44 protein-coding genes (2 of these 44 cut by a window edge) are annotated in these 57,671 nt (G+C 47.1%); 13 read left to right on the top strand and 31 right to left on the bottom strand.

Translation table 11 applies throughout. From position 1 onward, the window contains the following. The 9 genes from J2T16_RS26495 to J2T16_RS26455 form a co-directional block, all read right to left on the bottom strand. Positions 1-598, bottom strand: the beginning of a protein-coding gene (locus J2T16_RS26495; RefSeq protein ID WP_499019769.1) for an IucA/IucC family protein. It extends 1,436 nt beyond the left edge of the window; the window shows 598 of its 2,034 coding nt (coding positions 1-598); it begins with the start codon at positions 596-598; its stop codon lies off the left edge, out of view. Then, positions 573-2,306 carry an IucA/IucC family protein gene (locus J2T16_RS26490; RefSeq protein WP_260510946.1) on the bottom strand — a complete coding sequence of 578 codons (1,734 nt, stop codon included), beginning with the start codon at positions 2,304-2,306 and terminating at the stop codon, positions 573-575. The genes J2T16_RS26495 and J2T16_RS26490 overlap by 26 nt, the downstream gene beginning before the upstream one ends. Next, positions 2,263-3,717, bottom strand: coding sequence for an MFS transporter (locus J2T16_RS26485; RefSeq protein ID WP_221789268.1), 1,455 nt, complete (start codon positions 3,715-3,717; stop codon positions 2,263-2,265). The genes J2T16_RS26490 and J2T16_RS26485 overlap by 44 nt, the downstream gene beginning before the upstream one ends. Beyond that, entirely contained in the window at positions 3,711-5,066 is a 1,356-nt protein-coding gene (locus J2T16_RS26480) for a diaminobutyrate--2-oxoglutarate transaminase (protein WP_499019767.1), read from the bottom strand. The genes J2T16_RS26485 and J2T16_RS26480 overlap by 7 nt, the downstream gene beginning before the upstream one ends. 72 nt (positions 5,067-5,138) lie before the next feature. Beyond that, positions 5,139-6,161, bottom strand: coding sequence for an ATP-grasp domain-containing protein (locus tag J2T16_RS26475; protein ID WP_499019763.1), 1,023 nt, complete (start codon positions 6,159-6,161; stop codon positions 5,139-5,141). Positions 6,162-6,574: 413 nt separating this feature from the next. Continuing rightward, positions 6,575-7,399, bottom strand: coding sequence for an ABC transporter ATP-binding protein (locus tag J2T16_RS26470; RefSeq protein WP_221789271.1), 825 nt, complete (start codon positions 7,397-7,399; stop codon positions 6,575-6,577). A 13-nt stretch (positions 7,400-7,412) separates the two neighbouring features. Then, entirely contained in the window at positions 7,413-8,456 is a 1,044-nt protein-coding gene (locus tag J2T16_RS26465) for a FecCD family ABC transporter permease (RefSeq protein WP_499019761.1), read from the bottom strand. Then, positions 8,453-9,466 carry a FecCD family ABC transporter permease gene (locus J2T16_RS26460; protein WP_221789272.1) on the bottom strand — a complete coding sequence of 338 codons (1,014 nt, stop codon included), beginning with the start codon at positions 9,464-9,466 and terminating at the stop codon, positions 8,453-8,455. Before J2T16_RS26460 ends, J2T16_RS26465 begins: the two co-directional genes overlap by 4 nt. 96 nt (positions 9,467-9,562) lie before the next feature. Beyond that, complete coding sequence (locus J2T16_RS26455) at positions 9,563-10,582, bottom strand: ABC transporter substrate-binding protein (protein WP_154891182.1); 1,020 nt, start codon at positions 10,580-10,582, stop codon at positions 9,563-9,565. Between the two features lie 479 nt (positions 10,583-11,061). On the opposite strand from J2T16_RS26455, the gene J2T16_RS26450 reads away from it, so the two are divergent. Together J2T16_RS26450 and J2T16_RS26445 are read left to right on the top strand one after the other, a co-directional pair. After that, positions 11,062-11,637 carry a hypothetical protein gene (locus J2T16_RS26450; protein ID WP_499019756.1) on the top strand — a complete coding sequence of 192 codons (576 nt, stop codon included), beginning with the start codon at positions 11,062-11,064 and terminating at the stop codon, positions 11,635-11,637. 217 nt (positions 11,638-11,854) lie between these two features. Then, positions 11,855-13,627: a glycoside hydrolase family 13 protein gene (locus tag J2T16_RS26445; protein ID WP_499019753.1), complete on the top strand. Its 1,773-nt coding sequence runs from the start codon at positions 11,855-11,857 to the stop codon at positions 13,625-13,627. Between the two features lie 219 nt (positions 13,628-13,846). Here J2T16_RS26445 and J2T16_RS26440 read toward each other — a convergent pair whose 3' ends face one another. From J2T16_RS26440 to J2T16_RS26430, 3 genes are read right to left on the bottom strand one after another with little or no spacing between them, the layout of a single operon-like run. After that, positions 13,847-15,199 (bottom strand): ANL family adenylate-forming protein, encoded by a 1,353-nt coding sequence (locus tag J2T16_RS26440; protein WP_253497001.1) that lies wholly within the window; start codon positions 15,197-15,199, stop codon positions 13,847-13,849. After that, positions 15,196-16,620, bottom strand: coding sequence for a cysteine peptidase family C39 domain-containing protein (locus J2T16_RS26435; RefSeq protein WP_154891180.1), 1,425 nt, complete (start codon positions 16,618-16,620; stop codon positions 15,196-15,198). The genes J2T16_RS26440 and J2T16_RS26435 overlap by 4 nt, the downstream gene beginning before the upstream one ends. Then, positions 16,617-18,014, bottom strand: a complete 1,398-nt coding sequence (locus J2T16_RS26430; RefSeq protein WP_499019750.1) for an alpha/beta hydrolase — start codon at positions 18,012-18,014, stop codon at positions 16,617-16,619. The genes J2T16_RS26435 and J2T16_RS26430 overlap by 4 nt, the downstream gene beginning before the upstream one ends. Before the next feature lie 500 nt (positions 18,015-18,514). Here J2T16_RS26430 and J2T16_RS26425 point away from each other — a divergent pair, with 500 nt between their 5' ends. Next, a complete protein-coding gene (locus J2T16_RS26425; RefSeq protein ID WP_341181636.1) occupies positions 18,515-20,671 on the top strand; it encodes an alpha-amylase family glycosyl hydrolase in 2,157 nt (718 codons plus the stop codon). Positions 20,672-20,819: 148 nt separating this feature from the next. Here J2T16_RS26425 and J2T16_RS26420 read toward each other — a convergent pair whose 3' ends face one another. The 4 genes from J2T16_RS26420 to J2T16_RS26405 form a co-directional block, all read right to left on the bottom strand. Then, positions 20,820-22,106 (bottom strand): MFS transporter, encoded by a 1,287-nt coding sequence (locus tag J2T16_RS26420; protein WP_499019747.1) that lies wholly within the window; start codon positions 22,104-22,106, stop codon positions 20,820-20,822. 224 nt (positions 22,107-22,330) lie between these two features. Further along, positions 22,331-23,167 carry a sugar ABC transporter permease gene (locus J2T16_RS26415; RefSeq protein WP_221789281.1) on the bottom strand — a complete coding sequence of 279 codons (837 nt, stop codon included), beginning with the start codon at positions 23,165-23,167 and terminating at the stop codon, positions 22,331-22,333. Then, positions 23,164-24,519 (bottom strand): carbohydrate ABC transporter permease, encoded by a 1,356-nt coding sequence (locus J2T16_RS26410; protein WP_499019744.1) that lies wholly within the window; start codon positions 24,517-24,519, stop codon positions 23,164-23,166. The genes J2T16_RS26415 and J2T16_RS26410 overlap by 4 nt, the downstream gene beginning before the upstream one ends. A gap of 68 nt (positions 24,520-24,587) precedes the next feature. Next, entirely contained in the window at positions 24,588-25,877 is a 1,290-nt protein-coding gene (locus J2T16_RS26405) for a sugar ABC transporter substrate-binding protein (RefSeq protein ID WP_499019742.1), read from the bottom strand. Positions 25,878-26,325: 448 nt separating this feature from the next. Between J2T16_RS26405 and J2T16_RS26400 the strand changes: the two genes are divergently transcribed. Then, positions 26,326-27,360: a LacI family DNA-binding transcriptional regulator gene (locus J2T16_RS26400; RefSeq protein WP_154891249.1), complete on the top strand. Its 1,035-nt coding sequence runs from the start codon at positions 26,326-26,328 to the stop codon at positions 27,358-27,360. A 184-nt stretch (positions 27,361-27,544) separates the two neighbouring features. On the opposite strand, the gene J2T16_RS26395 is transcribed toward J2T16_RS26400, so the two are convergent. Then, positions 27,545-28,303, bottom strand: coding sequence for an SDR family oxidoreductase (locus tag J2T16_RS26395; protein ID WP_499019739.1), 759 nt, complete (start codon positions 28,301-28,303; stop codon positions 27,545-27,547). A gap of 195 nt (positions 28,304-28,498) precedes the next feature. On the opposite strand from J2T16_RS26395, the gene J2T16_RS26390 reads away from it, so the two are divergent. From J2T16_RS26390 to J2T16_RS26375, 4 genes are all read left to right on the top strand, one after another. Continuing rightward, complete coding sequence (locus J2T16_RS26390) at positions 28,499-29,092, top strand: TetR/AcrR family transcriptional regulator (RefSeq protein ID WP_499019736.1); 594 nt, start codon at positions 28,499-28,501, stop codon at positions 29,090-29,092. A gap of 90 nt (positions 29,093-29,182) precedes the next feature. Continuing rightward, positions 29,183-30,220 (top strand): cupin domain-containing protein, encoded by a 1,038-nt coding sequence (locus J2T16_RS26385; RefSeq protein WP_221789352.1) that lies wholly within the window; start codon positions 29,183-29,185, stop codon positions 30,218-30,220. 129 nt (positions 30,221-30,349) lie between these two features. Further along, positions 30,350-31,069, top strand: coding sequence for a YoaK family protein (locus J2T16_RS26380; protein WP_221789285.1), 720 nt, complete (start codon positions 30,350-30,352; stop codon positions 31,067-31,069). Between the two features lie 111 nt (positions 31,070-31,180). Beyond that, positions 31,181-31,816 (top strand): hypothetical protein, encoded by a 636-nt coding sequence (locus tag J2T16_RS26375; RefSeq protein ID WP_221789286.1) that lies wholly within the window; start codon positions 31,181-31,183, stop codon positions 31,814-31,816. 96 nt (positions 31,817-31,912) lie between these two features. Here J2T16_RS26375 and J2T16_RS26370 read toward each other — a convergent pair whose 3' ends face one another. The 4 genes from J2T16_RS26370 to J2T16_RS26355 form a co-directional block, all read right to left on the bottom strand. Next, complete coding sequence (locus tag J2T16_RS26370) at positions 31,913-33,052, bottom strand: toxic anion resistance protein (protein WP_221789287.1); 1,140 nt, start codon at positions 33,050-33,052, stop codon at positions 31,913-31,915. Between the two features lie 59 nt (positions 33,053-33,111). Then, positions 33,112-34,800: a vWA domain-containing protein gene (locus tag J2T16_RS26365; RefSeq protein ID WP_499019731.1), complete on the bottom strand. Its 1,689-nt coding sequence runs from the start codon at positions 34,798-34,800 to the stop codon at positions 33,112-33,114. A gap of 12 nt (positions 34,801-34,812) precedes the next feature. Beyond that, positions 34,813-35,544: a hypothetical protein gene (locus J2T16_RS26360; protein ID WP_221789289.1), complete on the bottom strand. Its 732-nt coding sequence runs from the start codon at positions 35,542-35,544 to the stop codon at positions 34,813-34,815. A gap of 692 nt (positions 35,545-36,236) precedes the next feature. Next, positions 36,237-38,555 carry a beta-L-arabinofuranosidase domain-containing protein gene (locus J2T16_RS26355; RefSeq protein WP_499019730.1) on the bottom strand — a complete coding sequence of 773 codons (2,319 nt, stop codon included), beginning with the start codon at positions 38,553-38,555 and terminating at the stop codon, positions 36,237-36,239. 212 nt (positions 38,556-38,767) lie between these two features. On the opposite strand from J2T16_RS26355, the gene J2T16_RS26350 reads away from it, so the two are divergent. Beyond that, complete coding sequence (locus J2T16_RS26350; RefSeq protein WP_499019729.1) at positions 38,768-39,535, top strand: helix-turn-helix transcriptional regulator; 768 nt, start codon at positions 38,768-38,770, stop codon at positions 39,533-39,535. Between the two features lie 123 nt (positions 39,536-39,658). Further along, entirely contained in the window at positions 39,659-40,174 is a 516-nt protein-coding gene (locus J2T16_RS26345) for a GNAT family N-acetyltransferase (protein WP_154960217.1), read from the top strand. Positions 40,175-40,391: 217 nt separating this feature from the next. Here the strand turns inward: J2T16_RS26345 and J2T16_RS26340 are convergent, their stop codons facing one another. Continuing rightward, positions 40,392-41,435: a 2,3-butanediol dehydrogenase gene (locus J2T16_RS26340; RefSeq protein WP_221789294.1), complete on the bottom strand. Its 1,044-nt coding sequence runs from the start codon at positions 41,433-41,435 to the stop codon at positions 40,392-40,394. 141 nt (positions 41,436-41,576) lie between these two features. On the opposite strand from J2T16_RS26340, the gene J2T16_RS26335 reads away from it, so the two are divergent. Next, complete coding sequence (locus J2T16_RS26335; RefSeq protein ID WP_221789295.1) at positions 41,577-42,482, top strand: LysR family transcriptional regulator; 906 nt, start codon at positions 41,577-41,579, stop codon at positions 42,480-42,482. A 105-nt stretch (positions 42,483-42,587) separates the two neighbouring features. Here J2T16_RS26335 and J2T16_RS26330 read toward each other — a convergent pair whose 3' ends face one another. The 3 genes from J2T16_RS26330 to J2T16_RS26320 all read right to left on the bottom strand — a co-directional run bounded on the left by J2T16_RS26330 (position 42,588) and on the right by J2T16_RS26320 (position 46,161). Continuing rightward, positions 42,588-44,342 carry a methyl-accepting chemotaxis protein gene (locus tag J2T16_RS26330; protein ID WP_499019726.1) on the bottom strand — a complete coding sequence of 585 codons (1,755 nt, stop codon included), beginning with the start codon at positions 44,340-44,342 and terminating at the stop codon, positions 42,588-42,590. 269 nt (positions 44,343-44,611) lie between these two features. Next, the gene (locus J2T16_RS26325) at positions 44,612-44,878 is read right to left on the bottom strand and encodes a hypothetical protein (protein ID WP_221789298.1); all 267 of its coding nucleotides are present in this window, start codon (positions 44,876-44,878) and stop codon (positions 44,612-44,614) included. Between the two features lie 17 nt (positions 44,879-44,895). Next, a complete protein-coding gene (locus J2T16_RS26320; RefSeq protein WP_221789299.1) occupies positions 44,896-46,161 on the bottom strand; it encodes a WXG100 family type VII secretion target in 1,266 nt (421 codons plus the stop codon). A 323-nt stretch (positions 46,162-46,484) separates the two neighbouring features. Here J2T16_RS26320 and J2T16_RS26315 point away from each other — a divergent pair, with 323 nt between their 5' ends. Both J2T16_RS26315 and J2T16_RS26310 read left to right on the top strand, forming a co-directional pair. After that, the gene (locus J2T16_RS26315; RefSeq protein ID WP_221789301.1) at positions 46,485-47,099 is read left to right on the top strand and encodes a TetR/AcrR family transcriptional regulator; all 615 of its coding nucleotides are present in this window, start codon (positions 46,485-46,487) and stop codon (positions 47,097-47,099) included. Between the two features lie 16 nt (positions 47,100-47,115). Then, positions 47,116-48,096, top strand: coding sequence for an alpha/beta hydrolase (locus tag J2T16_RS26310; protein WP_499019721.1), 981 nt, complete (start codon positions 47,116-47,118; stop codon positions 48,094-48,096). A gap of 133 nt (positions 48,097-48,229) precedes the next feature. Here the strand turns inward: J2T16_RS26310 and J2T16_RS26305 are convergent, their stop codons facing one another. The 6 genes from J2T16_RS26305 to dhaK form a co-directional block, all read right to left on the bottom strand. Next, positions 48,230-49,588 carry an amino acid permease gene (locus tag J2T16_RS26305; protein WP_260510949.1) on the bottom strand — a complete coding sequence of 453 codons (1,359 nt, stop codon included), beginning with the start codon at positions 49,586-49,588 and terminating at the stop codon, positions 48,230-48,232. A gap of 623 nt (positions 49,589-50,211) precedes the next feature. After that, complete coding sequence (locus tag J2T16_RS26300) at positions 50,212-50,670, bottom strand: GNAT family N-acetyltransferase (protein WP_499019719.1); 459 nt, start codon at positions 50,668-50,670, stop codon at positions 50,212-50,214. Between the two features lie 137 nt (positions 50,671-50,807). Then, the gene (locus J2T16_RS26295; RefSeq protein ID WP_499019717.1) at positions 50,808-52,196 is read right to left on the bottom strand and encodes a DUF1963 domain-containing protein; all 1,389 of its coding nucleotides are present in this window, start codon (positions 52,194-52,196) and stop codon (positions 50,808-50,810) included. Positions 52,197-52,216: 20 nt separating this feature from the next. Beyond that, complete coding sequence (locus J2T16_RS26290; protein WP_499019715.1) at positions 52,217-53,398, bottom strand: alanyl-tRNA editing protein; 1,182 nt, start codon at positions 53,396-53,398, stop codon at positions 52,217-52,219. 380 nt (positions 53,399-53,778) lie between these two features. Further along, positions 53,779-55,926, bottom strand: coding sequence for an alpha/beta hydrolase family protein (locus J2T16_RS26285; RefSeq protein ID WP_499019712.1), 2,148 nt, complete (start codon positions 55,924-55,926; stop codon positions 53,779-53,781). A gap of 490 nt (positions 55,927-56,416) precedes the next feature. Continuing rightward, positions 56,417-57,671 carry the 3' portion of a dihydroxyacetone kinase subunit DhaK gene (gene dhaK, locus J2T16_RS26280; RefSeq protein ID WP_221789311.1) on the bottom strand. Its footprint extends 515 nt past the window's final position, so 1,255 of the gene's 1,770 nt are visible here — the last part of the coding sequence; its start codon lies off the right edge, out of view; it ends in the stop codon at positions 56,417-56,419.

Below are 57,671 nucleotides of genomic sequence, written 5' to 3'. Positions count from 1 at the left end.
ACTGACTGTCTTTAGCCATCGTTTCTTGCAATTCCTGAACAAATGCCGTCAGTTTCGCACCCTGCAAACGATTCAGCACCATCTCTTCCAAAAACACATCCAGATCCGTGCAGAGAACGCCTTCTCGCTTGATCGACCCGACCTTCACCTTCACCCTTCCAAACGAAAACTTCTGCTCTGCGTCACACGTATACACCACGGATTCACCAGTTGCAGTAACACCGCAGGTCGACCACTCACTCCCGTTCACCTGACGATCCAAGATATCTTCGAACCACATCGCTTCCAGTGCCTGGCGTATGATCCTTTCCTGAACTTCCACGTACACAGGGACTGCGTTGTCATTTGGCATTCTACGTCCTTTACCCGCTATGTTTGGTTGATGTGTCTCATTTGATTGGGGTGATTCGTGTGATTCATTAGGTTCGTTTTGTTCGTTTTGTTCGTTTTGTTCTTTTTTTCCGCTTCGTTCACTCGTGCTGTTAATCTTATTTTTTCTACTTGTTCCGCTTATTTCAGTTGTCTCTGTTTTTAACATTTCTGCTGGTTTACTTTCCTTCTTCTCTTCTGCCTCATTGCCGATTTCCACGAATCTCACGTGCTTCACTCCCTAAACGTTTCATGACGTTACCTACCGGCACATAAGCCGGAGTTTGACTAATGCCCGTGAGACAACTCACCAGATTTTGTTTGGCCAGAAAAGCGTCTGCGGTCAGCAAATGCTCCACATAAGCGTTACCTGTTCGTGCCCATTCTTCCTCAAGCACCTCACGTACCTGCATCCAGAAGTATTTCTCCGATACGTTCACATCCCGAGCCAATACATGAATTAACGAACCCAGATGGTTCACGATAAAATAATACGAGGTTCGCGCCCATGCCTTCTCACGCGAATAACGTAACAGCTCGGACACTTCTGAACTTAGAATCTCCCTTTGCTCATGCCGCTGCCATCCATCCACTAGCTGCTCATCTACACTGACCCCTTCCAGATCACGTACGATAAAAGCAACCGGCATGCCCTGCTCCAGCGTCACCAACGTATTCTGCAAATGGGATTCAAAATGAATGCCTTTCTCTCCAGCCGCCCGCACAAGCGGCAACAGTGAACAGTCCAAGTATCGTGACAACCATTGCTCTACCTTGTCACGATCAACGACATCGGCATCATCCTGTCTACCACACAGCATGGTCACTAAGCGGGATGGTGCTCCTGGCAATGGCGACTCCACCAGACTGGACAATACATAGGTACTCGCAGCGTCGAACTCAATCGGACGATAAGCAACGGTGAATAATCGGGTAAGTTCTTCGTCCTCAAACTTACATGTCGCTACACCTGTCTCATATGCGATATGGGTACAAGGCTCCGCTTCGAAACAGCCCTGTTGCCACACATAATTGGACGCATCCAGTGTCCGCCGCATCTGCTCGGCACTATTGGTGCGAATCATATTCGTAATCTGCATATGCAGCGACAGCTTGATGTTGCAGTTCCAATCCGGAATGTATACTGTACGTACGGAAGAAGTCGGATAGGCAAGGGGCCCTGCCTGGTCGAGCAACAATATCTTTTCTTCAACGATGTAGGACTGCACCTCGTCCAGACCGGAGATATACGCATACTGCCACGGATGGATTGGCACAATCCCATACATGGCCAGCTTTTCTTTGGAGACAGACCATTCATGGCTTCCCAGAAGCTGATGCAGATCCATTTTGTCCGCATGTTGTACCCATTCCTCTGTATACACATCCTGCCTTACGGCGATGTAACAGAGCTGAAAAGAGGTTCGAAGTTCTGGACTGTATCGCTGTACATCCGTGGCAGTGAAACCTCTGGAGTTTTTGGGAAAAGGATGAAACGGGTGACCGTACAGCAGAGATTGTTCAGAGGTAATATAGTCATATATCCCGAGATCGGACGCCTGCTCAATATACAAAGTCATGTTAGCCACACTGTTCTCCACTTTTTGAGTAAATTCACGAACGCGTTCGGCTCCCCGACCTTGATCTCCACTAATTTCAGACGCAATCCAGCGTACCAGATCCCGGCTATGCACGGCTTGTCCATTCCAGTTCATGCTGAGATATTCATGCTCCCCCATCGCCGAGTAGTAAGATAGCAACCCCATCACGCTTACACGGCTGGTTGGAAAAGCAATCGTATACGTCAGCGTATCCGGGTTAAGCTGCATATGTTCTGCTTTTTTTGGTCCAAGCTCACGGATATAACAGTTCAGTAGCAACTTGCAGGAATGCTCATCGGCCTGTTGCTCCGCCTTGGACCGGAGTTTGTTTTCCATTTTGAACAATGAAGCCAACCTTCTTTCGAGTTATAAGTAAGACTAGAGGTAACGTCAGCAGAATGGCACAACCAAGACCTACGCATATTTCTTTAACGGCTCCCCATTTCGCTAGCTCAATCGCTCTTCCATGTCCGGCGAGCCATTGCCAGCGCATATCGTAATACAGCGTCATGCCCATGACTGCAAACGATGAAGCCAGTCGTTCAATCGTTGTGGACAGCACCGATCCTTCATGCATGTCTTCCTCAGGTAACGCCTGCAGTCCGATTGCAGAAATGCTCATACCGGACAGTCCTACGCCAATGCCCCGGCACGCCATAAGCACCCCAATAATCCATATGGACGCCCCCATGGGCAGAAAGGCAAACGTCAGAATAGAGATCGATACCAGCAATGTGCCCCAAGCGATAAACTGAAGTGACCTCCCGCGATCCAGCAAGTTTCCTCCGATCCACATGAACAGACTCGTAAAAATGGAGAGCGGAATGAACAAGGCACCGGAAAGCGCTGGAGACAACTGAAATACCTCCTGAAAAAGCAGGGGAAGCGCAAAAATCACGCCAAACATGACACAATCCTGGATCGTGGAGATCAGAACCGTAAGAGGAAATACACCTTTTCTCCGCAGTAACGAATAACGGATCAGCGGTTCATCACGTTCATTCTCAACCTGGATAAAACGAATAAGAAGCACTAGGCCAAGCACAATCAGTGTCCATGATATCCATGGAGCTACTGCTGGGCTGGCGTACACCTGTACGCCCAGACTGAGTGCACCCACTGCGCCAACAAGCCGCATCACACTGGATGGATGCCACTTTTTCCTGCGAGCAGGTGTGTAGGCTTGAATCACTCGTCCACAGCCGATCAATGAAAAAACAGCCAAGGGTACATTCAACCAGAACAGCATCTCCAGCCTTCCATACTGAATGATAAATCCGCCAAGGGTCGGTCCAGCCGCAGGAGCTAGCATCAGCAGCAGTCCCCATGCACCCGTAATGCGTCCTCGAACCTCCGGGCCGTAGACATCGAACAGCAACACAAGGGATAAAGGAATCATCAGGCCAGCTGCCACACCATGCATGAACCTTACAAGTAGCAATACTTCAATATAGGAATGGAGCAATGCTCCGAGCACCGAAAATACTCCGTAGATGCAAATACCGAGCATATACGTCTGCTTACGCCCCAGCCGATCTACGACCAGGGAAGCCAGCGGCATCGTTAATGTCATGGCGAGCATATACAGGGCAATGATCCAGCCGCCCGCCGTGGCCGAAATGTCATAATATTCGATAAAATACGGAAGCAGCAGGTTAAAGGCACTGTTGGTAAGCACAAGCGTGAAGGCTCCTAGTAGAATAGCGAGTAAAACCGCATGCCGCCGAAGCAGCGATACACTCAGCATAAAGCTGCCGTTAATGCAATGGCTTCCGATACCGATTGTTCAAAGATCGCCAGTACCTCGCCTGCTTCCTTCTCCGTAATATTCAGCGGCGGCAAGAAACGCACAACCGCAGAATGACGTCCGCCAACTTCCACAATGAGTCCATTACGGAAACATTGCTGCTGTATAGTGGACGCTAGTTCACCATGCTGTAGATAATGTCCAAGACGATCCTTACCCCCTTGCGGGTTAACCACTTCAACACCGATCATTAGCCCGCGGCCACGAACATCACCAATTTCGGCAAAACAGCTTTTCATCGCCTGTAACCTTGCCATGAACTGCTCACTACGCAGATGCACGTTCTGCATCACATTCTGCTCCCGAATATAACGGAGCGTGGCTAGACCTGCTGCCATGGCCAGCTGATTGCCACGAAATGTGCCCGTATGCGCACCGGGTTTCCACTGATCCAGCTCCTCCTTATAGATCACAACCGACATGGGAAGACTGCCACCTACGGCTTTCGAGCAAATAATGACATCAGGCACAATGCCCGCATGTTCAAACGAAAACATCCGCCCCGTACGTGCAATGCCGGTCTGCACTTCGTCAATAATGAGCGGAATATTTCGTTCCGCAGTGATTCGGCGTAACTCTTTCAGCCACTCAATATCTGCAGGAATCGCACCACCCTCGCCCTGTACCGTTTCTACGATCACTCCGCACGGTGCAGCTATTCCGCTCTCGCAATCATCCAGTAAATTTTCGATATACTGTGCACTTAATCGGGCAGTCATGCCTTCACCAACCCCAAACGGACAACGATATTCATAGGGAAATGGCAAGAAATGCACATCCGGCAGGAGACTTTGCAGGTTTTCCTTTTTACTCAAATTGCCGCTCATGGACATCGTCGCTTGGGTTGAACCGTGATATCCACCTTGGAAAGCCAGAATGGACTTCCCGCCTGTAGCATGCTTCACCAGCTTAATTGCGGCTTCGACCGCATCCGCTCCCGTTGGGCCGCAGAACTGAATTTTGGATGTATTCCGCATCTCTTCGGGCAGTAAAGAGAATATCTCTTGCATAAACGAAAGCTTAAGTGGTGTGGCCAAATCGAGTGTATGTAATGGAATCTGCTGATCCAGAACATCCCGAATAGCGCCTACGACTGATTCATGGTTATGTCCAAGCGCGAGTGTGCCCGCACCTGCCAAACAATCGTAATACTCACGGCCTTCCGTATCCGTGATCTTGATGCCTTGAGCTTTGCTGATGACGAGCGGGAAATGCCGTGGGTACGCTCGTGCGTTGGACTCCTTCTCGTTCTGCAGCTTCAGGTATTCCGTCTGAACCTCTACTGACATAACTCTCTAACGCCCCTTATCATCGATTCAGGCCCAATTGCCTGTACATTCGTTATTGAATAATGCTAAGCGCTAACTCTGACTGAGATATTCCAGATACTGACGCACAACGTCTCGTGTCGTGCCGCCATGTGGATATACATGGTGAGTGAGATCTGGCAAGGCGTTGACCTCCAGAATACCTCCCTGTTCCGTTGTAATAGGTACTCGAATGTCCTTACAGCGAACATCGATACCTGCAACGTCAATCTGGAGCGCTCGGGCTGCCTGTATCATCATGCGGACATTATCCGGGTGAATGTCATCCGTACAATCCCTGTAAAATTCACTGATCTTTCCGGCCGCCGAATTACGGAGGTCATACAGTTCAATCTCCTGATCCACAGGAGACACGTCATTCAAAGCAAGTCCTTGCTTACGCAATGTATCCAGCAGATGAGTATTGTCTAGGTCAATCGCGGGGAAAGCTTCGTACATACCGATCTCTGTGTCCTGCATGCGGTTCAGGTTCAGCATTTCAATACGTTCACGGACAGACGAACTGCCGTTACCCGTCACATACACAGGACGGTATTGGTTAACCGCCGCTACCTGTTCGTTGATAATTAACACCCGGTAGTCGGTTCCAATGACATATTGTTGTAGCAGAATGCTACTGCCATATTGGGTTGCGAGATGAATTGCCGCTTCCAGCTCAGCAACGGTGCGTACATCCAGGGTAACCCCCTGACTGCTGCTCGAATCCAGCGGTTTGACTACGATGGAACTGTATTGATGAAGGAAAACTTCGGCCTCTTCTCCCATGGCCGCTACAACGATATGAGGGGGAACTGGCATCCCCTGTTCATGCAGGATCAGATTACATGCCTGTTTATTCTTGGCAAGCAGTCCAGCGATCAGCGGTAGCCGGTGAGTTCTCGTTTTGTTAATGATGATCTGTTTGTGCTCCAAGGACAGTTTTAGAAAATCCTCACAACCATCCACCAGCAACTCGCAGCCAATCCCCATCTCTCTTGCTTTGTTCAGAATCAGCCGATTTTGTAGATTCTCAAAACCTTCTGGAAATACGGAACATTTGGAACGAAGTAAATTCATATCCGACCTTCCTATCGGTTGATTTTATTGATAATGATTATCAGTATCACACAAAATCTATTTTATGGTAATTATTCACCCGTTGTCAATATGAAACTTTTAAGGAAAAAATATCTTTATTTCAGAAGGGTATTGGTATTGTAATCGTGGAGTATTGGCATACTTAGGCATAACAAACAAGGCAAGCTATGGAGTTTCCAAATCCTCTGCTTGCCTGTTTCGTTATCCCCATGATAATAAATTGATGGTACTGAGGAATAATTTTGGGGGTGGATGGCCGTAAGAACATGACGTATACGCCTGTGTCCATGATGCTATAAGAATCGTAGCATTTGCCAAAAAAGGCAAAGCAAACGTACCGATTCAGCATTACGGGTATTTTTGACCAACAGGTGCCTCGAAGCTCTTGTTTATCAAGCCATCTGTGTATAACGTTGCTGCGTTTCATGCAGCTTCCTGCCTCTTCCGTGCGGGATACAGGTGGGTGTACCGAATAACGGATCTACAGCAATGTCACACTCCATCTGAAAAACGTTTCGCACGAGGTCACGAGTGATAATATCCTCCGGTTTGCCCTCTGCGTAGATGGACTTGTTGTGAACCGCAACGATATGATGTGCGTATCGGCAAGCCAGATTCAGGTCGTGAAGCACCATCACGATGGTACGCCCTTCCCGTTCATTTAATTCAAACAGCAGGTCCAGAATATCAATCTGATGTGTCATATCCAGATACGTTGTAGGCTCGTCCAGCAGCAATGTTTCTGTACCTTGTGCCAAGGTCATCGCGATCCATGCACGTTGACGCTGACCACCGGATAACGCATCAACAGGACGATCTGCAAGTTCTGTCAGATGTGTGGACGCAAGAGCCAGTTCAACCATGCGCTCATCCTCACGCGACCATTGTTTAAGCCATGTCTGATGAGGATAGCGTCCTTGGCGAACCAGCTGGTTCACGGTCAAACCTTCCGGTGCCGTCGGTCCTTGGGGCAGAATAGACATGCGTCTTGAGATTTCTTTGGTGGGTAGCTTTGCAATCTCCTCACCATCCAGTAGCACAGTGCCTGAGTTGGACTTCAGCAGTCTTGCCAGCGTACGTAGCAGCGTCGATTTGCCGCAACCATTACTGCCGATCAGGACTGTAATCTCTCCCTTCGGAATGGTCAGGTTCAGGTTTTCAATAATCGGATCTGCTCCATAGGAGATGGTAAGCTCCTTGGCTTCCAGAATACTCACGGCTCTCTCCTCCTCAATAATGGTTTCGATTCTTAAATAATAGATACAGAAAAAACGGTGCTCCAATACCTGCGGTAAATACGCCTGCAGGGATATCCAGCGGCAGAAATACTGTTCGGGCAATGAGATCGGCTGTACATACCAATAAAGCACCTACAAAGCCGGATACCAGCAGCAAACTGCCAAACATCCGCCCTACCAGTTTTCGTGCAATATGAGGAGCAATTAAACCCACAAAGCCAATCGTACCTGCGACAGACACAGCAATCCCGGCGAGAAGCACACTGCATAATAACAAGGCAGATCGATGCCACTGCACCGTAACGCCAAGCCCTGTGGCAAGGTCATCTCCGAACTCCTGTGCATTCAAACTGCGACCAAACCACATGGCGAGGGGCAGGACGATGATAATCACAGGTAATATCGTCCGAATATCTGTCCATGTGGCTCCATAGATGCTTCCAGTTAGCCAGATATAAGCCTGACTTGCTGTATAGAACGGGCTTAAAATCAACATAAAGGTCGTGCCAGCGCCCGTTATAGCCGATACGCCTATACCGATCAGCACCAGCCGGATCGGACTGACTCCTTTTTTCCAGGCCAAGATATAAATGATGAATGCTGTGACCATCGCACCCATGACCGCAAAGAGTGGTAGCAATTTAATGCTTACGGCTCCACCCAGTAATGTTACAAATCCTACAGCTGCCACTGCAGCACCACCAGTTATACCGATGACATCAGGTGAGGCAAGTGGATTACGGATAATTCCCTGGAGCAGCGCTCCCGACATTCCCAGTGCGGCCCCGACAAGCAGAGATAACAATACACGTGGAAGCCTGAGTGTCAGCACGACGAAATCATGCTCTCCTGCATTCAGTCCAAAGATGGCGCGAAGGACGTCCAGTGGAGAAATAAAGTCACTGCCTAAGCTTGTTCCGACTACCCCTGCTACCAGAAACAGAAGGACACATACAGCGATAACCATCACGGACTTACGTTCCACTTGAATGGAAACAGTATCTGTTTTATTCCGATACGTCAGCATCTTCCTCATATCTTCGTCACCCCCTTCCGGGCGATATAGATGAAGAAGGGTCCGCCGATTAATGCCGTCATTACACCCAGTGGAACTTCCTGCGGCATAATGACAAGCCTTGCTACGACATCAGCTGACATTAGCAATATCGCTCCACCCAAGAAGCAATACGGGACAAGCCAGCGGTAGTCATTACCAACAAATGCACGCATGATATGTGGTACGACCAGACCCACCAAACCTATGGAACCGGCAACTGCTACAGAACCACCCGCGAGTACTACCGTAACGATTCCCATCATCACTTTGACCAGTAGTACGTTCTGCCCCATCCCTTTTGCAATGTCATCCCCTGTTAATAACAAATTGATAGCTCTCCCCATAAATAACGACACCACTGCGGCTACCGCCATATAAGGTAAAACGGGATACAGCATTTCTAGTGTTCGCCCACTTACCGAACCGGCAAGCCAGAACAGAACATCCTGCAGTCCTGTGCCGTCCAGAACAAGAATCGCTTGCGTAAAAGAGGCAAACAAGGCTGAAATAGCGGTACCCGCTAATATAATTTTGATTGGCGTCAGACCATCACGCCCCAGTGAACCCAAACCATATACAATAGCTGCCGAGATTGCCGCTCCGGCAAATCCAAACCACATCATCGTGGTTAACGAAGACACGGACAATACGACAACAGCAATAACAATAAAGAAAATTGCACCTGCGTTGATCCCGAACACACTCGGGGAAGCGAGCGGATTACGCGTCAGTGCCTGCATCAGTCCGCCTGCAACAGCCAGACTTGCCCCTACAACAGCCGCAATAATCGTGCGTGGCAATCGCTCTGTCAGAAGAACCACATGCTCTACTAATGTTTCATCATAGGACTGAACCGCATCCCACAACATATGAAACGTAATCGGTGTGCGTCCCAGAATCATGCTGGCGGTTGCAGCGACTAGCATAAGAATGAACAAACCAACTAACCCGTATATTTTCGCACTTGCCTTGGTAAAAAGGGGAAACATACTCTCACTCTTTCATCTATGAAGTGAAACAGGACCTGCCTGCCCATACACTTTTCTAACGAAAGTTCTGGTGCATGGCAGATCCTAATCCGGTTATTATTTATTCAGGTTGAATAGCTTGTATAGATCGTCCAGCATCATGTTGGCTGATGTATATCCGCCTGCCATGTTCCAGGCTACCTCATCGACCTGGTACAGTTGATTGTTTTTCACAGCATCAAGGTTTTTCCAGAGCGGACTGCTCGTCCAATCTTTATAATTTTTCTCGATCGCAGCCGTATCCGTACCTGAATTGAAATTAAAAATCATGTCTGCATTCATATCCGGAATGGCCTCTTTGGATGTCAGTTCAACACCCCATTTATCTGCATCATGGCCCGCTGGTCTTGTAAATCCAAGTTCCTTCAGGATTTTACCTGCATAACCCATGTAGAAAATACGAACCTGATCTGCTCTGAAGTTAGTAATGGTTGCTTCAATCGGCAGACGGTCACCCATTTTCTCTTTGAAATCCGCTACGCGTGTCTCCCAATCGGCAAGTAGCTTATTCGATTGCTCTGTTTTGTTCATTGCTTCCCCGACCATCTTCAATGTTTCTTTCCAATCGAACAGCGTTTCGGTCACGACCGTTGGTGCGATCTGGGACAGCTGATCATAGATTTCTTCATCTCTAATTTTGGTAGCAATAATAAGATCAGGCTTCAACTTGTTGATTTCTTCCAGATTCGGCTGGGATTCCTGACCTACTTGCGGTACGCCATCCAGATCTTTACGCAGATATTCATATACCGGCTGCTGCACCCATGATTCCACGACACCTGCCGGTTTCACGCCAAGTGCAACAACGACATCATTCGCACCTTGGAACAGTGTCACGATTCGTTGCGGAGTTCCCGTGATTTTTGTTTCCCCCATGGCATGTTTGATTACCCGAGTCTCGTCTGTAGCTTTGACCGCTTGATCTCCATCCGTGCTACCTTCAGCACTTTTACCACTTGTTGCTGAGCTTGCTGTATTGGTTGTACCCGCACTTCCCCCTGAAGCACAGCCAGCCAGCAGCGAAATCATAAGAATAAGTGCTGCATAAATATATAACTTTTTGCTGAATCGAAACATGGAACTCGTCTCCCCTTTTCACTCTAAATGATATTGAATCTCATTATCAATTGTATTGTAATGGAGTTGGGTGATTTAGACAAGCACTTATTTGGAAAAATATTTACGATTCATATCCAGCTTCATTTTTTCTATAAACGCCGCTATAAAAGCAAATTTCAGGTGAATACATATAATATAAATCGATATTATCCAACGTTGGTGTAACCACTTATGCCAATTGTCGCCTACTTCTTCTGGTCCAAATACAACTTGAACTATCCTTCTATTTCATGATGTGACGGTATACAAGTAAATTAATATTTATACATAAAAGTCTTATATTTATGAATAACTTGACCGTACTTTGTACTTTTCGTACTTAGAGTCGGCTCATATAAACCATCATTTATTCCTAAATTATTCCTGTAAATGAAACTCTTCTTATGTTAGATTATCCCTTGGAATAAAATCACATATAGAGACAGGGGACGGACATTATGAAAAAACATTGGATTCTTTCGATCCTGATGAGTATGGCGTTGATCGGCGGCATAGTTCTTCCAACAGGGCATTACGCTGCGGCAGCAGACAATTCCACTGTGATTTCGGACGAGGTAAACACGGAAGAGACAATCAACCAGGAAGAACAGGAACTTACGGCGGATGACCAAGATTTTCTGGATTATTTAGATGCATTGGAAGCAGCGGCTGTTTATGAAACGAAAGCTATAAACGCCATAGGCGGAAACACATACATCACCTCTGCCAATCGCAAATCTTTCTTTTTGACGTTAAACAACACAGCTATCCCGAATTACACAAAGTATGTTTCCATGCTGAAGCAGATCAAACCGGAGAATATGGAGTTGAAAAAAATCCATGATAAATTGATTAGAGGCAGCTACGCACAACTGGAAGGTTATCAGTTGTTCAAAAAGGCCGTGTCTAAAACAACAATAAACCGTACGTTCCTCAAGCAGGGCAATGACAAGGTTGCTGCGGGTAAGAAGAGCATCGAGCAGTACCTCAAAGAAGTTAAGACATACGGAGAACAACTGGGATTCCAGATGTAGTATACTCCGCTCCATAATGAATTGATAATTAAGGAAAAAAAGTGTTTTCTTTTGCAAAAATAATTCGTATAATAACCGTATAATCAAAAGGCTATGCTGCCGAAAGGTACAACCTCGTGAACATGAGAGGTTGTGCCTTTTTTGCGTTTTATACGCGTTTTCCACGGCATTCTCTAGCCCTAATTTGCATTTAACCATGTGCCAAGGAGTGATATCTATGATTTTAGAAGCCATTTATCATCGTCCCAAACTGAACTGGTCTTATGCGTATAATCGCACAACCATGCATCTTCGTTTGCGCTCCAAACGGGGAGATTTGGATGCCGTCATTGCGATTACAGGGGATAAATATGCCTGGGATCGGACGATCACACATATTCCTATGCGAATTTTCGCCCGGGACGAAATGTTTGATTACTGGGAAGCCGAGACATCTCCGCCTTACCGCAGACTCCGTTATGCCTTTCAGCTAATCCAGGGGGAAGATTCTGTGTGGATGACAGAGCGAGGATTTGAACAGGCACTGCCGGATCATCCGCTGGAAATGTTTGATTTTCCATTCATGAATCCGGTTGATATTTTTGAACCGCCTGCATGGGTTAAAAATGCTGTATTTTATCAAATTTTCCCCGAACGTTTTGCGAATGGCGACCCATCTCTAACGCCAGCAAATGCTGAGTCTTGGGGCGGTACGCCTACACCTACCAATTTCTTTGGCGGAGACCTGCAAGGCGTGATGGATCATCTGGATCATCTTCATAAACTCGGGATCACAGCCATCTATTTCTGTCCATTGTTCGAGGCCACGACCAACCATAAATACAACACCGCGGATTACTTGAAAGTTGATCCTCAGTTTGGCACGAATGAACAATTGAGAATGCTAGTGGACGCATGTCATGCTCGCGGTATACGAGTCGTTCTGGATGCTGTATTTAACCATTCGGGAAAAGAGTTTCCTCCTTTTGTCGACGTCATGAAAAATGGCGCTAATTCCCCTTATGCAGACTGGTTCTACATCAAGGATTGGCCGCCACGGGTTGAGGATGGCATTCCAACCTACGAAACCTTTGCCTTTGAGCCGCTCATGCCGAAGCTCAACACGGAGCACCCGGATGTCAAAGCGTACCTGCTTGAGGTTGCACGCTACTGGATAGAGGAGATGGATATTGACGGTTGGCGACTGGATGTGGCCAATGAGGTGGATCACCAGTTCTGGCGTGAATTCCGTCAGACGGTCAAAGCGATCAAGCCCGATGCTTATCTGCTCGGTGAAATCTGGCATGATTCATTAATGTGGCTGCAAGGCGACCAGTTCGATGCAGTCATGAACTACCCTTTTACCAACTCCGTACTGGATTATGCCGTGCACGGCAAGCTGGATGGACTCGGATTCGCCAACGAGATTGGCAAACTGCTTGCTGCGTACTCCCAACCCGTTACCGAAGCAGCGTTTAACCTGCTGGGCAGCCACGATACGCCGCGGTTACTGACGTTATGTGATGGCGATATACGCAAAATGAAATTGGCTGTCACGTTGCTTTTCTCCTATCCGGGTGCGCCTTGCGTCTATTATGGAGATGAGGTCGGACTGGACGGTGGATATGACCCGGGTTGCCGCAAATGTATGGAGTGGGACGTGGGCAAACAGAACCGGGAACTGCTTGAATTCTTCATCCATACGATTGAGGTACGAAAGAAACATCCAGCTTTGCGCAGCGCGGGGTTAAAGATTATGTATGCCGAAGCAGGTGATCCTTGCCTTGCTATGGAACGTGTGGATTCGGAGACGGGAGAACGTATGGTACTGGTGATCAATGCCAGTGATGAGCCTCGTAAACTGGAGCTTGGATGGGGAGATCATAACGTATGGCGTGACTTGTATACTGCGGCTTCGGTTGAGGCAAGACAGAACAAGTTGACCTTGGAGCTCGGCGCATACGGCTTCTCTTTGTTGCAATGTGAGGTGAAACAGCCAGCAGAAGCATGATTTTGGTAAAGGGTAAAATTCCGAAGGGCTGAACGTGAATAACGTCCGGCCCTTTTTTGTATAAAAAGCACACCCTTACGTCTTAAGCAACGTCTCTCCTGTATGAACAAAAAAAACGCACATCCCTTCGGATTTATGCGTTCTCCAGTTCATGGATTGTATTGGATTCATCAGCCTGATCATTCTCTGATTAAGCGGTTACGCATGATCCGGCGGCGATCATACCGGCTTTCTTACCTTTTTCATACGGGAGCTGACGAGTGCTTCCTCTGTAATCACAATTTTCTGCGGAATTTTGTATGCAGGCAGTTTGTCTTGGCAATAGGCCCATATAGCCCTGCGAAGCTCTTTCAGTGAACTAGGATTAGCGAGTCGCACTGTCGCTTTCACCTGCTGGCCTGTTATCCCGCTCACTTCTCCCGTAACTACCGCCGCTTCAATGCCATCCATCTCTTCAAGCACACTCTCCACTTCGGCAGGGTACACCTTCCAGCCACCTACGTTAATAATCTCGGAACGCCGACCCAGAATGCGGATATATCCTTCCTCCACCACTGCCTCATCTCCCGTTCGCAACCAACCGTCTTCTGTAAAAGGAGACGGAGCATTCAGGTAACCCATCATTGCCGTTGCGGTATAAATCTGTAACTCCCCATCTACAAGCCGACACTTCACCTCGTCATCCTGAATGGAAAATAACAGCGAACCCGGTTCTTTAGAACGTGTTGGTAAAATCCCCAATTCGGACATGCCGTAAGCTTGAATCGTCCTGATCCTCGGAAAGCGCCGAGTCCAGGCTTCCAAAACCGACTCAGGCATTACTTCCGAGCCATAAGAGACCACTTCCAGGCTGGAAAGGTCGTAATGCTCATCTTGTTTTCCCAAAAGCAGCAGATTCATAAATGTCGGGGATACGGGCAGTGCCTGTACACGATGTTTCTGAATGGTATGACACACTTCCTCCGGAGTACGGTTCATCACAATACACAGACACCCGCCGCTGGATAGCGATTGTAGCATGGTATTCACCCCGCCGATGTGGTCAAACATCATAAAAGGGATAGTACGTAGCGGACGCACCTGACGTCGAAAGGCCTGTAACAACCGGTCTGCCCGGTGAACCGTCGCCTTACTTACTCCCGTCGAACCTGAGGAGAACAGAACTAATCCGCCCACCTGCTCCAGTCGCAATTCAGTCAAAATGGACGGCATCGCTTCTTCTTCATGAGTCTCGCTCATCTGTCTCACCAAAAGCTTGCCTGCGTCTACACCCAAGCGTACAGCTACATGTGCAAGCTTTACGTACTCGTCCCGTTTCGCTTCGACCAAATTACGGTCGATCGGAAGCACGATGCACCCTGCTCCAAGCAATGCCAGCATTGCCGATGCTGCATAGGGAGAATAGTCCTCTTCCAATGTGACAACCCGCCCCGATATCCTCTCTCTCTCGATCCATTCTCCCATGAGAAAAATCTGACGAACCAGCCAATCGTAACTGTACTCTTGCTCCTCCCAAATAAACGCCGGGTGCTGCATGTGAGCGGTAAAGCGCTCTAGCAAAAAATCAATCACCTCACACCCTCCCCATCACTGCCCAAGGTCTGCTGCTGTGCAAGATAATTCACCAGCGAGCCGACCGTCTGATACGGACTTTCCGGCAAGGAAGCAGCAGCAATCTCGGCGAGAGCGTTCCCCAGGCCTCTTCCCCAATGCTCTTCAATGCCCTGCTCTACCACAGCCAGTAAAGACACCAGTTCCAGTGAATTCAGTCGTCCATCCCGACCATATAGTGGTGCATTACCGCCCTCATCCAAGGCAATGAATGTGTTATGATAAGCATTCAGCTCCCGACAGCTATCCAGTACAATGCGTAGCAGGGCAGCCTTGTGTTCATTTTCGTTGTCTATATCTGTTTGGGATTGCCGCGGATATGTGGAAGCTTGAGGAAGTGCTTTTCTTAACGACGAATACCAGTTGTATTCATCTGCGGCTAGCTCTTGCACTACACCTGACAACTGAGCTTGCCACCCTTCACGCTGCTTCAACCTTGCCACCTGAAGCAAACTATTGGCCTTTTCCCATCGGAGAATGATGTTCTCATATTCCTTGGCGTATTGGTCAAGCGGCGCACCCAGCCACTCAGCAGACTCCTTGAGCACGTCCCGGAAATAATATCGACTCCACCGCATATCAAAAAGCAGACCCGATATTCGCGCTTCGCTCTCTGCATTCCCTCCTAAATTTCCTTCCAGTGCATCGATCAGACTGGTAGAGACAGCATGTCCAAAATAAAAACGCCGTGCTCCCTCCATGATCGTTCTACCTGTCAAAAATTCATGTACCTGAGTAGTCAATGCCTGGGCCAGCATCTCCCGGTACCCCTGCGAATCCAGCAGGACTTTGGCCTGAATATCCGTTGTTCCGTAGGTTCGTAGCGTCTCCTTCCGTTTAACCTCCGCAAGTTCAGGGATCGTCTGATGCCCTCTCCAAAAATCATGGAAAGCTGCATGCTCCACCTTGCCTTTAAACTTGTAAAACACAGGGTCGTAGACATACATGTGGTCTTCATCCATGCCATACACGGCAAGCCAATGATCCATCAGGTAATGCCTTGAGCCTTGTTTGACATGTTTGTTAATATACTCGGGATTGTGATAGTCGTCGCAATAAGGCAGATGGTAGCTGGTGCCTGTGGCCAAAAAAAGTCTGCCCGTTTCAAGCTGCTGCCGGATCAGCACTTTTCCTTCCTCAAAGCTGCCCAGCTCCCGCTGGTCGTTAATCTTCCAGATCGGTTCCTCATAATCCAGCTTGTGAAAATAAGTCTTCACCAAGCCGTTATCTTCGCATGATGGCAGCGTATATAATCGGCTGGCAGCCAGCATGGCAAGACTTGAAACGGAACCCTGCCGCTCAAGCACTTCATGAATCAAGGGGAAATTGCATGGATAATAGTAAGGGATGTCCAGTGTTGGAGCGAAGGAATGGATTATCATTTGAGGGAGCCTCCTATTTCTACTTTGGCAGATGCACTGCCCCAAGCCTGAATATGATAGTGGAGAGACATGTCTTCGATTGCACGAAATATTCGATTGGCTATGGGATTGCCTTCCTGATCCGTCTCGAATTGCCGGAAACCACGGGTAAAACGGAAAGAGAAGCCACTGTCTCGCGGAATATGATAACAGCCTTCATAGTGACCATCACCTGCATGCATGAGCTTCATGCCCATCCCGCCGTAGATGAATTTTTCCCATGGCTCCGATGATCTGAAAGTTGGTGTAAGCTTTGCCTGCATACAGACCTGTACAACGGGGGTTAGTTCAGATATAACCCTGTAATCTCGTGTAGCCGTTAAATCACCCGATTCCAGCGTAATCGTAGCACTCCCTATGGCCTGAGGAATCAGCGTACCATCTGCAAGAACCTGAAGAACTTCGGGATGGCTTGAAACAAACTCTCCGCTTAGCAAGGTCTGACTCAGACCGTTATCACACTGGAGCCGCGCCTGAACCCTTACCTGCATCCCACCTTTCAGTCCGATGACATCTCTGCCACACAGCTCTAGTGAAGTCGGTTGCCCTTCTTGGCCGAACATGTACAACAGGGGGAATTGCACACGCGCTCCCCAATCCGCTTCCTGATGGCAAGCGTCTGCCTGTTCGAAGTAAGCCAGCTTTTTTGCATCCGCTCCCTGATCCAGCATCTTCTGTACAACCCTTCTCACCTGTTCAGGCAGGAACAGTCCTTCGGTGTCTCCAATATCCACCCACATGTTCACATCCGGAATGGTATCCGGCAGTCGGTACATGTTTTTCTCCCGCAGTCCATTCTCAGCTTGTTCATCCAATTGTGCATCCACAAAGTACGGAGACATCATGATCAGCTTGCCAAACACATCTGGATGACGCATCCCGATATGCAAGGTGCATAATGCAGCCGCCGAGGAACCGAGTAATCCCGTGTTATCTCTATCTCTCTTTGTCCGGTATCGCTGATCAATCATCGGTTTAAGCTCATCAATAATAAATTGCTCGTATTCAATTCCGGAGCCTCCTATGCCGATTGCTTCCTGCTCAGCATCAACGTAGTGATAGAACTCGTTGCGGGTAACCGGACGAACGTGGGCAATGGCAACAATAATGATGGGTTCAATCCGGCCAGCAGAGATGAGTTCATCTGCTGCCAGGTCAAGTTGCCACGTTTCGTTTCCCGGACTGGATGGCCCAAAAGCCCGCTGTCCTGCATGAACGTACAACACCGGGTAATGCCGTTCAATCTGCTCCTCGTAACCTGGCGGAAGATATACGTAAATGTTTCTCTTATTGCCGAGCTGCGATGCCTGAATGTTTTTCAGACACGCTATAACAGATCCTGTGCTCACTGCCATCAACCGCCTCTCTCTTCCTTTTCCCTCAGGACAAACTAACTAAGCAAACCTCCCCCGGATTCTGCTGTGAATCCTAGGTGACAACAAACAACCCCGCCTCAGGAGAGACGGGGTTGTCCCGGATAGGTCAGCTGAATTACAAGCTGATCCGGAAAGCATAGCCCTTAATTTGATTGAATCTGCGAATAGTTTAAATCGAGCGGGATACTTTTGTAAATATAAAAATAGAAAAAAAATACTCAGAAAAAAGTTATTGACATAAAAACCAAATTTTCTTAAGATAGCGTTGTGATCATAACTCGAGGGCTATGCTTTTAAACCCCAGTGGTTTAGGACAACCCCGGTAACTCCCCATGGAGATACCGGGGTTGCCTGCGTTTGCGCCTGGAAGGAGGAATCCAAACATCTCAGTGAATCAACCTGTACTATTGTAAGCGCTATAATTCAAAGTCCGTTGGTTGTTTATCAAAAACTACTACATTCACGAAGGGTGGATTACCATGTTTCAACTGGCCAAACGCGCATTCCTCAGCACTACACTGACCCTCGGCTTGCTTGCCGGCAGCGCCCTGCCGTTCTTGCCAGCTTCCGCTGTATACGCCGATCCGGACACCGCTGTGACCAACAAACAGAGCTTCAGTACTGATGTGATTTACCAAGTATTTACGGATCGCTTTTTGGATGGCAATCCCTCCAACAACCCCACCGGAGCTGCTTATGATGCCACATGCAGCAATTTGAAGCTGTACTGCGGCGGAGACTGGCAAGGGTTAATCAACAAAATCAACGATAACTATTTCAGTGATCTGGGTGTCACAGCGTTGTGGATCTCCCAGCCTGTCGAAAATATTTTTGCGACGATCAACTATAGCGGCGTAACCAATACTGCCTACCACGGCTACTGGGCTCGAGACTTCAAAAAGACCAATCCATACTTCGGCACGATGGCGGATTTTCAGAACCTGATTACGACGGCTCATGCCAAAGGCATCAAGATTGTCATTGACTTTGCACCGAATCACACCTCTCCAGCGATGGAAACCGACACCTCTTTTGCCGAAAATGGCAGACTGTACGATAACGGTACACTGGTAGGCGGTTATACCAATGATACCAACGGGTACTTCCATCACAATGGCGGCTCCGACTTCTCTTCCCTAGAGAACGGCATCTACAAAAATCTGTATGACCTGGCCGACTTCAACCACAATAATGCGACCATCGACAAATACTTCAAAGATGCGATCAAACTGTGGCTTGATATGGGCGTTGACGGTATTCGGGTGGATGCGGTAAAACATATGCCTCTCGGCTGGCAAAAGAGCTGGATGTCCTCCATCTACGCACACAAACCCGTGTTCACTTTTGGAGAATGGTTCCTGGGATCAGCTGCATCCGATGCAGATAACACGGATTTTGCTAACAAGTCTGGTATGAGCCTGCTCGACTTCCGCTTTAACTCTGCGGTGCGTAATGTGTTCCGTGATAACACGTCCAACATGTACGCACTGGATTCCATGATTAACAGTACAGCTACGGACTACAACCAAGTGAACGATCAGGTGACGTTTATCGACAACCATGATATGGATCGTTTCAAAACAAGTGCGGTCAACAATCGCCGTCTGGAACAGGCTTTGGCCTTCACATTGACTTCACGTGGTGTGCCTGCCATCTACTATGGTACTGAACAGTATTTGACGGGGAATGGCGATCCGGATAACCGTGCCAAAATGCCTTCGTTCTCCAAATCCACTACAGCTTTTAACGTCATAAGTAAACTCGCGCCTCTGCGCAAATCCAATCCGGCCATTGCCTACGGTTCCACACAGCAGCGCTGGATTAATAATGATGTATATGTTTATGAGCGTAAATTCGGCAAGAGCGTAGCCGTTGTCGCGGTAAACCGCAATCTTTCCACGTCAGCAAGCATTACAGGATTAAGTACTTCCCTGCCTACAGGCTCATACACGGATGTACTTGGCGGGGTGCTGAACGGAAATAACATCACCTCCACGAACGGCAGTATTAATAACTTTACCCTTGCTGCGGGCGCAACGGCAGTATGGCAATACACAACTGCCGAAACAACACCAACCATCGGTCATGTTGGTCCGGTTATGGGGAAACCCGGTAATGTGGTGACAATTGATGGCCGTGGATTCGGCTCGACGAAAGGCACGGTCTACTTCGGCACTACAGCGGTTACCGGAGCAGCGATTACGTCTTGGGAAGATACACAGATTAAAGTAACCATCCCTTCCGTTGCCGCTGGCAACTATGCAGTCAAAGTTGCCGCGAGCGGAGTAAACAGCAATGCTTACAACAACTTCACCATCCTGACTGGCGATCAGGTCACCGTTCGCTTCGTCGTAAACAATGCGTCCACAACGCTTGGACAGAACCTCTATCTGACAGGCAATGTAGCCGAGCTTGGCAACTGGAGCACCGGTTCCACTGCCATTGGACCAGCATTCAATCAGGTCATCCATCAATACCCAACCTGGTACTATGATGTCAGCGTACCGGCAGGCAAACAGCTGGAGTTCAAATTTTTCAAGAAAAACGGTTCAACGATTACATGGGAAACCGGTTCTAACCACACATTCACTACACCAGCAAGCGGAACAGCCACCGTTACGGTGAACTGGCAGTAAGAACTTCATATCATTGAATACACAAGCTAACCCGGAATACGCAAATGTAGCGTATATTCCGGGTTTTGCTATGTGATCGGATTTGTGATAGAGAATGTTTCGTTAAGATCTTGTTGAAAAAACCGCCTGTCTTCATTTGTATGAATATCTAAGTATAGGTTCGAATGGACTTCAAGGTTGTGATGGCAACGATTCCTGTTGCAAGCAACATCATCCCTACGCCTTCCAATACGGCGGCGGCACCCCAGTGATCCGCAAAGATCGAGACTACTGTCAGCCCCAGAATCGGCGCTGTACTTGTAATGGTGCCAACGACACCATAAACGCTACCCTGCATCTCATCTGGCACAGCGGTGCGAAGCATAATCTGGGTGAGCATCGTGCAACAGGCAAACATGGCTCCTCCACCTATGATAAGCGGCAAGGCCATGAGAGGCGAGGATACATTCGCCATAAGCATATAAACAGGCCCTAACACAAGTAAGCCGATAAAGACCCAGCGCCCGCGATGTTTCAATCTTTTTCCCGAAGCGATCAACACTCCTGATCCAATCATGTATCCCAGCGGAATACAGGTCTCGATCAACCCGAATTGAACTGGATTTGCCTTCCATACGTTAACAGCCATCACCTGAATAAGCATCATCGCTGACATGAAAAAGAGAAGTATCAGCGGATTGAGTAATACAATAGAACGAATGAGTCGACTCCGATAGATGTAAGCAAACGAACTGCGCCACGCCTGTGCAAAAGATTTCGGGTCACCACTGGCACGCATCACCTGTGGAAAACGCCCTGCCAGCAGCACACAGATTGCAGACAATAGGAAAGTTGCCCCCGTGATCAGGATGGCGACAAAACCGCCGAACACAGCTACAGCGACCCCGGCGGCCGCCAAACCACTTATACGAGCCAGATTGTCCACCAGATGAATGGTACCCGTTGCCTGCTGGATGTGCTCTTTACCCACGATGCTCGCAGCGGAAGCATGAAATGCTGGAGCCTGAAACAAACTGGAAAACATCGATAAAGAGAGCAATAACAGCAATACAGGAAAAGGTACATGCCAGCTGAACAGGCTAACTGCAACCAGCAAAGCGATCACACCGCGAAACACGTCTGAAGCCAGCATCAGCTTCCTTCGATCCAGCCGATCGGCCACCGTACCCGCTACTGATCCAAATAGAAAACTGACCACCATATTGCAGATCTGCACAGCAGCCATGCTCTTAGCACTGCCCGTTGTCTGAAGTACCCACAGGCTGATGGCAATACTATTAAAACAGTCACCAAAAACAGATATGCCATACCCGTACAGGATTCTGCGGAACGTCCTGTTACGCCATAGGGTGCGCGGAGCTTCACTGCTCTGCAGAGTAGCTTGTCCCCCTGGATAGACTGTAGCTTCAGGCTCACTGGAAGGGTTCATGCCCATACATCACCTTCCTCCTTTTTCTTCATTAGAAGCCCTCGACAAGCAAGCCTTAATCAGAAAGCCTGGATTTAATTCTACATACCCCTAAGCACAAGCAGACACTTCCGAAGCATGGTCAGTCAACAAAGACATGACGTTGCGGAAGTGCCTGGTTGAATTGCCGCAACTGCGGCTTATCTTGCCATTGCTGCGGCTGACTATGCTGTTGAAGGCACGGTGTCTTCTTACCCTTTGGACGCCCCTGTGGTCAGCCCCTGAACGAGGAAACGTTGCAGGAATACAAACAACAAAGTAATTGGAATAGCAATCAGTACAGCTCCTGCAGCAAACATCGTGAAGTTACTGTCCTGATATCGATTCACGAGATCCCACATTCCTACAGCCAGAGTCCAATTTTCTTTGGTACGCAGCACGAGTCGGGCAAAAATAAAATCCATCCACGCCCCCGTGAAACTGGTTAAGGCGACGTAAGTTAGCATCGGCTTGGATAATGGGAGGATGATGCTTGTGAACACACGCAGATGACTGGCACCATCGATACGAGCTGCTTCATCCAGACTGCGCGGGATGGTGTCAAAGAAACCTTTGACGATGAATCCGCCCAGCACTGCCCCTGAGGAATAGACCAGAATAAGCGCAGCATGCGTGTCGAGCAGTTTGATTTGCAGCAAAATAATATAGATGGCAATCATGCTCATGAAACTTGGAAACATGCCCAGAATGAGCATGGTGGACAGAATCGTTTTACGCCCCCGAAAACGGAACCGGGATAACGCGTACATGCCCAGCGTCACCATTAATGTAGAGAAAATCATCGTGAAGAATGCGATTTTCAGCGTATTCATATACCATCTGCCGTACATAAAGGACGGATTGTTAAACAGCTCTCCATAGTGAGAAAGAGTGAAACTTTCCGGCCATAAGCGTTCACTGAACAATGCCGCGCCGGGACGCAGGGACGACAGAAAAATCCATAAAACCGGATATACGGATACGACGGCAATAATCACTAAAAGCACGTAACTAAGCGTCAAACGAATCGGATTGTTGCGTTTCTTCATTGGATCATGTCCTCCTCCTTGAATGATTTGGAGCGGCGGAAATTCCAGATGGAGAAGGTAGCAATAATCAGGAAGATGATAATACCTACCGCAGAAGCCATGTTGAATTTATTATTGTCTAGCGTGAGTTTGTAGAGCCAGGTCACCAGCAAATCTGTTGCCCCTGCATACTGATAGTCTCCGCGAAGCGGGTTACCGTTCGTTAACAGGAAAATGACGTTGAAGTTGTTGAAGTTTCCGGCAAACTGCATAATCAGAACCGGTGTCGTGGCAAATAAAATGAACGGCATCGTAATAATCTTGAACTTCTGGAATGCTGAAGCGCCATCCACTTCGGCTGCCTCATACAAATCACGCGGAATAGCGGTAAGCACACCCAAAATGAGCACCATGCTGACCGGAATACCGATCCACATGTTGACGACAATGACAGTAACTTTGGCCCAGAACGGGTCCGTCAGCCAAGGCAAGCCTTCCAGTCCGAATGCTCGCATATACGTATTGATCGGTCCAAACTGACCGTTGAACAGATTGCGCATCAGTAGCAGCGAGATAATCTGTGGAATGGCATAAGGCAAAATAAAAATAGTACGCCACAACTTTTTGAAGCGGATGCCTTTCTGTTCAATTAACAATGCTACAAGCACTCCGCCGAAGTACGTGGTTACTGTTGCCAAGACTGCCCAGATGACTGTCCAGGTGAGCACCCCGTAGAACGTCTGGCTCCAGGATTTGAGCTGGATCAGATCCGTAAATGTTTTGAACCCTACCCAGTCCACCAGTTTGGCTGGTGGAATATGATCCGGTGCGGCATAGTTCGTAAACGCAATCGTAACGGTGAACAGAATCGGCATGATGGTAAAAAACAGAATACCCAGTGCCGGGATGGACAGGAACAGATACGGAAAATTTTTGTCCATCACATTGCGCATCGTTGCCGCGGCTCCCAGCGTCGGTTTCCCTTGCTCTCTTGCAAGTCCAGTCATATACGCATCCCGGATATTCAGAATGTAAACAAGCACAAACACAAAAAAGACCAGCAGCACAATAATTCCGTCAAGCAACAAAAAGATAGAATGGTCGCCCTTTTGAAGCACCGTTGAACCATTCACTTTCACAAAACGCTGTGTATTCTCCCCCAGTGTCCATATTCCCCATACCGCTTGGGACAGCCGAGGAAGCAGGTATGCAAGCCCTGCTCCCTCCAGCAGCAATAGAATAATACCTTTAATCCACTGCCGATTGTATAACTGTCCGAGACCTTGCAGTATGATGGAGCATATGGCTGCTGTCATCCGGTGCTGATTTTCCCGATTGGGCTGGGCAGACACCGGGACATGCTGTTGCCGCATATGCTCCCTCCTCTCCGTTTGGTATCATTCATCGTTCACCGTTCATTCGTGTCATCGCTGTTTCGTCATTATTGTGTGGTTGCCAGGCTCTCCTTAATCTGTTTCACAGCATTGTCAAGGGAGGCTTTCACATCCTTGCCGCTATCCCAAATATCTGTAATAGCTGACGATATAGGTCCCCATACACTGTCCATGGCTGGAAGGGAAGGCATCGGTGTTGAGTTGTTGAATTGTTCAAGGAAGGCTTTGTTGATCGGATCTTCCTGTACTTTGGCGTCTGCCGCCACATTTTTGTTCGCTGGAAGCGTACCGTTCATGTCAAAGTTCTCCATCTGGGCTTCTTCGTTCGAGAGGAATGCGGCCAGCAACTTGGAAGCATTAGGATACTGGGTAAACGCATTGACGTAATAGGCTTTGACACCCGAGAAGGAAGTCATTGGCTTGCCATCAATAGCGGGAAGCGGAGCAACTCCAAAATCAATTCCGGCGTTGCGATAGTCGGCAATGGTCCAAGGTCCGTTAATATCCATGGCCAGCTTGCCGCTGGAGAACAGTCCCTTTTTGATATCGTAGTTCACATCGCCCATCTTGAGCGGCAGCACTTCAGCCTTCAGCTTTTGGAGGAATTCTCCCCCCTTCTGCGCTCCTTCGTTGTTCAAACCGAGGTCACTGCTATCCATCCCGTTGTCCCCAAAGATATATCCACCCTGAGACGCTAGGAAAGCATAGTTATAATAGAATTGTTGTAATTCCCACATCAGCGCATACTGATTGGATTTGGTATTGTTAAACGTTTTGGCAAAATCGATAATTTCATCAAAGTTTTTCGGTGCTTCAGGGTACAAGGCTTTGTTGTAAAAGAGGGCATACGTTTCGACGCTGTACGGATATCCGTATAAAATGTCTTTGAACGTCACCGCTTTCAGCGCATTCTCGCTGATATTAGCTGTGGTCTCAGCTTCGAAGATATCATTAGGCAAAATAAGTCCTGCTTCCGAGGCGCTTCCAATCTTGTCATGCGGGAACACAACGACATCCGCAGCAAGCCCGGCAGGGCCATCCGTCGTTAACTTGGTTACCTGATCTGTTGGCGGTAATTCCTCCATTTTGACCGTGACGCCATATTTTTCTTCGAATTTTTTGACTCGTTGCTGAATAAAGCTACTCTGGTTTTTATCCTCCCAGATCACCAGTGTTGCGCCCTCTTCTGGCTGGAGATTCTCAGCAGTCAGCTGCACGGTATCCTCTGGATTATCACTTGGCGCTGCAGGAGTAGAACTTCCTCCTCCTCCGGTTGAACATGCAGCTAGTGTAAAAGCCATTCCGATGGACAGAACTGTGCCTTGCCATTTTCTCATGTGAAATGTCCCCTTTCCCTCTGTGTAGTTCAAGAAAATTTTGCGCTTTTCACCCTTTAAACGCCGTAGATTGTCAGGATTTGTGTTCCATGTGAATCGTTGTACAAACGTTTGCTCAAAACGAAACACAATGTCACTGATGCATTCGATATGTAGGGGTAAATAAGTTAAAAGTATGTAAATTCAATGATGTAAGCGCTATAATATATACCACATCATACAATACCGAACTTTATTTGTACAAACGTTTGCACAAGCTGTATTCCTTCAAATTTAACCATATCCTGAATTTTGTTCACAGTAATTTCCTATTTCCTTGATCTAACTCTATCTTCCTTTATTTTGCTCCACTTGCGTTCCGGGTTAACGAGTTAACAATTGATTTCTGGTACCCTTTGCATTACCATAGGAGAATGTTGAAATGATTGAATCAGAAGGGGTTTTTTACATGATTACGATCAAGGATATTGCCAAATTGGCGGGTGTTTCCCCTTCTACAGTGTCACGGGTGATTTCAGGCCATCCCAGAATCAGTACGGAAACATCTCTTAAAGTTAAACAAATTATGAAAGAACTTAATTATCATCCCAATATGATGGCTAAGAGCCTTGTATCCAAAACAACACAGACGCTTGGAATTATGCTGCCCCGTCCTGCGGAGGAGCTTTTTCAAAATTATTTCTTTGGAGAGTTGTTGCGCGGCATTATTACCCACGCGACTCGTAACAACTATGAGTTACTGCTGTCCACCGAGACGTCCTCCGATGATGAATTACAGGCCATTTCCCGTCTCGTGCATGGTCGCAGGGTCGACGGTATTCTGTTGCTCGGTTCCAAACGGGACGATCCCATCATCTCTTTTCTCGAAGAGGAAAAATTCCCGTTTGTTCTCATTGGCCGAAGTGAGACGCATCCGAATGCCCCTATGGTCGACAACGATAATGTGCAGACCGCGTATGATGCAACGCAGCATCTTATTGCACAGGGACACACACGCATCGGCTTTGTGAGCGGCCCGCCTGATATTACGTTATCGCATGATCGCATGCGTGGATATCGGAAGGCTCTTGAAGAATCCGGATTAACGGCAACGAACGACTGGATCGTGGAGGGTGAATTCTTACAGGAAAGCGGCTTCCGGGCAATGTCCCTTTTTATGTCGCTGCCCGACAGGCCTACCGCCATTGTAGTTATCGATGACAATGTCGCTTTCGGTGTGTTAAGAGCACTTGCGGAGCTGGGATATCGAGTGCCTGAGGATATCAGTGTGGTCAGTTTTAACAATATCGCGTTGTCCGAACTTGCTTCACCTCCGCTCAGTTCCATTGATATTGGCACATACCAGCTCGGGTATACCGCAGTTCAGGTTTTACTAAAAATTCTCGGCAACGAGCCTCTCGCTCAGAACCCGGTTATTATCCCGCACCGCCTGATTGTACGTGAGTCCTCCCTATATTTGAAGGCAAAGCCCTTCCTGAGTTAAGCGCTCTACCTCATCTTTTGGGAAGTGCAAACGTTTGTCCTTTTAACAACTCAGGCAAGATCTGTGATGAGCACAGATGCCAAAGAAGCCGCATTTCTGCGGCTTTTTCTTCACTTTATTTCCCTGTCCTTGCTAAGCGTCAGTACTATTTCCCGTTCCTAAGCACAATTAATTTACCAACAAATTAATACGAACTCCAGCCTGCATCAGCCGTAATGACGGTCCCATTTACAAAACTGGACTCATCCGATCCAAGGAACAGAGCCACTTTGGCAATCTCTTCACTCGTTCCTACTCGTGGGTTGATCGCCATCCCCTGCTGCTGCCGTCCCGCACCGAACGGGTTAATGCCTGTCATGGATGCCCCGATGTTAGTCGCAACCGCTCCGGGTGCAATGGCATTACAACGAATGCCTTGCTCGGCATACATGTATCCTGTATTTTTGGTAAAGCCCACCACAGCGTGTTTGGAAGCGGTATATGCCGCTCCTGCCCGTCCACCGTGCAAGCCCCCTGCTGAAGCAATATTCACAATAACCCCTTGCTGTTTCTCCAGGAAAATTGGCAGTACTTTGCGTGTGGTTCGCATCACACTTGTTGTGTTCACGGCAAAAACCTTCTCCCACCGCTCATCGCTAATATCCGCAGCTGGCTCCATCCCATCCATGATCCCCGCATTGTTGACCAGAATGTCTACTGTACCGTATTTACTCACCGTTTGATCAATAAGTTGCTGTACATCTTCCTCTTTCGCTACATTAGCCAGAAGAACGAAGGCTTCTCCACCGTTTGCCTGAATCTCTTGAACGACAGCCTGAGCAGCTTCTTCGTTAATATCGGAAACAACGACCTTGGCTCCTTCTTGTGCATACAATGTGGCAATGGCTTTGCCCATTCCTGATCCTGCACCTGTGACAATGGCCACTTTATTTTCAAGTTTCATTTGATTATGCCTCCTTTAAAATGTATTCGTTTACATAAAGATAACAAACAAATGTTCATTATCTCTTATTCTTAGTATAATAAGTCATAGCTTTTCGATACAATCAGTAAAAACCGTTCCTAATGTACGTTAAACAACAGGCTCTCACCTGTTTGTACGTTATCTTTTAATAAATATCACTCGGGAGGAATTCCAATGTCTGAACCATCAGAAGCCATGGACCGGCGAATCCGAAAATCCAAAGCCGCCCTGAAGGAGGCACTGCTTCATTTGATGCAGAAGCGAAATTTCAAGGAAATCTCCATTTCGGATATCGTGCAGCAAGCTGATCTGAATCGGGGAACCTTTTACAGACATTATCAATACAAGGAAGATCTGTTCAACGAAATCCTGCATGATGTGACTCAGGATCTGGTGACTTCATTTCGCAAGCCTTACGAGGGGATGGAGGATTTCCAGGTGGGGCAAATGCCCTCTTCTGCCATTGCCATCTTCGCACATGTGCATCAGCACGCCCATTTCTACACTCTCGTTGTGCAATCGGAAGCTTCATCCAGCTTTCAGCGTATGATCTGTGATGTGCTGCGGGATCTGTCTTTGCAGGATCTGACTCATACTTTCCCGCCCCATATTAACCCGGAACTGCTCGCAAGCTATCAGTCTCATGCCATATTTGGCATGATCATGGAGTGGATTAGACAGGATTTCAAACACAGTCCTACGTACATGGCGGAAGAGTTATTTAAAATTATTCATTATACGCCCGCACAACGATTAAAAACTGAATAATTTCTCAAAATATGGGTATAATAATATAGTTATTATTCAATTATTTACACATTGTCTAGTGAATTCAAATTTGAAGCAGGAGGAATGATGATGAAATCTTTCAAGTATCGTCTTGAGCAAAAAGAACCTCGGACCGGTCCCGGCGGCATTACTCGCGGAGCCTCGGTTCATGACTTCCCCGCATCCATCGGTATTGCGGGAGTATCCATGCGCCTGGAACCAGGCGGCATGCGTGAACTGCACTGGCATGCAAATGCGGCCGAGTGGGCATATGTGATCAGCGGTTCCTGTCGTACCACCGTTATCCATCCGGACGGACACGCGTATACCGATACCTTTGAACCCGGAGATGTATGGTATTTCCCACGCGGATACGGTCATTCCATCCAGGGACTCGGGCCGGACGAATGCCACTTCATTTTGATTTTTGACAATGGGGATTTTTCGGAGGATCACACGTTCAGTATTACCGACTTTCTGACTCAGACACCAGATCATATCGTGGCACAGAACCTTGGTATCTCTCTCGAACAAGCAGGCAAGCTCAATCAGGGCGAAGCCTATTTTGCCAAAGGCCCGGTACCCGATGACAGTTCCTCCTCTGCGACTTATCGCCGTAACTCGGAACTGACCACGCCGCATCGTTATCCCTTGCATGCCAAACAGCCACGCCGCGCGCCAGGCGGCGGTACGCAGCGTACGGTAACCGTCGAAGATTTCCCCATCTCCACCACGATGGCGGGTTCTCTGATCGAGCTTCAACCAGGCGCTCTGCGGGAACTGCATTGGCATCCCAATGCGGATGAGTGGCAGTATTACATTAGCGGCAGTGCCGAAATGACGGTATTTCTCGCCGAAGGGCAGGCTGTCACTGAACAATTCGAAGCTGGAGATGTTGGGTACGCTCCGATGGGTGCGGGTCACTACATCAAAAACACGGGTGATGATGTCTGCCGTGTACTCATTGGATTCAACAGTGGACACTATGAAGCTATTGATCTGAGTGAGTGGATCTCAGGCAATCCGGTAGACGTGCTCTCCACGAATCTAGGCATGTCCCGTGAGGAAGCAGAACAGCTCCCTGACGATACGCTGTTTATTGCACCCGATCAGAACAAGGGAAAATAACCAAGAAGGCTATACGTGAGTGTTGCAAGGTTCATTCCCGGAGATTAGCTCAGTTAATGGAATGGTAACATAAACTTAAGCTAGATTAAGTGAACCCTATGGTTATCTGAAATTGGAGGACAGATGCCTATGCATTCCGTACATGACTCGTCTTCCCCGAACGTTAACAACGAGAGTATCGGACACACGGTAGAACGTTTAGAGCCGGGATTTTCCCGGCTTTTGTTATCTTCCGTTCTTGTACTGCTTGCCGGTTTCATCGATTCCATTGGATATTTGGGGCTGGGTAAAGTGTATTTATCCTTCATGAGCGGCAACAGCACCAAGCTGGGCATCGCTCTATTTGAAGCAGATTATGCGTTATGGGCAATGACAGGGACTGTCGTTCTTTTATTTATTACAGGAGCATTTGTGGGCACTTTCATTTCAGAGTCATGGGGGAAATGGCATCTGACCCTTATTTTGGGCGTGGAGTGTGTATTGTTTCTCTTCGCAATCCTGTTGTCGCTCCTGTTCCACACGCATTATATTATATTCCCGCTCACTATGGCGATGGGCATGCAAAATACGATGCACCAGATGGTTGCACATGCAGATGTAGGCAAAGGCTTTGTATCGGGTACGCTTTTTGGGATCGGTCAGGCTCTGGCCAAAGCTGTACGTGGCAAAGCTCCTGCATCGGAATGGGCCGTGCTGGCACTATCTTGGTTTATTTTTGTCATTGGCGCGGCGCTGGGCGCCTGGATGCTCGTTAATGGCGGTCTGCTCCTATCCCTCATTGCAGCTCTGTTGTTTCTTGTCCTCGTTATCCCCTATGTCGTTTATATGCAACGTCTGAAAAACGGTTGACCCTGAATAAAAGGACCAACCGTTTTGTACTTTAGTTCTAGGAGATCGCCCTCGGCTTCATGTATACTATAGAGGAGTGCAGAAATAGGATAAAAGGAGGTGACATTTCACATGAAAAAATCAAGTATTATCTCATTAATGACCAGTTTCATTTTGCTTGGCGGGGTGCTTCTCTTTCCTGCTCCTCAAGCCAATGCTGCCAAAGGAGAATTCTCTACATATTGGGATTTTAACGATATACCGGACGAATATTGGGATGATGAAGATCAAACAGACGAGTCAGACGCAGACGAAGAGTCTGAAGAAGAACAGGCATTAATTCAAGCACGAGCGGAGTTAAAAACCTATTTCGATCAGCTTTCAACTCTACTGTCTTATGAAAAGAAAGCAGTGGACTCCTTGCACAGTATTGCTTCTGAAGGGAATACAGCGAGTCGAAAATCGATATATCTAAAACTTGCGAATACGGTAGTTCCAAATTTTACGAAACTGGTCTCCAAGGCCAAACTTATCACGTCCTCCAATCCGGAAATCAAAAGATTACATACACATTTGGTGAGAGGACATTACCTCCAGCTTGAAGGATACATATTGTACAAGCAAGCCTTCTCCAGAAACAAAGTAAATCTCAAGACACTCCAACAAGGGAATGCAAAAGTTGATGCAGGTCGTGCTTTAGTCGAGCAATCTACAGAGTCACTGTACAATTATGCTGTGGAAATTGGATACGAGTCCTCATCGCAATAGCGCAAATAAATAAGCGACCATCTTCTGTTTAATTAACAGGATATGGTCGCTTTTATTAAGAGCAGTTGGGCATATGACTTTATGACTTAGTGTGAATTACAGACCAAGCTTCTGTCCTTTTTCTAATCGCTGAATCTGCTGTTCCCCGCTCTCCGCCAATTCACGGAACTGACCGATCGTCTCGCGCATTCTTGGCAAGGCCTCTTGTTTGTAGACCGAGATGGAGTCGAGCGCAGACAGCACATCCGTAAAGGCTTGCTTCATCGTATCCACCGAAATACTTGCTTCGTAAGCCTGCTTCTGGATCGCTGTTCCCTGATCTTTCAGCATTTTGGATGTGCCAGCGATCAGATCATTCGTGGTACGGTTAAGCAATTCGATTTTCTGCAAGACGATCTTCTGGTTGTATAGTGCACTGGCAACGGTGACTGCAATCTTAAGCGCGGAGATCGTCACATTTTTCGCCCGATCCACACCACGAATTAACTCTTTGTTGTTGCGAATGACCACTTCAATCGCCATGATTCCCTGTTGGTTTACGACCAGCATCTGTTGCAAATCCATGACTCGCTGACGCAGTGGAAACAACACTTCTTCGGTAATAAAACGTACTTTCTCGTGGTCTTCCCCGCGAACCTTGGCTGTCTCAATCTGTGTATCAATGGATTCATCCATTAACATACCAAGCTGGATCTCCTTCTGCAGCCGCTTGGTTAGTTCGCGCAGGCTCTGCTGCTCGATCTCAAGCGTGGTGTTGTCATTGCGTAGCGTGGCACGGCCCTTGTCGAGTGAAACGACAATGTCGGCGATGACGGCGTCGGCTTTCTGGTACTTGAGGAAATACGCGCGCAGCGGGTTGAACAGCTTGCCCAGAAAGCCTGTTTTGGCGAAATCGACCACGCTTGGGTCGAGATCCTTCAGTTGCATATGCAGCTCGGTCAAGCCTTTGGCGACCTGACCGCCCTCGTCTCCCGTCTTGGACAGATGTCCAACGGAGACTTGAAGCAGCGCGTTTTTCTCGGAAGAGGATCGCATGGTGTTCATGCCAAAGCCGTCGATGGATTGCAAAATTTCTTTGCGCTTCTCCAGAGATTCGAGGTCCAGGTTCATAATCATATCCACATTCGAAGTTGCTACCAGTTGCAATTCCGCGACCTCGGCGGGCACCGGTTTGATCTCTTCTTCAATCACCTTCTGAATTTCCTTCTGGCTCGGTATTTCCATCGTAAACGACATTCACAGTTCCCCCTTTTAGTTACATCCGTATCTGCTTACATCTGAACGTTAATATAGACTTACATCTGTACGTTAAACAGGTTTCCGATTTTGTAGACAACATCGTCGGTGTCCGCATTAATGCTCGCCGCCTCGTTAATGCTGGAGATGCTCTCCAGGGCTTTGATGTCGGCGTTATATCCAATCGTGTAGATCGGCACTTTGTACGTCTCCACCAGGTCTCGAATATCTTTGAGCGAATGTCCTTCGTTCGTCTCGCCATCACTCAGAACAAAAATCAGCGGTTTCACGTTAGGGTTGGCTGCTTTGTAATCCTCCAGCATTTTCATTGCAACCACGATGCCGTCGAATGTCGCTGTTCCCCCACTTGCTTGCAAACTATCCACCGTTCCGACAAACATGGATTGCTGGTTCGTATCATATTTGGCAATCGGCAGGTTCACGGTTACATCGCTGGAGTAAGAAACCAAGCCAATGCTGTTGTCGGTACCGAGATACTTCTGGCCTTTGCGCAAAGATTCTTTAAGACGGTTAAGCGGTTCCCCCGCCATACTCCCGGATACGTCCGTTACAAACACAGCGGCAATTGGATTACTGCCGTTCTTCTTCTCTTTCCAGACTTTCTGCGCGGACAGCAATGTTCCACCATCCACCGTAGCCAGCTCCGATTTGTAATCTTGCAGGCCGTTGAATCCGAACTCTACTGCCTTTTTCTGATACTGATCTTGCGTGACAAAATCAGCAAACTTCTGGATGATCTCCTGTTTGTTCTGCGGCAGTTGACCAAGAGCATATAGCGGGCTGTCATGTCTTACACCGAATGGGGTAAACACATATCCGCTCTTCAGATCAGCTGTATTCACATAGGTCTGATACTCCAGTACAAAGGCATCCAGTCTGCCCGACTTGGCCGCTTCCCTCATCTGAATCGTGGTGGATGCAGTGAATGGCACGTTCGCCTGGAATTTTTCAAAGCCTTGAATGGCTTTCTCGCCCAGCGGATTCGCGCTGTCATACGTATTTAATGCGGTAACCAGAAAGTTCAGTCCTGTAGAACTGGCAAACGGGTCGGTATAGCCCATCGTAAGCTCATTATTGGCAATAGCTTCGGTTATCGTTTTGACATTTACAGAGCCGTAGGTGTTCACCAGTGCATCATATTTGGCTTTGGAGATGACGATTCCCGGTACGTTGCCAACAAGCCGCTTCGAGATGAGCTTCGTCTTCACTCCGCTGGCTTCCACCATCTCGCCCCACAACTCATTGGACGGGGTGAAGGCATCGGGCACATACTTACCGGACTTGATGTAATCCGTTGCGGTACCGGAAGCAATATTACGGATTTTGACCGATACCTGTTTGCCGCCGGCCGTGATGTTCGCTTGGTTAAATGCCTTTGCGACCTCGGTTAACCATCCATCCACGCCACTACCCGACTTCTCGGTGGAGGAGAAAATTTCGACGAAATCATTGGTGGTGTTCTTCACTGTAACCGGGAATTTGGAAATGTCCGGAAGGGATTCTGCAACATCAACCGGATCAAGATCAATCTGTCCTTTCACCGGTTCCGCCGTAGCTGGTGCAATGTCCGCGTACAATTTGCCAAGTTCCTTACCTGCATTTTCGGTCGTGACCTGTGTGGTAGACTTGCCAAAGTTCGATGTCAGTGTGATTCCTCCATAAACGAGACCAAATACTAGGACTAACATGATCATGGATATGAGAAAAAACTTTCCCTTCTTTGCCATAGGTGCAACCCCTCACTGTCTATATAATTTGGTGTGCTTGATTAACTGATCAATCTCCTGCATACAAGGCATCTGCTCAATATCTCCAGCTTCAACACTGTCCAGGCGCGATATCTCCAGCAACAGCTGATCCAGCTTCAATAAAATCTCTTCATTCGTGTGAAGTGAATCCTTCACGTAGGTCAGGTAATCGTTGTACACTTTCGTTTTCTCCTGAAAAATCCTCTGCGGGATCGCAGGCGATTTGGCTTTCATCATGCTGGCATAATCGGCTTCATCGAAGACGTTCAGTCGATTCAGTATGCTGCGAATGTTCAGATATAACAGCTTCTCTACCTCTTCCGTGACCGAAGCGAATTTCTTAAAACTCAGCTCGCCGGGGTCAAAACGTTGATGAAGCACATTCATCAATGTCTCTTTCTTTTTTTTCATCCGGTTCAGTTGGGACAGCCCCAGCGTAATATCTTCTTCAAGGATTTTGATGCGTCTGTAAAAAGATAAAGCTTCTACATAATCTTCATGGGTTTCGATCTGTCTCACGGGTAAAACCACCGGCTGTTTGAACAATACATTGTAACTGCCATAGAAAAGTGCAAGTACGCTTCCGAAGAGTAGCGTCACGGAAAGTGCGGTCTGGAACGCATTCTCTCCGAATCCAAGTCCAGCAAAACCCGGGGAGAAGGCCAGAACATTCACGGCCACGATGCCGATGATGAGCCCAAACAATTGTATGTACCTGGTCATGGTCGATCCTAAGGCCTCCTTTCATGTTAGATATTAGGATTAAATGTCGTATATTCCCTGTCTCTCATCTTCTTATTGTACATGATGTGAACGCTCTCAGGTGGATAGGATTGGAAAATGGAAGGGATATTTACGTTAATATTAGAGCGCTATAAAGTAGATGTTTGACTTGTAGTTTGAGTGATTGTCCAGTGGATTTGAAAGATCTTTAAATGATTCTTGCCAGATATTTAAAAGAGAACTCGCGCTGGTATTGGTACTGTACTCCATAAGCTATGATGTCGGAGCAGTATTCTTCATAGTAATATACGTGGATAGAGCTTATCCCATTATCCTTTTCACGGACAAAACAGAACGAGCTTCACAACTTGCTGTTTAGAAGAACTGCTGGACAACCAGGAACTACGGAGGCGCGTTAGTGGTAAATGAAATGTTATCCGGTAATACGTGGAAAATCAGGTTACGTGTCATTTTTTATATAGACTTGTCTTAGCGGGCTGGAGTAGGATGCGCTGCGAGAAAAAGATTTCTTGAGGGAATTGCACGCCAAAAAGACGAAACGGCGAATACTCCCATTTCGTCTTGTGTACGTTATTGTTCGTCACATCTGAATCCACCTACTCACTACCCATCAGGCTAACGATCACAGATGACGCTATTTGGTGTACAGATGATTTGTTGTTACTGGACGCTCACACTAAAGAATTCGGTCTGCTACGTGTTGTACGAACCTCTGTCACTTTTCCCGCACAGCCCTTGTCCCCGATTGCCTGGAATGTTATGGTCACGCTCTCCTTGCCTCTGGTGACCTCTTCCGGAATCTCATAGCTGACACGGAATACCTCTCCGATCTTGTTCATATGAATGCGTTGTTCCCCGACAACTGTACCATCCACCAAAATGTTAAACTGCCGCTCATATCGAATTCCCTCTCGGTCAAAATGCAAATAATCCCCGCCCCAGTAGGCTACGCACAAATAGTTTATAGCACCCGAGTCTACAGCCAAGTGGTAGCCGAATGCTGCTTCGTTTACTCCGTAAGCCTCACGCCACATATACAGCCTGTTGCGTCCGTCTGTACCGGAGCCATTATATTGCTCCCCGCGGCAGTTGCTCTCCAATTGATGCCCGATCTCATCCTGCTGACCATCCGGCTGCACGCTATCGATGGTGATATCGTTCAACGCTTTCTCCAGCGCATCCCCTTCATCATTCAACGCCCAATACACCGTATAGAACTCATGATGCACCTCATAGAACGGAATTAGTTTCACCGCTTCAACCGTAGATGTCACTTCCTCACTAAGCTCAAATGTAAGCGTCTCTTTATCGACAACCTTGATCCACTTGCTCACATCCTCTTCTTCCGTTTGGATAATGGGTACGGGAGCTGTTTTTGGATTCAGTGCAGTTTCGTCGATAATGGTATCCTCGGGAAGTCCTTCACTGCCAAGCGCACCAGCTAACACAATCGGGCCATACTGGAATGCTACCTTGTGGGCATCATCCCGTGCTGTATATTTACGCAGTGCCATCGGTAGCGTAATAGTAATCGTATCGCCCGCTGACCAAGTGCGATCGATGGACAGATAGCCGGGTTCCAGACGTGTATACGACTGAGCCGAATCCCCGCCTACAGTTGCCGTCATCGGCTCCTGGAGCCAGGACGGCACGCGTAGTCTTAGACAAGCCGAGGCGCTGCCTTCGGTGATTGTCAGGGTTGCTTTTTCCGAATAGGGGAAGTCCGTTTCCAGCTTTAAGTTCAGTCCCTGTGATGCCCACTCCAGCTCGGAAGCGATGTAGAGGTTCACATACAAGTCTTGTTCATCCTCATAATAGATAGCTTCTGCATACTTTCCCGGGTTCTCCATGCCTGATCCGGTACAGCACCACCAAGCCGTATCATGTGTGCCGTAGATTTTGTAATGCCCTTGCAGGGTGGAGGCAAAATAGGTTTTGTTGCCCGTATCCGGGTCTTGCGTGCCAAGGATATGGTTATAGACTGCATTCTCATAATAGTCCATGTAGGCACTGTCCCGGTTCCAGGCAAACAGCTGCTTGGTCAGATGCATCATGTTGTGCGTACAGCAACTCTCCCCGGTTTTGATGCCAAGGCTCTCCATGCCCTTTGCTTCATAATGCTCGGATATGCTCGTCGCGCCAAAGACATAAGAACGATGCTTCACGGTTGTATCCCAGAAAAATTGTGCCGCTGTCCGGTACGATGTCCGTGCAGGGTCTTGATTGTATATTTCGGCTGCGCCAATAACTTTCGGAATCTGGGTGTTGGCATGCCTTCCTTGCAACTCATCCCGCTCCTGCTCCAGCGGTTCCAGAATGAGTTGGTGCGTGAATTGACGGGCAGCCCTCAGATAGGCTGAGTTTCCTGTAATCCCGTACAATTGGGCAAACACTTCGTTCATCCCGCCATGCTCAGACATCAGCATCGTCTGGATCTGCTCCTCGGTCATGGCACTCAGTCCCGTCACTGCCCAATCCGCAAAACGTGCAACCACCTCAAGCGCCTGCTCATTGCCCGTCATTTGATAGGCGTCAATCAGACCGCGATAGATTTTATGTACGCTGTACCACGGAACCCAATATTCGCCGATGTTAAATCCGCCAATGTTCTCCGCACGAAAAGCCATACGGAAAGCGTCCTCGGACAAACCTCCGATATATCCGCTGCCCGTCGTCTGTTGAATTGCCGCCAGTTCATTCACAGCATAATCGAGCGTTTGCTTTAAAGTAGAATTACCCGTCGCCTGATACGTCACCGCGAGAGCCGACATGTAATGTCCGAGGGAATGTCCGCTAATCGAGCGTGCCTCCCAGCCTGCATATCGTTCCTTGCGTGGTGTTAATCCGTGGGCTTCATAACATGGAGCCAGAAAGCGGTCAATCTCCAGTGATAACAAGTAACGTTCACCGATATGTTGTGACGTTTGAAATGGACCTTTCAGCAAGTTAACCTGTGAGGGGCCCAGAAATCCTTTTCTCGTATCGATCATGTGGCTCGCTCCTTTGGCATATGAAATAACTTCATATGGTTTCTTTTCTTTTAGTAGGGCTGTGTTTAGAGATAAAGGATAAAATCCGTGTTCCACTCCGGCTAGAACTTATCTCTGCCATCTAGCTTTCACCCTTGAATGTCCTCATATTATCAAATAAACTACAGTTACAGCAGACTCAGAATCCAAGAAAAGGTGGATAAATCCGTTCTATGTCAAAACCATTGGAGCACTATTTATGTGGAAAATTCATATCAGAGGGCAACTGGAGTCATATGCGTCGAAGCATGCCGGTTCATGAGATCATTTTGATGCTGGAAGGTGAGATGTATATTGCGGAGGAGGACAAACGATACGTTGTTCGTGCGGATGATCTTTTATTTTTAAAGGCGGGCCGAACGCATTATGGTTACCAGATTAGTGACGCACCTGTGAGCTTCTACTGGATACATTACGGTACAGCACCTGGCTTATTCTGTGACTTTCCAACTCTTTCAACCATTCAGATTCCTTCTATGGCAAATCAACTGTTCAAGCAGTTATTGCATGTATCTTCCTTCTCGTCCGAAGAGGCGGATGCTGCTGCGCTATTACTTCTCAAAGAAATGGAACGTAACCTGCGCTCAGACTATCGCCAGCATAACGCCGTGGTGGATCATATCTGTAAGTGGGTCGATATCCATCTGCATCTGAATATTACGGTGAGTGAGATTGCGGAGAATTTTAATTTCAACAAGGACTACATTTCCAAAATGGTGAAGCGGGAAAAGGGGATCGGACTCAAAACGTATATTCTCACCGAACGCATGCGCCGTGCCAAACGACTGTTGCTCAATACCAATGCCAGTGTGAAAGAGATTGCAGCCCAATGCGGCTTTCGTGATTACAAGCTGTTTCTGCGTACCTTCAAGCAACACGAGGCAAGTACGCCAACCGAATATCGCAATCATCTATACAGTACACAGCTGAATCGGTTGTAAAAAAGATATAGAAATGTTGAAATCGCTTATAGAAGATTCTAATATAGAGGATTGAATCCCTTGTGTTATAATGCAAGGAAATACTATTCCCCACTTTACTCATAAGAAAAGGAGAATTTAGATATGACGACGGCTGCCATTACGATTCATCCCGCTTCCCCAGCTGACCATGCTGAGATTGTTGACATTCTGGTTGCCAGTTACGCGGAATACCAGAGCTCGTTTGAGCAATCGGATCGTTGGGAAGCCTACCTGAAAGATATCCGCGAATCCGTGGACAATCCATACTTGACTGAATTATGGGTAGCCAAGATCGAAGATCGGATTGTCGGTACCGTTCAGTTATTTGAAACGGCACATAAAGCCTACCCGAATTTTGATCTGCCGATTGATTATCCATTTATTCGTCTACTCGGCGTTGATCCCGAGTGGAGAGGACATGGCATTGCGCGTGAGCTGCTTCAGCGGTGTGTGGATTCCACGAAGGAGCTGGGCAAAAATGCAGTTTATCTCTATACGGGTAGTCAGATGGTTAATGCCATCCGGTTATATGAACGTTTTGGCTTTATTGAAGATCCGGAGTTCAGTCCCGTGGAGGGCGGAGGGCAGGCAATCTGCTATCGTTACGAGATAAAATAAGATAAGATAGGGCCTTAACGGACAACATAGACGTGCGGATTTACAAGGTTTATTAAAAGTATTCTTGCATTCTGGAGAATATTATGTCTCTTTATACCATAAAACATAGGGCTATTCTCCTGCCATCTGTAGATGACAAGAGGAACAGCCCTCTCGTTTAAACCTGATATCTTAGCGTTACATGATTAGTTACATGATTATCATGTTGATCCCGAGCTTAACCACCAATCTCAATCAGAATCTTAGCATGACTCTTGTCGCTCATCAACAGCTCAAGTCCGTCCTGCACAACATCATGCAGCTTAATTTTCTTGGTGATTACCTGCTTCACATCGAGTGCGCCTTCAGCAATGAGTGAGATGACCTCAGGGAAGATATGTCGGTAGGCCAGTGTAGCTGTCAGATTCGCTTCTTTTACCAGCATGTCGAAAAAGTTTACGTGAAGTGGGTTCGGAATTGCGGCGATCACCACAACTTCCCCACCTTTTTTAATCACGGATACAGCACTGTCCATCGTCGGTTGAACTCCAGCCGCTTCATACGCAACATCGATTCCACCGGATTGCTGCGTAATGACCTGTGTTGCATCCACCTTACTGCTATTTACCGGAATTGCGCCAAGTTTAGCCGCCAGTTCCAGACGATCTTCGAATACATCGACAGCGTACACTTCAGATGCCCCAGCTGCTTTGGCTGACAAGATGGTCAGCAAACCAATCGGCCCAGCTCCGTATACAGCAACCTTATTTCCCACTTTCAGCTTACTGTGACGTACGGCATGAAAAGCAACAGCAGTCGGTTCAACAAGCGCCCCTTCTTCAAAGGATACTTGATCTGGAATCGGGTGTACCATATAAGCCTCGACTACTACATATTCGGCAAAACCGCCATCCCCGTTCAATCCGACAAAACCAAATTGAGTACACTGATTGTATCTACCTTGAATACAGTACTCACACGTTCCACAATGGTAGAGAGGTTCCACCACTACGCGATCGCCAATGTTGACACCGTTTACATGATCACCTAGAGCGCTTACCGTTCCTGCAAACTCATGTCCCAGTGTCAGTGGTGCTTTTTGTCCTGAAAGCGGATGATTCTCTCCCTCTTGAATACCTACACCATGATGATACGCGTGTAAGTCACTACCGCAGATTCCGGCATACTCGACTTTGATCTGCACCTGGCCAGACTTTGCAACCGGAACCTCACGATCTTCCACACGCACGTCTTTATGACCATACCATACTGCTGCCTTCATTCTGTACATCCCCTTTTATCTAAACTATTAATACAAGAATGTTCTGCTTGTCTATATATTATATCGCTATTCAACCATTATTCATATTTATAGATACTTATGTTAACATTACTTATACTAATGCTAACAAGGGATGATCGCATGAATCTGGAACAACTCGAATACGTTGTCGAAATCGCCAAAACGCAATCGTTCTCCGCCGCATCGGAGCATCTTCATGTCACGCAATCTGCGATCAGTCAATCGGTTCATCGCCTGGAAAAAGAGCTGGGGCTGGTTCTATTCGAGCGATCCAGACAAGGCACTCATCCCACGCCGGAGGGTAAACAATTTATCGCCAAAGCGCTGGACATTTTGCAGCGAATTGATGAATTGAAATCACTAAATGCAACGACATCTACATTGACCGGTGATCTTCATGTGGCTACTTTCCCGAGTGTTATGCCTTACTTGGTGCAGTCGGCAGCAGATATGAAACGAGATCATTCACAACTGAGATTATCGATTGAAGAGAAAGGTTCCATGGAGATCATTGAGGACATCCGCAATAATAAAACCCATCTGGGCTTTATCGCCATTTACGCGAAACAACTGCGCGAATTGGATGGGTTACATTTTACACCGATGTATTCGAGCAAGCTTGTTGTATGCACCCATCAACTGTCTGAACTGGCTAAGCACGCACGCGTGACTCCAGAGCAACTAAAAGACTATAATCTAGCGTTATATCGGGACGGTTTCATTGAAGATTTTCTGCAGGAGTTCACCTACGAATATGGGCCTTTATCCATCTTATTTAAGACCAATAATTCGGAGGCTATCAGCACCGTGTTAACCAATAATATTGCCGCGACTATTGGGCATGATTTTTCCTTTCACCAACACCCGCTTTGGAAAGAGGGGTTAATTAAGATGGTCGAAATTACCGAGATCCAGCAGCCCAAAATGCAGATCGGATTTGTTCAGACGGAATTCAGGGAGGCTGCGGCTGCGGCAGAACAATTTGCCCGGCGCTTCAAGCAAGCGATAGAACTCGGTCATCTATGATCTGCTGTTCATGTATATAGGTTATATGCCCCTAGCAAAAAAAAAGCGCTTCGCCATGTGGCGGAGCACTTTACTTATTTCCTCTAAATTTAGTTGCCGCTTCACTTACACCTTCACCTTTTTCACCGCTTCACTCATCTCATGCGTCTGCTGTTCCAGCATCGTAGACGTTTCGGCCACCTTACGGAACATCACCGATTGATCCTGCATCAAACGGTATATCTCATCCGAGTGATCCGACACGCCTGCGGAAATCTGTGAAATCGTGTTGACCGAAGCTGCCGCCTCTTCCGATCCGGCCGTAATTTCTTCAGCCGCAGCAGAGACCTCCTGTATACGCTGGGTAACTAGTTGGAACGCATCCACGACTTGTGAGAAGGCTTGCTCTGCTTCAGTTGTAAATACGACCCCCTGACCAATCTCCTGGGTAGTAACCCCCATTCGGGAACCTATCTGCTGTGACTCCTGTTCAATACGAAGTAATAAGTCCGAGATTCGTTCCATAGACGAACTGGAGGCTTCGGCAAGTTTCCTCACTTCTTCTGCCACAACCGCAAAACCCTTTCCATGCTCACCCGCATGTGCAGCCTCAATGGAGGCATTAAGCGCGAGCAGTTTGGTTTGACTTGCGAAGTCACGTACCGTATGCAGTGCACCACCAATTTCAGTAGAATAGTTGTTTAACACCTGCACCATCGTGGTAACCTCTCCAGATACTGCAGAGATGTTTTCCATCTGTTTCTTCATAATCGTCATGCGTTGCTGCCCCGATTCCGCCGTAGTCAGCGCCATTGTTGCCGCATCCGATACCACATTGGAGGATTCAGATATATCGTTAATGCCTTTTGCAATCTCTTCCATAGCATGCGCACTGTCACTTGCACTCTGCTTCTGTGTATGCGCACCTTGTCTTATTTCCTCAACGGCACGATCCACTGTTTTACTCATCGCGAGCATCTCTTCGGTACTCCGATTAAACTCTTTCGTGGATTCGGATAACAATTCGGTTGTTAAAGCTACTCCTCCAACCATGTCACTTACTATTTTATTTAAATTCCCAGACATATGTATCATCGCCTGATACGTTGTTCCGATCTCATCTCTGCTCTTCAAACGATAGGCTGTCAAAATGCGATTAGCTTCGGCAAGCTCACCTTGTGCCATCTTTTCCACACTTGATTTCAGCGGATGTAGAGGGCGCAGTCCTCTAACGATAAACCACATCACTATAGCAATACCTGCAAGAGTAGCGAGCAGTAGGATTACATACAACGGCAGACTTGATCTCAAAATATCGGTTTCGATACCTCCGATAACAGAAATCCCTGTATCGATACCAATTACACCCGCAAGAGTACCGTTGCTATTCAGAATTGGAGCGTAGGAAGAAATATAATTACCGTACTCTGGATTGTTAATGATCGGCGAACTTGCTGTTTCCCCTTGTAGCAACTTCTGCACCGCATCTGGAGGAATGTCCGTTACTTCGTTAATTGCTGAAGCTTTATCCGCATCCTTCATGCCATCCACCATGATCAGCGGCGTTCCTTTATCATCAATTTTAACGAAATACACATACATAGCACCAATACGCACTCGAAAATCATCCAATTCATCCCGAATACGAAGATACTCCTCATTTTCCTTGGGGTCCTTGGCAAAGTCCACATATGATGCTGTATCCAATTGCTTCACATAACTCTCGGCAATCTGAATATTGTAGCTTGTGATAGCCCCCTGCGCAGCAAGTTTCACATTAGCGATCTGCGTCAGCATACTTCCCGCAGCTATAATCGTAATGACCAGTGTAACAATAGCCGCAATGCGCACAACCAGACGTTTCCTGAAAAAACCGATCATTTGCTCCCTCTTCCTCCCCACGAACCCAAGCCTTTTTGACTAGGCCGTACCCAAAAAACATATGTTTGAAGCACTAAGTATGGGAAAATAGTATACGAATATGTCGAATTACGCAAGAAAATATTGGATTTACATAAAAACGTTATCATTTCCGTATTCGCTTTGGTATTAGGGACTTTAAAAAGAGTTATTTAACGAGGTTTTTAGAGGATTTCAGGCAAAGAAAAACTCCAACATGGTAGTTGGAGGCCTGTAGTTACTTGGAACGATTAAAAAACATATACTGTTGAACCTATTGGTATATCTGCAGGATTGATCGAGTTACCTAAACATATGCCCACCATTTTTTTATCATTTGGTGAGTTGGATATTTGAACCGAAACAACTCTCAGATTCAGCATTTCATGCTCAGAAATTTGCAACACAATATCGTCACCAATCTTCTCTATAGCTGTAAGGACAGGTTCATTTCCAACAATAACGGTTCCGTTTCCATTGGATTCAAAAACATCGCCAACCTCCATTAACTTTTCCATTCAAGACTCTCCTCCAATTATCTACTTTGTATAAATAGTTCATCCTTAACTTCTCTAATACGAAGTCCACTGTTTCTAAGTCTTGTAATTGCATCTCGCAGTAATGTCACTCTTTCAATTGATGTCAAATCAGGAGCAAATCTAGCCGCTCTAATACTAGCCTGAGCTTCATCTAGAGCAAAATTTCTGGAATATGTTGCAGGATCGACATCATAAAGTTTAAATGCTTTCCCATTTAAATATGCTTCATAGTGTCCCACAATCTCGTGAGCTAGAGTTGCCTTACCTGAGACACGGCTATTAGCACTTGTAGTTCCTATTCCAGGGGAAGCACCAGGTAAAACATCCGTATTTATATACAATCTGTCATACATCATACCTGTATTCCAATTATCCCTAAATACAATATTATCCTCAGGAAAATCCAATTTTTTTGCATAATCAACCAATTCTATTTTCTGCGCCTTAGTAAGTTCAATTTCATTCCTCAATCCATCTGAAGAAATTTGACGATGAACTTCCACCTTTTCCCCCGCCTCCATCGAACGATTAAGCGCACTAACATTGGTACCGCCTCCTGACGAGGTCAGTAAATTATGCGGTTTGATCATCTTAGCGGTGAGGCCACCGCCGACCATCATGCCTCCCATGCCCATCATATTGGCCCAATGTTCGCTGGACCAGGCATTCGTGGGGAATATCGCTTCACGGATTGTACCATGGATGCCAAATGTCAGCCAATTGGCTGTATCATTGGCAGAATTAAAGGCTTTATCCGCTCTATCCATGTAACCTTCCACCAGACCACTTGGGATACCAAACGTCCAATAGTCCAGAAATCCGCCGACACTGTCGTAACGCTTCTGGTAGCGGTCATCTGCAGCCTGCATAAAACCAGTACCCAGTTCTTTCAAACTATCCACCGATTTTTGAAAAGCATTACGATTGTCTACAGTGGGAGCCCGGCATTCATCCGGTGGAGGCGGCGCGCAATTGGCATCGTAGGATTGCGTAGTCTGCTGATCCGCCAGTCTGAATTTCTCCGCATGTCCTTCAAGCGTTTTGGCAATCGAGAGGGAGAGTGAACAGAAGTTGTCCATCACTCGTTGCGCCGCGATGAAATCAGCATAAAATCGTTCCTTGGTGCTCCCGTTCCACTGCCTTTCAATTTCGAACAGCTGTTGTTTCAAGATGTGATTCATCTGAGCAATCTGACTTTGGGCTGTGGCGAACTGTTTTGAAACGGACAATAGCTGTTCCGGGGTTACTTTAATCGTTGTCATGGTGTACCTCGTTATCGATATCGTTCTAATTATGTATTTCGTTGTTACACGAAGATTCTGTGTTTCATATATGCCAGTTCATCCACCAGCACATGGGATTCAGTATAACTGGATTGAAATTCTTTTCGTAGAGACTCCTGACTTAATCCTTTAGTTCCTATTACCCCCAGTACGCCCTATTTGTAACAGTCTTTGTGACCTAGATGCCCCCCCACTGAACCGATTCAAAACTTACTATTGTCATATAAGATAGATTCGGCTATATTATTAATTAATTGATCAGTTAATTAATTAATGTTCAGATAAAAGAAAGGAGAATTTTTGTGGCTAGAACAGTTAATGAAGAGAAACGGCTTGAGCGACGTAAGCGCATCTTGGAGGAAGCTGTCATCTTGTTTGCTGAAAATGGATATTCAAACACCACAACGGCTCTTATTGCTAAAAATATCGGTGTGACTTCTGGAACCATATTTCAGTATTTTCCAAACAAAGAAGCTTTGTTTCATGCAGCTGTCCTGGAACCGCTTGAAGATATCCAGAAGAAATCACTTGCTCTGCTGCAACAAAACGGAACGCCAGCCGAATTACTTAAAAATATGGTCAAAGACCAATTCGATCATATTTACTTCTACACCAATGAGTTACGACTTGTTCAGTCTGTATTGGGACAACGAATAAGGTTCCCGGAGCTTACTCAGAAGGTTCTGGATAGTATAAAAGTAATGACAGACAAGATTGAATCCGTTTATGCAGAAGGACAATCCATGAGAGAATTCAACCCAGGTTTCTCACCGGCCATGATCTCACGGAGCTACATCTCCTTCTTAAATGGAGTGGCGTTAACTCTCGGAGAAGATATTGTTCATCATCCGGAATGGGAAAACCTGAAGGCACACGCCTATTATTTGTTTGCCCCCGTGCAACACAGCAAGAACTAACACTGGAGGAAATAAAATGAATCAACAACAACCGTCGATCGAACTCGATTCGACATTTAAAGATCGCATTAAAAAACATAAGAAACTATTATGGAGCCTGGCGATTGCACTCGTACTTATCTTAAGTGTTGTGTTCTTCATATCTTATAAAGTCGTAGACATCCTCTTACACCATCCAAGAGATACGAATGTCAGCTATGAATTGAACATGGATAGAACGCCCTATGAGGTCGTTGAGTTCAAAAGTTTAAAAAGTGATAATACGATAAGAGGTACCTTCTTCCCGGCGAACATTTCTTCAGGCAAAGCAAGTAACAAAACGCTTATTGTCGTGCATGGATATACAAGTAATCGTCTCGTCAAGGGACGTACGCCAAAATTGGCAGAGCATTTTATCCCGAAAGGTTATAATATATTGGCCTTTGATCTCAGTGCACAAGGTAAATCCGATGGCGAGATGATCACACTCGGTCTGCGTGAGAAATATGACCTGCTTGCAGCTGTTGATTATTTGAAATCCAGAGGCGAGGCAGGCGAGCATATTGGGGTCATTGGCTTCTCTATGGGTGCTGCGACATCCCTGCTAGCTACAAGTGAAAGTGATGATATTGAGGCTGTCGTGGCGGATAGTCCGTTTCGTAATGCCGGTTTATTTTTAAGAGAGGGTCTGCCTGTATTCTCCGGTTTACCAGCATTCCCATTCGGTTATACCTCCACATGGATGGCTAATTGGGCCTTCGACGTTGATCTTGATTCTGTGTCGCCTATGGATTCAGTGAAGAAGATGCAGAATAAACCGGTTATGCTCATTCACGGTACTGGAGATCAACAGATCAGTTATACAAATTCAGAAAAGATCTTTGAGAACTTGAAGGATAACCCGAATGCAGAGGTATGGTATCCAGCAAATACCGAACACATTGATGCTATCAATCATTATCCAACGGAGTATTTTGCAAGAGTGGACCGTTTTATGGATAAGTATGTAGGAAAATAAATTAATCTGTTAAAGTCATCAGTACAATCAAACATCATCTTTTTCTAAGAAACAACATAGATATGCTTATCAAAAAAGGTACAGACATCTCAACAATGTGAGATCATCTGTACCTTGTTTTTACTTAGCCTCTTTAAGCTGATTTGTTATTCATCTTGCGGAATCGAATCAAAGACCAGATCGTCAGCAATGCAAGTACACCGAGACAGATGCTAATACTGAACCGGTTGCCTTCATCAAACACAAACATCAGAGCAATGACGCTCAGGATCAAGACAACCGCCCCGGTGATATAAGGGAATCCCCATACCTTGAATGTAGGCTGAACCGGATACTTTTTACGTAATTTCAGCTGAGAAGCAGCGATGCAGATCCAGACCAGAATCACGACAAATCCCGGAACAGCAAGTAACACTCTAAACAGCTGATCTTGGGCAAACAGTCCTAACAAGGAACCTGCCAGCAGAACAACGGTACACACCAGCAACGTATTAATCGGGCTACCGTTGCGGTTGGTTTTGGCGAGTGCTTTAGGCGCCTCCCCGCCGACGGCCATAGAATGCATCATGCGGGATGCCCCGTAGATACCCGAGTTCGCTGCGGACAGCACCGCCGTCACCAATATAAAGTTCATAATATGTGCAGCACCCGGCAGGCCAGTTGATGCCAGTACCTGTACAAACGGGCTGCTTTCCGGCCCAATCTCGTTCCAAGGAATCAGACCACAGATAATCAGAATCGGCAACGTGAAGAACAAAATGATTCTGAACATGAAATTGCCCACGATCTTGGGCATCACTTTCTCCGCATTTTCCGTTTCCGTCAAGGTCAGGCCGATCAGCTCCGATCCTCCATACGAGAACATAACCACAAGCAGTGCAGAGAAGATCGATGTCAATCCGTTCGGGAAGAACCCACCCGCCTGCGTGTAGTTTTGTAAATATGGTGTGTTGTCACTTGGAATAATACCAAAGATCAGCCCTGCCCCGAGCACGATAAAAATAATAATCATCGCAATTTTGATCCCGGCCAGCCAAAACTCAAACTCACCGAACACACCCACGCTGAGCAAATTCACCAATATAATAAATGCCGCACACGCCAAACTGAGCATCCATAGTGGTACGTCCGCGAACCAATATTGCAGGAAACTGCCCGCAGCAATAACCTCGATGACACATACCGATAACCACAAGAAACAGTACATCCATCCCATAATAAACGAAACTCGACTACCGAACGCTTCCTGTACAAAATCTTTCATATTTCTGTTCTTGTACACCGTAGCCATCTCTGCCATCGCAGCCATAACCACAAGCAACAACAGTCCGGCAAAAATGTACGTTACAATAACACCTGGGCCTGCAAGTCCAATCGTACCTGCACTGCCTTTAAAAATGCCTGTCCCAATAACACCACCCATCGCCATAAAGGTAATGTGTCTGGGTTTTAATTTTTTCTGTAATGATTCTTCCGTCTGAGTCTGAGCCAATTGAAATCCTCCTGAGGTACAAAAACGTCTGTAATCCTTGTCTATTTTTGAGCAATATAAAGTCCAGTATACCCTATCCATGATGAAACAGCCCACCCAATCTGTATGGCCAATTCATCCCAAACTTATGACATGCCTATGATTTATACCCTTTAAGTGTACAAAGTAATCGGTATGTTGCCCATGTTATCAAACTATACCCTATTCCATAAAGTAGCCATGCATCCAGATTGGCGGTAAACGTCCCCCAATCACTGGTGATATACAGCAAAGGCAGCAAAAGAGATATACCCAAAGCAATTGTCCTACTGCACCATTTCGAAGCATACCAGCACACACCCAGAATCACAGCCAATATGGGACACAATACGAATCCAACGAACAATGGGTTCATTCCTTCAAACCACCAGTAGAGCATTCTCCTGCACTCTCCATTCTTTGGTGCGTCACAGCGTTCAAACCCCGAATTTTAGTTTATCACTTTTTACGCTGTATGAACTGTATCAAATGTTTCATTTTTTCTTCAAATCCATAAACACTTCAACACATAAATAAACGTCAAAAACCAGCCTCCCTATACTAGAGAGACTGGCTGTTTCCGTTTAGATTCATCATCTATAAGGTTATCCAATAACTTTGGTCATAAATGTACTATTCGGGTCTAAAATATAGTCCGCAAACGGCTCGCAATATGCAAAACCAAAGTCTTCATACAGCTTGCGTGCCGGGATAAAAGAATCCATTGAGCCTGTCTCCAGACTGATACGCTGATATCCGCGAGTTGTCGCCTCTGCAATGATGTGCATCAAAATGTGGCGGGCTACCCCTTTACGCAAGTGGGCGGCAGCCGTACGCATCGATTTCAGTTCAGCATGCTCCGCGTTCAGTTCCTTGATCGCCCCGCAACCGAGCAGTTCCTCTCCGTCCCATGCACACCAGAACGTAATCTCGGGTTTCTTCAGTCCATCCAGATTCAGTGCATGTATACTTTCCGGCGGCGAATCCGCTGCCATGCCCATCAAATGTTCCGCGATTAGCGCTTTTACCTGATCTCCATTCAAATCATCCACTCTTATTTCCATCGTTCCCACTCCTGCCAACATTTTGTAATTTATCTCTCTCCACGAAGCTGATCAATGATTATATATTACAACGATGTCAGGTTTTATGACAACAGTCACTTCATGCTGAAAAACGATAAGAAAGTGGGTGGATTATATTATGATTGCTGATACGATACTGCTGTCATCTGGCATGGCTCACACGCAAACATGTAATACACACCTTCCCCATTCTCCTGAATCATCTCACCGTCCAACTGTCCGATAGCTTTCATCGTAGCAGAGCAGGCTGGACATATTGGATAATCTGCATCTTGCACCCAGCCGGGGTGACCCCCAACCTGTGATATAGAAGGTTCCATTGCCCACTCACTGCCATGATAAGGCTGACGTGGTTCCGACGCGATACGGAACCAACGTCGCTGTACCTGCTCCTGCGCCCCTCCTGACCATTCTCCCTCGCCAGCAAGGCTACCTACATCTAAGCTACTCGAGCTAACTCCCGAAACATCTACGCTCATCTCTTCTACATCAATTTCATCAAATCCGTCGGGCTTCACATTATACTTGCTCCAGATCGGATTCCCTTCTGCATCCATTTCCATGTACACCACGCTGTAACTGCTGCATACCAAGCAAGTCTGCACATCAAGTTGTGGAGAGTTCCAGTGAACAGACCGAAGCGATGGATGTTTCACATGTAAATTCATTAAGCTGATAAATGAACTACCACACCATGGACAAAGCTTGGAGCTTGGCACAAGTAAAGAAATCGGAGAACCATTCAGGTTCTCACTCTCGCCTGCCTCTACATCACTGTGTTCTGCTTCATACAATGAATAACTCGGGGTGATGAACAATTCTCTGCGTTGACCTTCTTCGGTTAACTCCCAACCCGCCTGCAACGTGTAACGCTCAGGTGCGATATACAGCTCGCTGACCCACAGGGGCGGAGCCTCCCTCCACTGCAAGAACTGTTGTACAACCACTTCGTCACCGATATAAGCCAGCATGATCAGAAAGTGGTTACGATTCTCCCCATCGTTGTTCACCTGCTGAATCAGATGATCTCGCGTCTCGCCAGAGGCGCTTTTGAATAAAACTGCTGGATAAACGATATCCCGCTCCAAAAGTTCAGGAATTTCCGACGTCAAGGGCAGATCATGATAACAAACAAGATACAGCAAAATATCCTTACCGCCGTCCTCATCATCTGAGCGGATCAACTCCATTGCGTAACGCTTCATCTCATGTTGCTGCTCTGCTGTAAGGGACAGATACACTTGTTCCATGGAGTACCTATACGGTACATATCGAATAAGTTCGTTATATGTCCGAGGTTCATGCATGATTTTCAGAATCTGCACCGCATCCGTAATGCCCTCATACAGATTGACATCGCGCCGATTCGCCTCAATATAACGCTGGTGTGCCTCCCGTTCCATCTCCTGTTTACAAGGCATACAATACCCACCTGTTTTAGCTGCTGTTGCTGGTAAAACCATATGGTCGCATCCTTCGCGTACACATGGAATACGTTCAGTCATGCTTCCGCCTCCTTCAACCTTTAGGAATGGTGTCCAAGCTGCTCCTTGGTGAATTCGTAAAACGCAAGCGCATCCTCACTGCTCGCAAATCCTGCCTGAGCTATTTTCTCGCTGCCGCCACCTTTGCCTTGGTAAGCCCCGAGATTTCCTTTGAAAAACGGCCCGCACGCCCATTCTGGCGGCTGTCCATTCTGTGCCAGCACAACCTTCGCTTCCGAGATGCTGGCAAACAGCACCAAACCTTCATGCTCTTCCGTAAGTTTGGTAGCCAGGCTTTGCATGTCCTTGAGTGATTTGTCCTCGAAAATCTGGGCAATAACCAGCCCTTCACGTGCCGCAAGCAGTTCCTCTGCATAGTAAGCGTCGTTGGTGGATTTTACAGCATTCAGCTCGCTTTGCAGCTGTTTCTGCTCCTGTTCCATTTTCTCAATACGCTCCAGAAGCTCGTCCCGACTTGTCTTTAATTTGGTCGTAATGCCGTTCAGCACCTGCTGAATTGCCGCGAATTCGTTCAAAGCTCTCGTACCGCATTTAAAATAAATTCGTGTGTTACTCTTGATCTTCTCCGTTTTCAACAACTTAATGATGCCAATTTCGCCTGTTGCCGCCACATGTGTACCACCGCAAGCATTGTATTCCACACCCTCAATCTCCACGATGCGAATGTCCTCCGTCACCGTTGGTTGCTTCACTAAAGGCAGTCGCGCCGCCTCTTCCGCGGTAACCCAAGATGAGCGAACCGGAGCATTACGAACAATCTGCCGATTCACCTCTTGCTCGACTTCAGCCAGTTGTTCCGGGTCAAGAGTCTCTGTAGCTACATCAATCGTTGCATAGTCCGTACCCAGGTGAAAACTGAGTGTCATCGCATCCGTCAGTTTTAGTGTAATTGCCGATAACAAATGCTGGCCCGTATGTTGCTGCATGTGGTCAAATCTTCGCTCCCAATCCAGTTCACAGTGCACTTCATCCTGCTCCGGGAAACGTTCCAGCTTATGCCACACTTCACCGTCTTCCAAGTTCACATCCATAACCGCAATGCCGCCAATCCGTCCCAGATCACACGGTTGCCCGCCTCCATGCGGATAAAATGCCGTCTCGGCGAGCGTAACGTATACGCCATCTTCTTTTGTCACTTGATTGGTAATATGTGTATGCCACTCGCGCGTGTACGCAGCGTCATAGTAAATTTTTTGAGTCATTGAATGGATTCGTTCCCTTCTCGTTCAAGTAAGTTACATCTACTCTCAGATTACACTATTTCCCATAGCTAAAGCCAATTTCGGTTAACTCTAATCACTTGTAGTATCACAAAAAAGACCGCTCTGTAAGCCAAGCCTACAGAGCGGTCTATATTCTATCCAACGTTTAATTTGAAAACGTTGGATATGGGAGTTCCTATCGATTACACCGGAACGGAGATGACAGACTAATGCCGGAGAAGCGGAGCGTTCGCCTTTATAACCCGATTTTCCCCTAAGGAAAAACTTCAATAAAATCGGGGGATAACAGCGATCGAAAGCATAGTCAGTCATCGGAGTGGTCAAGTGTAATCTAAGGCCACGCCATATCTTTTTTCACATTAAACCAAGTTCCAGAAGAGAACGGTATTCGCCACGGTCACCATCGTAAACAGCAACGTATTCACAAATGCCGCGAGCCATACATTGTTCGTTTTCTCAAACAATTTGCGTGCGTATACGGCAGCGATGATCAGACATGGCACCAGCGCGAACAACAGAATGCCGTTCAGTGCTTGAGTTGGATACAGCGCCACACCTGTCATAAAGTCTTTGCCATACTGTGCCAGCATCCACAATACCAATCCGCCAACATTCAGTACAATCGCAAGGAACATACCACCGCGTTTGCCGCGCGTATTGGCGTTCAGTGCAACGGCACTCACAAAGTAATAGATCAGGAACAGTGGTGCATAACGCAGTGCAGTCACGAAATGTGCCTGTTCAAACGTACGTACCGCAAATGTCCAGATCCGGAAGTCCGTTCCGAAGATCGCCTGTACCGCGAACAGTAGTGCATAGCCGATTACAATAGCCAGTACAGCTGTTACAAGGCTGGCAATGATGGTGCCGATATTCAAGCTAATTCCGTAATCACTGAAACGAGTGCCTGCATCCTTTTTGGAGAAATAGTGGAATGCAAAGGTCACCAGAATCATAATCAACGCCGATACCAACGCCCAGTATACGATCTGGTTCGTCGTTGGTTCATTGAAGTATGTGCCTGTAACGACAATTTTGCTCGCATAGTTAAACACAACCCACATGACCAGAGATACAATGGCCAGCAGCACGCTGCCTACGCCGATATTTTTCATCCGGCGGCTTGCCGCATAATCATTCTTTTTGCTTCCAGCCAAGATAAATCCAATGACTGCACCAAGCACACTTACGATCAACAAGATCAGAACAATGACACGCAATACATTCAATCCGTCTGCTGATTTATCCATTAGCGTTGGGAAAAGAATGGCCGGGATCAGCGTGCTGAACGCAATCGCGAGCCAGTAGATCGTTTTTTGCTTGCCACTTACGGCAGCGGAAACTGTTGCGATCTCGTTGCTAACCGCTTTACGCAGCAATGGCAGTCTGAGTAACAACGTAATCAAAGGCACGATCATCAGGAAGAAACCGATCAAGGCTACAAAGTTAAAAGCTTCCTTCGCCCACCAGATCTGATTTCCCGATCCCAGATTCACATTGGTCTGGTTCGGTGACGTTACCCCATTGAAAGCATGCGCGTAAAAGTCGATCAGATGTCCCGTCGTTGTTGGCGAGAAATGGTTCCACGGGTGAGTCTGATTCGGTGTGAACATGATGTGTTCGCCCGTTTGCGAAGGCCGAACCACTTTGCCATCAACCATCAAGTCACCGGAATTAACTTCCGTGAATTTGTCCGTTTCCGCTCTAGGTGCATCTGCCGCGAGTCCGAGGAATGCTTTACCCGAGATGGTTGCGGCAAAATCCTTACGCATTACAGTACCTTTGATTTCTTTTTCAGCGGCTGTCTTCTCTTCGTCGGATTTATTGAAGAAAAACTCGTCATACTTACCCGCAATCATACCCACTGTACGGCTACCAAAAGCAGCTTGCAGCTGATCCTGCGGAGCTACGGCAGCAGCATACGAATAATCTGCGCCTACAGAAATCCCTGTATAGATCATGCGGTGTCCTGTTTGCAATGAAGTCATCTCGTCCATGTACATGGAGAGCAATGTCGAGAATCCGCCCATGGAGTGACCGCTCACAGCAACATATGCGTTACCTTTATCATCTTTTTTGGTGAAATCCTGATCATAGATATATTTAGCCGCATCGAATTGAGAATAAATCCAGAACGTGCCGAACATATCTTTCACCGGAATAGGTGCACTCCAGCGGGAATCCCCATGATCATACATATCGAGTGCGAGCACGATGTAACCACGTCTCGACATCTCAATGGCAGGTGCATCCTGCATTTCTTTTGTGTTCAAATAACCATGCGTTGTAATGATAACCGGTCTTTTGTCATCAGCACCCGCACCTTTTGGCATGTACAGCAGACCCGATAACGTTCCGTGATCGGCCTGGAATTTGATCTCTTTAACCTTGACGGAATAGAAGGATGTGTTGAACATGCCGGCAAACAAGCTGCCGAAAATAACCAGAACGAGTGATAAAACCAGCAACCCCTGCGGTTTTTTCAAGAATGATGTGACTGTTCTCATTGGTTGGCTCCTTTAAGTAATATAAAATGCGATATAACTTGAACTCCATATATTTACACATGCACTTCGATGACAGAATAACCTTCCGATCGCTGTTATCCCCAGATTTTTTGATTCCCTTCTAAAAAGGGAAAATCCGGTGATAAAGGCGAACGCTTCGCTTCTTCAGGTTTTTTCTGTCCTCTCCGTTATTGTGTAATTTAATAGTTCAAATTATATAGATAAATAGATATCACTATGCATACGCTTCCCTCAAGGAAATGAGCGAAACAGCATGTCATAATGCAGTTAACAATACAAGCCAACAATAAACATAAATTTAATAATTCAAATTCGATGTAAATGAGTACATGTAAATATTGACTCACTATGGCCTAAAAAAGGCACACATAACGACGCCGGACTCCGGCGCCGTCACCTGTGTCAATTCGGTTCTGTATAGTTCTGTATAATCTATATCGTCATTCAAGCTATTTTAATGAATTCTATCTTACTTCAAAGACTCGGACAGTTCGGTGAAAATAACACCCAGCGCATACGCGCCAGCATCCGGATATCCCAGACTGCGGTCACCGACCGTACCTGCGCGTCCCATACGTGCTACGATATCTTCGGTTTTCTTCGCACCTTCAACCGCTGCGGCTGCACCTTTGGCAAACACAGCTTTGAAGTCATCGCCAGACTCTGCACTTTGCGTCCAGGCATCTGCGCATGGTACGAGTGCGTCGATCAATGTTTTATCCCCTACAACCGCTCCACGTCCGAAGGAACGCTCACCTGTTGATTGAATGCCTTGTACCGCTGCCTGCATCATTTCAGCAAAATCAGCGACATTCAAATGTTGCTTCTCACCTACCGCTTTGCCCGCTGCACGGAATGCCGAACCCCAGATTGGGCCGGATGCTCCGCCGCAATACTCCATGATGACGAGAGAGCATGCATCGAGGAATGAACCGATATCTTTTTTCTCTTCGTTAACGATGTGGTTCCACTCGCGCTTCAATTGACGGAAACCTTTGGCTACACTCATTCCGAAATCACCGTCACCGGCATGGGAATCCAGTTCACAGAACGGCACTTCGTTCTTGATGATGATCTCACCCATTTTATCGATCAGGTAAACCATGTTATCCAGTGAAAACTGATTATTTTCAACAACAGCTGCTGATGCATCCGTCTGCACTTCATAGGATACCTGAACATCCTCAGTCACAACTGCTTCGAGCGCTTCAGAATAAGAAACTTGCGCCACTGGAGGGCCGGATACTTTAAATGCAGGCGTGTCGCTTTCCTTGAACAACAACGTTTTCAGCTCATCATCCAGCTTCAGAAGCGTCACCGATGCACCCGCCATGTCAATACTGGTCATGTAGTTGCCTACAAATGTCGTCGCTACGTTAAGACCTGCATGTCCTGCAAGCTCACGTTGCACCGAGTTGTTGAGCAGGTACAGCTCTTGCAGAGGTGTTGCACCAAAACCGTTCACAAGCACAGCGATCTCGGCAGACGCATCCTGATCCAGCTTCATATCTTTGAGCAATGCGGACACCATACGTCCTGCAAGCTCATCTGCAGAAACAATTTTTTCACGACGAATACCCGGCTCACCATGGATACCTACCCCGAACTCCATCTCGTCTTCCGCGATTTCGAAAGTTGGTGTTCCCTTGGCAGGAACCGTACAAGACGTGAATCCAAAACCGATACTGCGCACGTTCTGCGCCGCTTTCTCGGCAACAGCCTTC

Source organism: Paenibacillus intestini, assembly GCF_030803945.1.
Taxonomy (GTDB): Bacteria; Bacillota; Bacilli; order Paenibacillales; family Paenibacillaceae; genus Paenibacillus; species Paenibacillus polysaccharolyticus.
Note: the sequence above shows the minus strand (reverse complement) of the source record. Positions and strands in the feature narration are given on the sequence as shown.

Coding starts and splice junctions, on each gene's coding strand:
- J2T16_RS26460 (WP_221789272.1), bottom strand. CDS start 9,466: ATGTTTCCCCTTTTTACCAAGGCAAGTGCGAAAATATACGGGTTAGTT.
- J2T16_RS26455 (WP_154891182.1), bottom strand. CDS start 10,582: ATGTTTCGATTCAGCAAAAAGTTATATATTTATGCAGCACTTATTCTT.
- J2T16_RS26435 (WP_154891180.1), bottom strand. CDS start 16,620: ATGATAATCCATTCCTTCGCTCCAACACTGGACATCCCTTACTATTAT.
- J2T16_RS26325 (WP_221789298.1), bottom strand. CDS start 44,878: ATGGAAAAGTTAATGGAGGTTGGCGATGTTTTTGAATCCAATGGAAAC.
- J2T16_RS26490 (WP_260510946.1), bottom strand. CDS start 2,306: ATGGAAAACAAACTCCGGTCCAAGGCGGAGCAACAGGCCGATGAGCAT.
- J2T16_RS26410 (WP_499019744.1), bottom strand. CDS start 24,519: ATGCGGCAACAGCATGTCCCGGTGTCTGCCCAGCCCAATCGGGAAAAT.
- J2T16_RS26415 (WP_221789281.1), bottom strand. CDS start 23,167: ATGAAGAAACGCAACAATCCGATTCGTTTGACGCTTAGTTACGTGCTT.
- J2T16_RS26375 (WP_221789286.1), top strand. CDS start 31,181: ATGAAAAAATCAAGTATTATCTCATTAATGACCAGTTTCATTTTGCTT.
- J2T16_RS26290 (WP_499019715.1), bottom strand. CDS start 53,398: ATGACTCAAAAAATTTACTATGACGCTGCGTACACGCGCGAGTGGCAT.
- J2T16_RS26475 (WP_499019763.1), bottom strand. CDS start 6,161: ATGAATTTACTTCGTTCCAAATGTTCCGTATTTCCAGAAGGTTTTGAG.
- J2T16_RS26485 (WP_221789268.1), bottom strand. CDS start 3,717: ATGCTGAGTGTATCGCTGCTTCGGCGGCATGCGGTTTTACTCGCTATT.
- J2T16_RS26390 (WP_499019736.1), top strand. CDS start 28,499: ATGTCTGAACCATCAGAAGCCATGGACCGGCGAATCCGAAAATCCAAA.
- J2T16_RS26425 (WP_341181636.1), top strand. CDS start 18,515: ATGTTTCAACTGGCCAAACGCGCATTCCTCAGCACTACACTGACCCTC.
- J2T16_RS26450 (WP_499019756.1), top strand. CDS start 11,062: ATGAAAAAACATTGGATTCTTTCGATCCTGATGAGTATGGCGTTGATC.
- J2T16_RS26295 (WP_499019717.1), bottom strand. CDS start 52,196: ATGACTGAACGTATTCCATGTGTACGCGAAGGATGCGACCATATGGTT.
- J2T16_RS26405 (WP_499019742.1), bottom strand. CDS start 25,877: ATGAGAAAATGGCAAGGCACAGTTCTGTCCATCGGAATGGCTTTTACA.
- J2T16_RS26400 (WP_154891249.1), top strand. CDS start 26,326: ATGATTACGATCAAGGATATTGCCAAATTGGCGGGTGTTTCCCCTTCT.
- J2T16_RS26340 (WP_221789294.1), bottom strand. CDS start 41,435: ATGAAGGCAGCAGTATGGTATGGTCATAAAGACGTGCGTGTGGAAGAT.
- J2T16_RS26395 (WP_499019739.1), bottom strand. CDS start 28,303: ATGAAACTTGAAAATAAAGTGGCCATTGTCACAGGTGCAGGATCAGGA.
- J2T16_RS26285 (WP_499019712.1), bottom strand. CDS start 55,926: ATGAGAACAGTCACATCATTCTTGAAAAAACCGCAGGGGTTGCTGGTT.
- J2T16_RS26430 (WP_499019750.1), bottom strand. CDS start 18,014: ATGGCAGTGAGCACAGGATCTGTTATAGCGTGTCTGAAAAACATTCAG.
- J2T16_RS26420 (WP_499019747.1), bottom strand. CDS start 22,106: ATGGGCATGAACCCTTCCAGTGAGCCTGAAGCTACAGTCTATCCAGGG.
- J2T16_RS26300 (WP_499019719.1), bottom strand. CDS start 50,670: ATGGAAATAAGAGTGGATGATTTGAATGGAGATCAGGTAAAAGCGCTA.
- J2T16_RS26385 (WP_221789352.1), top strand. CDS start 29,183: ATGAAATCTTTCAAGTATCGTCTTGAGCAAAAAGAACCTCGGACCGGT.
- J2T16_RS26355 (WP_499019730.1), bottom strand. CDS start 38,555: ATGATCGATACGAGAAAAGGATTTCTGGGCCCCTCACAGGTTAACTTG.
- J2T16_RS26360 (WP_221789289.1), bottom strand. CDS start 35,544: ATGACCAGGTACATACAATTGTTTGGGCTCATCATCGGCATCGTGGCC.
- J2T16_RS26320 (WP_221789299.1), bottom strand. CDS start 46,161: ATGACAACGATTAAAGTAACCCCGGAACAGCTATTGTCCGTTTCAAAA.
- J2T16_RS26350 (WP_499019729.1), top strand. CDS start 38,768: ATGTCAAAACCATTGGAGCACTATTTATGTGGAAAATTCATATCAGAG.
- J2T16_RS26380 (WP_221789285.1), top strand. CDS start 30,350: ATGCATTCCGTACATGACTCGTCTTCCCCGAACGTTAACAACGAGAGT.
- J2T16_RS26445 (WP_499019753.1), top strand. CDS start 11,855: ATGATTTTAGAAGCCATTTATCATCGTCCCAAACTGAACTGGTCTTAT.
- J2T16_RS26335 (WP_221789295.1), top strand. CDS start 41,577: ATGAATCTGGAACAACTCGAATACGTTGTCGAAATCGCCAAAACGCAA.
- J2T16_RS26345 (WP_154960217.1), top strand. CDS start 39,659: ATGACGACGGCTGCCATTACGATTCATCCCGCTTCCCCAGCTGACCAT.
- J2T16_RS26370 (WP_221789287.1), bottom strand. CDS start 33,052: ATGTCGTTTACGATGGAAATACCGAGCCAGAAGGAAATTCAGAAGGTG.
- J2T16_RS26330 (WP_499019726.1), bottom strand. CDS start 44,342: ATGATCGGTTTTTTCAGGAAACGTCTGGTTGTGCGCATTGCGGCTATT.
- J2T16_RS26465 (WP_499019761.1), bottom strand. CDS start 8,456: ATGAGGAAGATGCTGACGTATCGGAATAAAACAGATACTGTTTCCATT.
- J2T16_RS26480 (WP_499019767.1), bottom strand. CDS start 5,066: ATGTCAGTAGAGGTTCAGACGGAATACCTGAAGCTGCAGAACGAGAAG.
- J2T16_RS26310 (WP_499019721.1), top strand. CDS start 47,116: ATGAATCAACAACAACCGTCGATCGAACTCGATTCGACATTTAAAGAT.
- J2T16_RS26365 (WP_499019731.1), bottom strand. CDS start 34,800: ATGGCAAAGAAGGGAAAGTTTTTTCTCATATCCATGATCATGTTAGTC.